The 54888-nt window shown below is 61.7% G+C and carries 61 protein-coding genes (2 of these 61 running past the window's edge); 27 read left to right on the top strand and 34 right to left on the bottom strand.

Annotation, left to right across the window (positions count from 1 at the left end; all coding sequences use genetic code 11):
• Positions 1 to 324 carry the 3' portion of a J domain-containing protein gene (locus LDZ21_RS18970; RefSeq protein ID WP_244795292.1) on the top strand. Its footprint begins 237 nt before the window's first position, so 324 of the gene's 561 nt are visible here — the last part of the coding sequence; its start codon lies beyond the left edge, outside the window; the stop codon is at positions 322 to 324.
• A gap of 9 nt (positions 325 to 333) precedes the next feature.
• On the opposite strand, the gene LDZ21_RS18965 is transcribed toward LDZ21_RS18970, so the two are convergent.
• The 4 genes from LDZ21_RS18965 to LDZ21_RS18950 form a co-directional block, all read right to left on the bottom strand.
• The gene (locus tag LDZ21_RS18965; protein WP_244795291.1) at positions 334 to 582 is read right to left on the bottom strand and encodes a hypothetical protein; all 249 of its coding nucleotides are present in this window, start codon (positions 580 to 582) and stop codon (positions 334 to 336) included.
• A 318-nt stretch (positions 583 to 900) separates the two neighbouring features.
• Positions 901 to 1275 carry a VOC family protein gene (locus tag LDZ21_RS18960; protein ID WP_244795290.1) on the bottom strand — a complete coding sequence of 125 codons (375 nt, stop codon included), beginning with the start codon at positions 1273 to 1275 and terminating at the stop codon, positions 901 to 903.
• Positions 1276 to 1286: 11 nt separating this feature from the next.
• Positions 1287 to 1610, bottom strand: a complete 324-nt coding sequence (locus tag LDZ21_RS18955) for a hypothetical protein (protein WP_244795289.1) — start codon at positions 1608 to 1610, stop codon at positions 1287 to 1289.
• 126 nt (positions 1611 to 1736) lie between these two features.
• Positions 1737 to 1943 (bottom strand): hypothetical protein, encoded by a 207-nt coding sequence (locus LDZ21_RS18950; protein ID WP_244795288.1) that lies wholly within the window; start codon positions 1941 to 1943, stop codon positions 1737 to 1739.
• Here LDZ21_RS18950 and LDZ21_RS31195 point away from each other — a divergent pair.
• The 4 genes from LDZ21_RS31195 to LDZ21_RS18935 all read left to right on the top strand — a co-directional run bounded on the left by LDZ21_RS31195 (position 1942) and on the right by LDZ21_RS18935 (position 4421).
• Positions 1942 to 2073 (top strand): hypothetical protein, encoded by a 132-nt coding sequence (locus tag LDZ21_RS31195; RefSeq protein WP_280519422.1) that lies wholly within the window; start codon positions 1942 to 1944, stop codon positions 2071 to 2073. The genes LDZ21_RS18950 and LDZ21_RS31195 overlap by 2 nt on opposite strands.
• Positions 2074 to 2154: 81 nt before the next feature.
• On the top strand, positions 2155 to 2688 hold the full coding sequence (locus LDZ21_RS18945; protein ID WP_244795287.1) for a DUF3280 domain-containing protein: 534 nt from the start codon (positions 2155 to 2157) through the stop codon (positions 2686 to 2688).
• A 144-nt stretch (positions 2689 to 2832) separates the two neighbouring features.
• Positions 2833 to 3897, top strand: a complete 1065-nt coding sequence (locus LDZ21_RS18940) for a beta-propeller fold lactonase family protein (protein WP_244795286.1) — start codon at positions 2833 to 2835, stop codon at positions 3895 to 3897.
• Positions 3898 to 4010: 113 nt separating this feature from the next.
• Positions 4011 to 4421 (top strand): hypothetical protein, encoded by a 411-nt coding sequence (locus LDZ21_RS18935; RefSeq protein WP_244795285.1) that lies wholly within the window; start codon positions 4011 to 4013, stop codon positions 4419 to 4421.
• 20 nt (positions 4422 to 4441) lie between these two features.
• Here LDZ21_RS18935 and LDZ21_RS18930 read toward each other — a convergent pair whose 3' ends face one another.
• Positions 4442 to 6742 carry a TonB-dependent receptor gene (locus LDZ21_RS18930; protein ID WP_244795283.1) on the bottom strand — a complete coding sequence of 767 codons (2301 nt, stop codon included), beginning with the start codon at positions 6740 to 6742 and terminating at the stop codon, positions 4442 to 4444.
• Between the two features lie 179 nt (positions 6743 to 6921).
• On the opposite strand from LDZ21_RS18930, the gene LDZ21_RS18925 reads away from it, so the two are divergent.
• A complete protein-coding gene (locus tag LDZ21_RS18925) occupies positions 6922 to 7962 on the top strand; it encodes an ATP-binding protein (RefSeq protein WP_244795282.1) in 1041 nt (346 codons plus the stop codon).
• Here the strand turns inward: LDZ21_RS18925 and LDZ21_RS18920 are convergent.
• From LDZ21_RS18920 to LDZ21_RS18870, 11 genes are all read right to left on the bottom strand, one after another.
• Entirely contained in the window at positions 7890 to 8591 is a 702-nt protein-coding gene (locus tag LDZ21_RS18920; RefSeq protein ID WP_244795280.1) for a response regulator, read from the bottom strand. The genes LDZ21_RS18925 and LDZ21_RS18920 overlap by 73 nt on opposite strands.
• Positions 8592 to 8593: 2 nt before the next feature.
• Complete coding sequence (pqqE, locus tag LDZ21_RS18915; protein ID WP_244795278.1) at positions 8594 to 9784, bottom strand: pyrroloquinoline quinone biosynthesis protein PqqE; 1191 nt, start codon at positions 9782 to 9784, stop codon at positions 8594 to 8596.
• Positions 9785 to 9796: 12 nt separating this feature from the next.
• Positions 9797 to 10096: a pyrroloquinoline quinone biosynthesis peptide chaperone PqqD gene (pqqD, locus tag LDZ21_RS18910; protein ID WP_152562563.1), complete on the bottom strand. Its 300-nt coding sequence runs from the start codon at positions 10094 to 10096 to the stop codon at positions 9797 to 9799.
• A 5-nt stretch (positions 10097 to 10101) separates the two neighbouring features.
• Complete coding sequence (gene pqqC, locus LDZ21_RS18905) at positions 10102 to 10836, bottom strand: pyrroloquinoline-quinone synthase PqqC (protein ID WP_052005726.1); 735 nt, start codon at positions 10834 to 10836, stop codon at positions 10102 to 10104.
• A gap of 43 nt (positions 10837 to 10879) precedes the next feature.
• Positions 10880 to 11800 (bottom strand): pyrroloquinoline quinone biosynthesis protein PqqB, encoded by a 921-nt coding sequence (gene pqqB, locus LDZ21_RS18900; protein WP_244795276.1) that lies wholly within the window; start codon positions 11798 to 11800, stop codon positions 10880 to 10882.
• Between the two features lie 22 nt (positions 11801 to 11822).
• Entirely contained in the window at positions 11823 to 12392 is a 570-nt protein-coding gene (locus LDZ21_RS18895; protein WP_244795274.1) for a cytochrome b, read from the bottom strand.
• A 63-nt stretch (positions 12393 to 12455) separates the two neighbouring features.
• Positions 12456 to 13277, bottom strand: a complete 822-nt coding sequence (locus LDZ21_RS18890; protein ID WP_244795273.1) for a formylmethanofuran dehydrogenase subunit C — start codon at positions 13275 to 13277, stop codon at positions 12456 to 12458.
• The gene (gene fhcD / locus LDZ21_RS18885) at positions 13274 to 14215 is read right to left on the bottom strand and encodes a formylmethanofuran--tetrahydromethanopterin N-formyltransferase (RefSeq protein WP_244795904.1); all 942 of its coding nucleotides are present in this window, start codon (positions 14213 to 14215) and stop codon (positions 13274 to 13276) included. The genes LDZ21_RS18890 and fhcD overlap by 4 nt, the downstream gene beginning before the upstream one ends.
• A 5-nt stretch (positions 14216 to 14220) precedes the next feature.
• On the bottom strand, positions 14221 to 15912 hold the full coding sequence (locus LDZ21_RS18880) for a formylmethanofuran dehydrogenase subunit A (RefSeq protein WP_244795271.1): 1692 nt from the start codon (positions 15910 to 15912) through the stop codon (positions 14221 to 14223).
• Positions 15909 to 17159, bottom strand: coding sequence for a molybdopterin-binding domain-containing protein (locus LDZ21_RS18875; RefSeq protein WP_244795269.1), 1251 nt, complete (start codon positions 17157 to 17159; stop codon positions 15909 to 15911). Before LDZ21_RS18875 ends, LDZ21_RS18880 begins: the two co-directional genes overlap by 4 nt.
• 954 nt (positions 17160 to 18113) lie before the next feature.
• Positions 18114 to 18812, bottom strand: a complete 699-nt coding sequence (locus LDZ21_RS18870; protein WP_244795267.1) for a HisA/HisF-related TIM barrel protein — start codon at positions 18810 to 18812, stop codon at positions 18114 to 18116.
• Positions 18813 to 18825: 13 nt separating this feature from the next.
• Between LDZ21_RS18870 and LDZ21_RS18865 the strand changes: the two genes are divergently transcribed.
• Genes LDZ21_RS18865 through LDZ21_RS18855 form a run of 3 tightly spaced genes read left to right on the top strand, consistent with a single transcriptional unit; the run spans position 18826 to position 21544 of the window.
• Entirely contained in the window at positions 18826 to 19857 is a 1032-nt protein-coding gene (locus LDZ21_RS18865; RefSeq protein WP_244795266.1) for an ATP-grasp domain-containing protein, read from the top strand.
• On the top strand, positions 19854 to 20951 hold the full coding sequence (locus LDZ21_RS18860) for a hydantoinase/oxoprolinase family protein (RefSeq protein ID WP_244795265.1): 1098 nt from the start codon (positions 19854 to 19856) through the stop codon (positions 20949 to 20951). The genes LDZ21_RS18865 and LDZ21_RS18860 overlap by 4 nt, the downstream gene beginning before the upstream one ends.
• A gap of 5 nt (positions 20952 to 20956) precedes the next feature.
• Positions 20957 to 21544 (top strand): amino acid kinase family protein, encoded by a 588-nt coding sequence (locus tag LDZ21_RS18855; RefSeq protein WP_035962961.1) that lies wholly within the window; start codon positions 20957 to 20959, stop codon positions 21542 to 21544.
• On the opposite strand, the gene LDZ21_RS18850 is transcribed toward LDZ21_RS18855, so the two are convergent.
• From LDZ21_RS18850 to pqqA, 3 genes are read right to left on the bottom strand one after another with little or no spacing between them, the layout of a single operon-like run.
• Complete coding sequence (locus LDZ21_RS18850) at positions 21535 to 22239, bottom strand: (5-formylfuran-3-yl)methyl phosphate synthase (RefSeq protein ID WP_244795264.1); 705 nt, start codon at positions 22237 to 22239, stop codon at positions 21535 to 21537. The genes LDZ21_RS18855 and LDZ21_RS18850 overlap by 10 nt on opposite strands.
• Positions 22240 to 22261: 22 nt before the next feature.
• Positions 22262 to 22831, bottom strand: coding sequence for a DUF447 domain-containing protein (locus tag LDZ21_RS18845; RefSeq protein ID WP_244795263.1), 570 nt, complete (start codon positions 22829 to 22831; stop codon positions 22262 to 22264).
• A gap of 60 nt (positions 22832 to 22891) precedes the next feature.
• Complete coding sequence (pqqA, locus tag LDZ21_RS18840) at positions 22892 to 22966, bottom strand: pyrroloquinoline quinone precursor peptide PqqA (RefSeq protein ID WP_008354335.1); 75 nt, start codon at positions 22964 to 22966, stop codon at positions 22892 to 22894.
• A 320-nt stretch (positions 22967 to 23286) separates the two neighbouring features.
• Here pqqA and LDZ21_RS18835 point away from each other — a divergent pair, with 320 nt between their 5' ends.
• Genes LDZ21_RS18835 through fba form a run of 7 tightly spaced genes read left to right on the top strand, consistent with a single transcriptional unit; the run spans position 23287 to position 31295 of the window.
• A complete protein-coding gene (locus tag LDZ21_RS18835) occupies positions 23287 to 24777 on the top strand; it encodes a form I ribulose bisphosphate carboxylase large subunit (RefSeq protein ID WP_035962966.1) in 1491 nt (496 codons plus the stop codon).
• A 27-nt stretch (positions 24778 to 24804) separates the two neighbouring features.
• Positions 24805 to 25224: a ribulose bisphosphate carboxylase small subunit gene (locus LDZ21_RS18830; RefSeq protein ID WP_035962967.1), complete on the top strand. Its 420-nt coding sequence runs from the start codon at positions 24805 to 24807 to the stop codon at positions 25222 to 25224.
• Between the two features lie 11 nt (positions 25225 to 25235).
• Positions 25236 to 26153 (top strand): CbbX protein, encoded by a 918-nt coding sequence (gene cbbX, locus LDZ21_RS18825; RefSeq protein ID WP_244795262.1) that lies wholly within the window; start codon positions 25236 to 25238, stop codon positions 26151 to 26153.
• Between the two features lie 12 nt (positions 26154 to 26165).
• A complete protein-coding gene (locus tag LDZ21_RS18820; RefSeq protein ID WP_244795260.1) occupies positions 26166 to 27260 on the top strand; it encodes a class 1 fructose-bisphosphatase in 1095 nt (364 codons plus the stop codon).
• A 34-nt stretch (positions 27261 to 27294) separates the two neighbouring features.
• A complete protein-coding gene (locus tag LDZ21_RS18815) occupies positions 27295 to 28167 on the top strand; it encodes a phosphoribulokinase (RefSeq protein WP_244795259.1) in 873 nt (290 codons plus the stop codon).
• A gap of 32 nt (positions 28168 to 28199) precedes the next feature.
• Positions 28200 to 30242, top strand: coding sequence for a transketolase (gene tkt / locus LDZ21_RS18810; protein WP_244795258.1), 2043 nt, complete (start codon positions 28200 to 28202; stop codon positions 30240 to 30242).
• A 15-nt stretch (positions 30243 to 30257) separates the two neighbouring features.
• Entirely contained in the window at positions 30258 to 31295 is a 1038-nt protein-coding gene (gene fba, locus LDZ21_RS18805; RefSeq protein WP_244795257.1) for a class II fructose-bisphosphate aldolase, read from the top strand.
• A gap of 200 nt (positions 31296 to 31495) precedes the next feature.
• On the opposite strand, the gene LDZ21_RS18800 is transcribed toward fba, so the two are convergent.
• A complete protein-coding gene (locus LDZ21_RS18800) occupies positions 31496 to 31675 on the bottom strand; it encodes a type II toxin-antitoxin system VapC family toxin (protein ID WP_244795255.1) in 180 nt (59 codons plus the stop codon).
• A complete protein-coding gene (locus LDZ21_RS18795; RefSeq protein ID WP_244795253.1) occupies positions 31672 to 31962 on the bottom strand; it encodes a hypothetical protein in 291 nt (96 codons plus the stop codon). Before LDZ21_RS18795 ends, LDZ21_RS18800 begins: the two co-directional genes overlap by 4 nt.
• A gap of 89 nt (positions 31963 to 32051) precedes the next feature.
• Between LDZ21_RS18795 and LDZ21_RS18790 the strand changes: the two genes are divergently transcribed.
• Positions 32052 to 32597 carry a thioredoxin family protein gene (locus LDZ21_RS18790; RefSeq protein WP_244795251.1) on the top strand — a complete coding sequence of 182 codons (546 nt, stop codon included), beginning with the start codon at positions 32052 to 32054 and terminating at the stop codon, positions 32595 to 32597.
• Here the strand turns inward: LDZ21_RS18790 and LDZ21_RS18785 are convergent.
• The 3 genes from LDZ21_RS18785 to LDZ21_RS18775 are packed head-to-tail and all read right to left on the bottom strand — an operon-like array spanning position 32594 to position 36590.
• Positions 32594 to 33994 carry a DUF6513 domain-containing protein gene (locus tag LDZ21_RS18785; RefSeq protein WP_244795250.1) on the bottom strand — a complete coding sequence of 467 codons (1401 nt, stop codon included), beginning with the start codon at positions 33992 to 33994 and terminating at the stop codon, positions 32594 to 32596. The two genes, LDZ21_RS18790 and LDZ21_RS18785, sit on opposite strands and share 4 nt — an antisense overlap.
• Positions 33973 to 34572, bottom strand: coding sequence for a flavoprotein (locus tag LDZ21_RS18780; RefSeq protein ID WP_244795249.1), 600 nt, complete (start codon positions 34570 to 34572; stop codon positions 33973 to 33975). Before LDZ21_RS18780 ends, LDZ21_RS18785 begins: the two co-directional genes overlap by 22 nt.
• Positions 34569 to 36590 (bottom strand): sigma-54-dependent Fis family transcriptional regulator, encoded by a 2022-nt coding sequence (locus LDZ21_RS18775; RefSeq protein ID WP_244795248.1) that lies wholly within the window; start codon positions 36588 to 36590, stop codon positions 34569 to 34571. The genes LDZ21_RS18780 and LDZ21_RS18775 overlap by 4 nt, the downstream gene beginning before the upstream one ends.
• A gap of 314 nt (positions 36591 to 36904) precedes the next feature.
• On the opposite strand from LDZ21_RS18775, the gene LDZ21_RS18770 reads away from it, so the two are divergent.
• Complete coding sequence (locus tag LDZ21_RS18770) at positions 36905 to 37363, top strand: dihydroneopterin aldolase (protein WP_244795247.1); 459 nt, start codon at positions 36905 to 36907, stop codon at positions 37361 to 37363.
• Positions 37364 to 37384: 21 nt separating this feature from the next.
• On the opposite strand, the gene LDZ21_RS18765 is transcribed toward LDZ21_RS18770, so the two are convergent.
• The 9 genes from LDZ21_RS18765 to LDZ21_RS18725 all read right to left on the bottom strand — a co-directional run bounded on the left by LDZ21_RS18765 (position 37385) and on the right by LDZ21_RS18725 (position 45807).
• On the bottom strand, positions 37385 to 37765 hold the full coding sequence (locus LDZ21_RS18765) for a hypothetical protein (protein WP_244795246.1): 381 nt from the start codon (positions 37763 to 37765) through the stop codon (positions 37385 to 37387).
• Between the two features lie 80 nt (positions 37766 to 37845).
• Entirely contained in the window at positions 37846 to 38355 is a 510-nt protein-coding gene (fae, locus tag LDZ21_RS18760; protein ID WP_244795244.1) for a formaldehyde-activating enzyme, read from the bottom strand.
• Between the two features lie 166 nt (positions 38356 to 38521).
• On the bottom strand, positions 38522 to 39367 hold the full coding sequence (locus LDZ21_RS18755; RefSeq protein ID WP_244795242.1) for a triphosphoribosyl-dephospho-CoA synthase: 846 nt from the start codon (positions 39365 to 39367) through the stop codon (positions 38522 to 38524).
• Positions 39354 to 40310, bottom strand: a complete 957-nt coding sequence (locus LDZ21_RS18750) for an ATP-grasp domain-containing protein (protein ID WP_309775259.1) — start codon at positions 40308 to 40310, stop codon at positions 39354 to 39356. The genes LDZ21_RS18755 and LDZ21_RS18750 overlap by 14 nt, the downstream gene beginning before the upstream one ends.
• Entirely contained in the window at positions 40295 to 41281 is a 987-nt protein-coding gene (gene mch / locus LDZ21_RS18745) for a methenyltetrahydromethanopterin cyclohydrolase (protein ID WP_244795240.1), read from the bottom strand. The genes LDZ21_RS18750 and mch overlap by 16 nt, the downstream gene beginning before the upstream one ends.
• Positions 41282 to 41284: 3 nt before the next feature.
• A complete protein-coding gene (locus LDZ21_RS18740) occupies positions 41285 to 42439 on the bottom strand; it encodes an ATP-grasp domain-containing protein (RefSeq protein WP_404981070.1) in 1155 nt (384 codons plus the stop codon).
• On the bottom strand, positions 42439 to 43368 hold the full coding sequence (locus tag LDZ21_RS18735; protein ID WP_244795238.1) for an NAD(P)-dependent methylenetetrahydromethanopterin dehydrogenase: 930 nt from the start codon (positions 43366 to 43368) through the stop codon (positions 42439 to 42441). The genes LDZ21_RS18740 and LDZ21_RS18735 overlap by 1 nt, the downstream gene beginning before the upstream one ends.
• 43 nt (positions 43369 to 43411) lie before the next feature.
• A complete protein-coding gene (locus LDZ21_RS18730; protein WP_244795237.1) occupies positions 43412 to 44434 on the bottom strand; it encodes a beta-ribofuranosylaminobenzene 5'-phosphate synthase family protein in 1023 nt (340 codons plus the stop codon).
• A 998-nt stretch (positions 44435 to 45432) separates the two neighbouring features.
• Complete coding sequence (locus LDZ21_RS18725) at positions 45433 to 45807, bottom strand: 4a-hydroxytetrahydrobiopterin dehydratase (RefSeq protein WP_244795903.1); 375 nt, start codon at positions 45805 to 45807, stop codon at positions 45433 to 45435.
• Positions 45808 to 46191: 384 nt separating this feature from the next.
• Here LDZ21_RS18725 and LDZ21_RS18720 point away from each other — a divergent pair, with 384 nt between their 5' ends.
• The 9 genes from LDZ21_RS18720 (at position 46192) to LDZ21_RS18680 (ending at position 54262) form a co-directional block, all read left to right on the top strand.
• Positions 46192 to 48003, top strand: a complete 1812-nt coding sequence (locus LDZ21_RS18720; protein WP_244795235.1) for a methanol/ethanol family PQQ-dependent dehydrogenase — start codon at positions 46192 to 46194, stop codon at positions 48001 to 48003.
• An 82-nt stretch (positions 48004 to 48085) separates the two neighbouring features.
• Positions 48086 to 48499: a c-type cytochrome gene (locus tag LDZ21_RS18715; RefSeq protein WP_244795234.1), complete on the top strand. Its 414-nt coding sequence runs from the start codon at positions 48086 to 48088 to the stop codon at positions 48497 to 48499.
• Between the two features lie 42 nt (positions 48500 to 48541).
• A complete protein-coding gene (locus LDZ21_RS18710) occupies positions 48542 to 49459 on the top strand; it encodes a quinoprotein dehydrogenase-associated putative ABC transporter substrate-binding protein (protein WP_244795233.1) in 918 nt (305 codons plus the stop codon).
• On the top strand, positions 49456 to 50226 hold the full coding sequence (locus LDZ21_RS18705; protein ID WP_244795232.1) for a hypothetical protein: 771 nt from the start codon (positions 49456 to 49458) through the stop codon (positions 50224 to 50226). Before LDZ21_RS18710 ends, LDZ21_RS18705 begins: the two co-directional genes overlap by 4 nt.
• Before the next feature lie 24 nt (positions 50227 to 50250).
• A complete protein-coding gene (locus LDZ21_RS18700) occupies positions 50251 to 51225 on the top strand; it encodes a LysR family transcriptional regulator (protein WP_244795231.1) in 975 nt (324 codons plus the stop codon).
• Positions 51222 to 52151 carry a quinoprotein relay system zinc metallohydrolase 2 gene (locus tag LDZ21_RS18695; protein ID WP_244795230.1) on the top strand — a complete coding sequence of 310 codons (930 nt, stop codon included), beginning with the start codon at positions 51222 to 51224 and terminating at the stop codon, positions 52149 to 52151. Before LDZ21_RS18700 ends, LDZ21_RS18695 begins: the two co-directional genes overlap by 4 nt.
• Positions 52152 to 52168: 17 nt before the next feature.
• Positions 52169 to 53017 (top strand): quinoprotein dehydrogenase-associated SoxYZ-like carrier, encoded by an 849-nt coding sequence (locus tag LDZ21_RS18690; RefSeq protein ID WP_244795229.1) that lies wholly within the window; start codon positions 52169 to 52171, stop codon positions 53015 to 53017.
• Positions 53014 to 53931, top strand: a complete 918-nt coding sequence (locus LDZ21_RS18685; RefSeq protein WP_244795228.1) for an MBL fold metallo-hydrolase — start codon at positions 53014 to 53016, stop codon at positions 53929 to 53931. Before LDZ21_RS18690 ends, LDZ21_RS18685 begins: the two co-directional genes overlap by 4 nt.
• Before the next feature lie 22 nt (positions 53932 to 53953).
• Positions 53954 to 54262 carry an EthD family reductase gene (locus tag LDZ21_RS18680; RefSeq protein WP_244795227.1) on the top strand — a complete coding sequence of 103 codons (309 nt, stop codon included), beginning with the start codon at positions 53954 to 53956 and terminating at the stop codon, positions 54260 to 54262.
• A 7-nt stretch (positions 54263 to 54269) separates the two neighbouring features.
• On the opposite strand, the gene LDZ21_RS18675 is transcribed toward LDZ21_RS18680, so the two are convergent.
• Positions 54270 to 54888: the 3' portion of a Pr6Pr family membrane protein gene (locus LDZ21_RS18675; RefSeq protein WP_244795225.1), read on the bottom strand. The gene runs 128 nt beyond the window's last position; 619 of the gene's 747 nt are visible here — the last part of the coding sequence; the start codon falls outside the window, past its right edge — the gene reads right to left on this strand; it ends in the stop codon at positions 54270 to 54272.

The raw sequence follows: 54888 nt of genomic DNA, 5'->3' as shown, positions 1-54888 counted from the left end.
CTACGCGAGGAAGAAGCGGCGCGCGAGGCGCTCTATGCGAAGCGTGTATCGCTTGCGATGCGCTTTGCGTCGGAAGGGCATAACGGTGACGTCGTGTTCGGCGTGCTGCTCGGCCAGGATTGCGATGAAGCGACGGCTCGGCAGATCGCGGAGAGCGTCGTCGCATTGCATGAGTCGCGCGAAGCGAAGGCAACGGGCGAACCCGCGCCCGAGCCCGCGACCGAGACGAGGGAAGCGCCGGCTCAAACTGCCGATCAACGCGCCAGCGCAATGAATCCGCTTGGCGCAATGTGGTTTCAGTTCTTCAACAACATGCGTCTTTGAGGCTTCCGGTCACGCAGCGAGCCGCTCTCGCCTGATGTTCGCTCGCTGCGGCGCAGGCGGATAAACGCACCACTGTCCGTCATCGTGTCGAAAGAAGAATAACGCTCTCGACGCTGCGCCCTGCAATGTTTCGACGCACACGTACCGCGTGTGATCGGCGCGAGTTCGGCTGAACTTCGTGACATGCACCGGCACGCTTGCCGGCGCGAGCCATTTCTCCACTTGAGAACGTAGGGATCGTTCGTTGATGCTTTTCATCTGAAGTCTCCTGCACGCGGCGTTCATGTCTGGATATCGGCTAGAAGCGCACGAGGCTTTAAGCCGCATGAATGACGCCTGCCGCAACGCACCACACTCGTGACAAAGCACTTGAACTCTACGCCGTGAATCCGCCAGCGTCGTGCCTTTTTGCGAAATAGCAACAGCACGTGACCAAGCTTTAATTAAGGCGTTGATGTGCCTGTATGTTCAAGGCGTGTCGTGCGCGGGTATGTGCGCGAACGGTCATATCGTCGGACCGGTGCGTACGGTTACCGTCAAAGAGGCATTAGCGAAACGCATGCCCGGCCCGATGCGTTATAGCGGACGCGCGAAGCTGAGTTCGTGACCGTCGGGATCGGTGAGATGAAAATAGCGCTCGTTCCAGGGCGCATCGCGCGGCGCAAACAGCGGCTCGATGCCGCTTGCGCACGCCTTGCGATAGAACGCATCCACGTCGGACACGTAGATGATGACGCGGCCCCACCATTGAATGGGACCGTGCGTTTCGCTGGTGATGTTGAGAAAGGAACTGCCCAGCGCGAAAGAGGTGAACGCTTCATCAGCGCCGCCGTGAACGATGCGAAAACCGAGCGCCTGATAGAAGCGCACGGCACGTCGCATGTCGTGCGTCGCGAGCGTGATTGCGCTCAGACTTTCGACGCGCGCATCATCGTGATCCGAAGGTTCCATGCGTGGCGCCGTCATTCGGGATGACGATGCGAAACGATCGACAGCACCGATAAATCCGGATGCGTCCCGTCGATGATGCTCTTGCCGATATGCCGCGCTTCTTCCACTGCGTCTTGCGCGGTCCGGTATTCATCGTCGCCATCGGCGTGGAAATAAACGGCTTCCGCAGGCGTATTGGCGTTCGTTCCATGGCGGCATACTCGACCGATGAACACATATCGCTCAGCCGCGCGTGGAGGCGCGTGCTCCGGCGTCGGTTTGATTTGCGGCAGCACGTGTATGTCGAAGCCCTCATATTCGAAGACCTGCCATTGTGAAGCGGGTTCGCCGGACATGATCGCCTCCCTGTCGTTGCCAGGCTCGCATTGCAACGTTACTCCACTTCGGCATGCGAATCCATCGGGAACGACGGGTTGCCACGAGCGGCTCGCACGCGATGGACACGAGCCGCCAACGCCGCATCACACGATATACGGTCCGCTGATGCGCCCTTCGAAGATGGCGATGTTGATGCCCCAGTCATCGACGGTTGCGGGCGAGCGGCCATCGACGATGGCGGACACGGCCCTTCCGCCTGTGATGCGCTGCATCTGTTGCTGAGAGAGCGTGGCTTCGTCGTGGGTCCTATTATCGGGCGGAAGGTCTGCAATGGCGAGAGTGCGTTTCATGGTGGTGCTCCTGGCGGATAGCTTGAAGTGGATCGAGCATCGCGATGCTCGCCACGAGTTTTGCAAGGCCTATGCCAATTTGCGCCGCCTGGGCGTGGGGCTTGGCGCAGCGCGCAACAGCCGCACTTGATCGAGTCGTCAGGCGGCGGTATGTTGGAATCGCGCGAACAGATGAACACCGTGGTGTTGGCGCATCCATCGGGACTGGACCATGACCGTCATTGTTCGAGCATTGAGTTTTGTCTTCGCGAGCGCAGTGCTTTTTAGCGGCTGCGTTCTCGCGCAAGACGCGCGGCAATCTATTGCACTGCTCGACTGCACGCTCATCGACGATAACGCCGCCTACAACGACGCCGACATCAACCGCATTCAAAGCCAGCGGCTTCAGATGATCAGCAGCACCTTGCGCGATGACGTACATCAACGCGCGCTGTTCGAAGTCGCGGATAACGCGCGAGCAAGCGATCTCATCGCCTCGCTGCAAAGCGGTCAGGACATGAGCGCGTGCAATGGCTGTGAACTGCGTGTGGCGCGTGAGTTGGGCACGTCGCGGGTCGGCGTGTGCTGGGTGCAGAAGATCAGCAATCTGATACTTAACATGAACCTGCGGGTGGAGGACGCACACAGCGGCGCAACGCTCTTTCAGCGTTCGGTCGATATTCGCGGCAACACGGACCAGTCATGGCGACGCGGCGCAAAGGCACTGGTCGATCTTCTCGCGAACGATGTGTCCGCGCTTCATTGATCCTTCGCGAAGGGAATTCGGGAATTTCTCCCGCCCGATGCGATTGCGTGCGCGGCGTCTCCTGCGCTAAGTTAGTCGTTGGGCCAGGCTCACCTGAAACGGCCCGCCATAGAACGAACAAAGAACGTTCAGCCGGAGACGCTCATGCAAGTCACCATCAAGGCGGCGCGCCTGGCGTGCGCGTCGTTTCTCGCACCCGCTTTGTTTCTCTCCGCATTCAGCGCGCACGCCACGGCACAGACCGCTTATGTGACCAGCGAAACCGCCGGGGTCGGCGTGATCGATCTCGCGAATTTCTCGCTTGCCAGAACCATCGACGTGGGAAAAGACGGCCCGCGCGGCTTGAGCCTCAATCAGGACGGCACGCGCCTGTATGTTGCCAACAAAGCGACGGGCGATCTTTCGGAAATCGATACCGTTTCGGGCAAAGTCACGCGGCGCGTGAAGATCGGTAAGAACCCGGAATTCGTGCGCGTGCACGGCGGTTATGCCTATGTGACGTATGAGCCGGGCGAATCCGGCGGGCCGCCCAAGCCCGGCGAGCCGGAGAAGGATGACGACGACCCGAACTCACCGCCCGCCGAAATCGCCATCGTCGATTTGAAGGCGTTGAAGGTCACGCGCTCAGTGAAGAGCGGCCATGAAACGGAAGGCGTCGAATTTTCGCGGGACGGCACGCTGATTCTCGTCACGAACGAAGGCGACGACACGGTGTCCGTCTACCGTGCGCGCACGGGCAAGCCGGTACGCACCGTCGAACTGCAAAAGGGCTCGCGTCCGCGCGGCATCAAGATATCGCCCGATGGAAAGCAATACGTCGTCACGCTGGAAAATGCGAACAAGTTCATCGTGCTGGACGGCAAGGACCTGAAGGTCGTCAAGACCGTCGATACGAAAACCGGCCCCTATGGCGTATCGTTCGATCCTTCGGGCAAGCGCCTGATCGTGGCTGCATCGCGGGACAAAACCCTGCAAGTGTTCAATGGCGTCACCTACGCGCACATGAGCGACATACCCGTCGGCCAGCGCTGCTGGCATTTCAGCTTCACGCCCGATGGATCGCGGCTGCTGCTGGCATGCGGCCGCTCCAATGCGGTGTATGTGCTCGATGCGTCGAACTTCCAGACCGTCAGCCAGATCGGCGATTTGCCGCTTGCATGGGGCATCGTCACGTATCCGCCGAGCGCGGGATCGATAGCGGGCCGCTGATCGCGCTGGCCGCACGGCCGTTTCGCTTTGCACCGCGCATCGTTGCTCAATCCACCTTCCGCCTCGCTGTGAGCGGCTGCTAGTATCAGATAGGCTCTCCGGCGAGGACGATCATGCTTACATTAGCCGAGGCGTTTGACGCAATATCCGATACTCCGGTAAGCAGGCGCATTCTGCTTGCGGCCCAGGGCAGCACGGGCAATTGCCGATGGCTGCCCGCACACGTCGGCAAGCACGGCGAGCTTCGTTACGAGCAGTGCATCCAGGAAGGCATCGAACTGGACGACGATGCCGCCGACGCGCTCCGCCTTTTCGATGCCGGCTCGCTTTCCTCGTGCGCGCTCGTCGCGCATCTTGGCGCGCTGGGCGTGGGCGCGCTCGTGATGGGACCGGAATCGCCCAGCGATGCCATGCGGATGCTCGAGCAACTCAAGGCCAACGCACTTGGCCGCTTCGTCGAGAAATTTCTGGCCGACTTGCGGCAACGGCGGCCTGCCAAGATCTATCCGTTCAAACCGCGCTGAGCTGGAGCTGGCAGCAGCACTCAATTCCATGCATAGCGCAAGCCGACCCAGACGCCACGTGGCGCACCAATGCCGAGGAATTGCTCATTGGTCGTATCCGCGCCGTTGAAGGTATGGTTCGGCCCGTTAAAGAAGTTCTCGCCGAGAATCGCGAAGTTCGCGTAGCGTTTGTTGAGCAGGTTCTTGACGGTCGCATAGACTTGCAACTGCTTCGTGACGTTATAGGTCGTGTCGAGATCGATCAGGAAATAGCCGGCGATGCTGCCGTTCACATCCTGATTGTTCTCGTCGCCGCGCGCAAAGATATTGCTGCGATACGTGAGGTTCGTGCCGATATTCCATCGCGAGAGCGGGTTGTAGTCCACGCGCAATTTCACAGTATTCGCGGGAATGCCGGGAATGCGGTCTCCGGAATGCACGGTAATGTTGCCGTCCGCGTCCGCGCTCGAATTGCTCGCGCTGTTCTCCGTCCATGTGGAACGATACGTCGCGTTCACATAGCTGTAGCTCGCGGCGAACCCGAGCGGTCCCCATCGCGTCCGGCCCGCAAGTTCGAAACCCTGACGGCGTGTCTTGCCGACGTTCTGAAAGTAGCCGAGCGTGCTCGTTGCGCCTTCGCTGCTGACGAACTGGATGTCGTCCGTGAGCGTCGTGCTGTATAACGCAGCGCTCCAGGTCGTCGATGTGCCGATATGTCCGCGTGCACCTATCTCGAACGTCTTCGAGATGACCGGCTTTAGTTCGGGGTCCGCAATGAAATCGTTCGGAAGCGAGCACGGGGCGTTCGGGTCCGCGCATGCAAGCTCGATTGCCGTTGGGGAGCGCATGCCTTCGTTGTAGGTCGCATACGCCGTGAACCACGGCGTCGGGTTCCAGTTGAAGCCAATTGCCGGATTGAAACGCGAGAACGTGTGCCGTCCATCGAGCAGCGGCTGTACGCCGCTTTCATCGCCGATGGTCGCCTTGGCCCAGTTATAGCGGCCCGCGAGCGTCATCGACCATTGCTCGGTGAACGACAGCGTGTTCTCGAAGTAAATGCCCCAGTTTTCATTGCGCGTCTTTGCGTTCGTCGTCGGCACGAAGGGGCCGAGGCCGATCGTCGCGCGGCTATCGGTGAACTCCGCGGGCTGCGACGACTGAGTGAAATGCGAATTGGCGAAGTCGCCTGCTCCGCCGAGAATCAACTGGTTGTCCATGCCGAACAGCTTGTTGAGCAGCGTCAGTTGCAGGCTTGCGCCATAGCTATCCGTCACGATCACCGATTGATCGTTGGTCGCCTGCGTGAGATCGATCGTGCCGTCATCATCGGCTTCGCCGTAATTGTCGTTGACGTTGCTGCTTACGTTGCGGTTGCGGTAGTGCCGGTAATACAAATTGCCGCTCAACTCCACATTCGGCGAAAAGTAGTGCTCGCCCGACAGCGTGATATAGCCCACCTGATTTTCATTCGTGTCGGGAAACGTATAAGCCTGCTTGTAGTTGTCGAGAAACGAGCGCGGAATGGTCTGCGATCCGTTCAGCGTGTTGTCCGCGCCGCCCATCGAGAGAGAAATGGTCGTGTCGGCGTCCGTGTAACGTAGCTTCCCGAACGCCTGACGCAAGCGGCTCGAATTCTGTGCCGCCCAGCCGTTGTCATTCGCGATGTTGGCCGTGAAGTAGTAGTCGAGGTTGCTGCCGATCACGCCGCCCTGTTCGATCTGCGCAGTCTTTCTGCCCCACGATCCGCCGCTGATATCGATGTTTCCGCCGGGATTCGTGCGGCCGTTCTTGGTCGTGATGGCGATTGCGCCGCCGAGCGTATTGAGGCCGAAGGTCGGATTGGAACCGGGAATGAGTTGCATCGTACTGATGGCGGCTTCCGGAATCAGATCCCAGTTCACGACATCGCCGAACGGCTCATTGATGCGAACGCCATCGAGAAACACTGAAAGGCCCTGCGGCGTGCCGAGCAAGGGCGACGCTGTGAAACCCCGATAATTGATATCAGTTTGAGAAGAATTGCCCTGCGCGTCGTTGACGTCGACACTCACTACGTTTTGCTGCAGATAGTCGGTGACGGTCGCGGAGTGCTGCGCTTCGATCTCGTTGCCTTTGATGGTCTGCACGTTCGCCGGGACCTTTTCGAGCGGCGTGCCCACGCCCAGTAAGGGTGTGGTTCCGACCACGACGATAGTCGGCAATTCCGTATTCGGCGGCGCGCTGGCCGCTTGCGCCCATGCGCCGGCAGTGATGCTCGCCAATGCGCTCCCGAACACGAGCTTCAGTCGCGCTCGGGGTTTGAACCGATGCGCGATGGCGGACTGGCGCGGCATGCTCCTCATTGTCGTCTCCGGTTATTCTTTGTTGTGGCTTCCTTGAAACGATCGGCCTCTGATAGAAAGAGTCGCACAACAATCCGTGCGCGCACCGGGAGCTTTTCCCGATCGTGCAGGGAAGGGTTCCCAAACGTCATTTGCATCCGCCATCGCGCGGGCCTGGCGTGCTTAAAATGGATTCCGCGATGCCATCCGAATCCTTGTCCTCTCGCGCTAAAGATGCTTCCAGACGCGCAACGCCCTCGACGGCGTCGCGCGATCTGGCATGCGTGCTCGCGATGACCATCGTCGCGGGCGCAGGCTTCGCGCTGATCGACTTCAGCGAATTCACTTATCGCTGGACGCGCAGCGCCGAGCGCTTTCAGCTCGATGAACTTCCTGCGACCCTGCTTGTGCTTGCGCTCGGTTTTGCGTGGTTCGCATGGCGGCGCTACAAGGACGCGCGTCGCGAAGTGCGCCGCAGCCATGCGCTCGAACAGGAGGCGGAACATCTGCTCGCTGAAAACCGGCGGCTGGCCGATCAGGCCACTACCGCGCAGGAAGCGGAACGCCGCCATCTAGCGCGCGAGCTGCACGACGAACTGGGTCAGTACCTGAACGCGATATCGCTCGATGCGGCACGCATCCGCGATTTGTCCGCTGAACGCGAGGACGAAATTCATCGGCTTGCTTTGGCGTTGATGCAAAGCGCGACGCACGTGTACCGCGAAATCGGCGGCATGACTCGCAAGCTTAGGCCCATCGGCCTCGATGAATTCGGCTTGCCGACCGCCATGGAACATTGCATCGAAGGCTGGCGCGAACGCCTGCCGCAAGCGGAATTCACATTGACGGTAGAGGGCGATTTCGACCATCTCGGCGATGCGCTCAACATCGCGCTTTATCGGCTCGTGCAGGAAGGGCTGACGAACGTGTCCAAGTTCGCGCGTGCATCACGCGTAGAAATCTATCTGGTACGCACGCCGGAAACGAAGCAAGGCTCAGGAGAGGTCGTCGTGACTATCGCGGACGATGGTCCGGGCGTCGATCTCTCAGTGCCGCGCAAGGGCCTGGGACTTGTCGGCATGCGCGAGCGCGTGGAGGCGCTGGGCGGCGAATTCCATCTTGCGAGCAGTCCCGGCCAGGGCTTTCTGGTCTGCGCACGCGTACCGGTTCAGGCGGGGCGGCCGTTGCCTAGCGAGCCGAACGAAGGCGCGTCGGGTGCGCCAGTGAGATCGGAAAAATGAAGTCCCAGACGATTTGCGATCTGCGCGAGCTGGACGCCATTATCGGCGCCGAATTTCTGCCGTATCACCGATTGATGATTGGCCACGGTCTTCTGACTCAGTCCGAGTTTCTCCGCAATGCTCGGCAGCGTATAACCTTGCACGAGCAAACGGAGCACTTCGAACTCACGCGCCGATAACTGCCGTCCCGGCGGTCCTTCCTGAATCGTCGCTCGCAATGCGATCGCTTGCGAAATATCCGGGCTCAGATAGCAAACGCGACGCGCAACCGAGCGCACCGCTTCGACGAGCACATCGGGCGCGCTGGCTTTCGTGACATAACCGCGCGCGCCGGCGTCGAGCGCACGGCGCACGAAGATCGCTTCCTCGTGAACGCTGAAGATCAGCACGCGTGCATGCGGCTCGCGTGCGAGCATGCGACGCATCGCTTCTATACCGCTTGCGCCGGGCAACGCAAGGTCCATGACGACGACATCGGGCTGCAACGCGCAGAACTTCTGATGAGCCTGCGCGGCATCCGCCGCTTCGCCCGCGACGCTGACATCGGGGCTGAGTTCGAGCAGACGCTTGTAGCCTTCACGCACCACGGCGTGATCGTCTACGAGCAGCACGGAGATATCGGCATGCATGGTTATTTTTCTCCGACTTCCGATCCATCCGTTCGATGCGTCGAAGCGAGCCGCCGCGAATTCGCATCGTTACGAAAGACGATGGGCTGTTCCTGCGGCTCTTGTCTCATCGAGGCCGCGCGCACCACTTCGATCACTCGCTCATGATGCGCGGACTTATCGCATACGGGGTCCGCATTTGCGGGGTCTTGCGTTAGCAGATAAGCCTGACAGCGGCATCCACCGAGATCGATTGTTTTCTCATCGCAGCTGCGGCATGGCTCTTTCATCCAGCCAAAGCCGCGAAAGCGGTTGAATGCATCGCTTTCGTACCAGATGTCTTTTAGTGGCGTGTCGATCACGTTGGGGAACGTGAGACCCGGGAGCGAGCGCGCCGTATGGCAGGGCAGCGCGGCGCCGTCCGGCGCGATGCCGAGAAACACCGAGCCCCAGCCGTTCATGCAGCGCTTCGGGCGACGCTCGTAGTAGTCGGGCACCACGAAGAATATCTTGCACTTGTCGCCGATTTCCTTGCGATACCGCTCGACCACGGCTTCCGCTTCCTGCAACTGCTCGGCGGTCGGCATGAGTTGCGCACGGTTCGCATGGGCCCAGCCGTAGTACTGCGTATTGGCGAGTTCCAGATACTCCGCGCCCATGTCGAGCGCCATGTCGATGATGCGCCCGATATGCGGCAGGTTATAGCGATGCAGCACGCAATTGAGCACCATCGGAAAGTCATGCGCCTTGATGAGACTGGCGACGCGCTTCTTCAGATCGAATGTCTTCGTGCTCGATAAGAAGTCGTTCAGCTCCTGCGTGGAGTCCTGAAACGAAAGCTGAATGTGATCGAGGCCCGCATCCTTGAGCGCGGTAAGGCGCTTGTCCGTCAGCCCGATGCCCGAGGTGATGAGGTTCGTATAGAAGCCGAGCTTGCGGGCTTCACCAACGAGCGTTTCGAGGTCATCGCGCAAGAGCGGTTCGCCACCGGAAAAGCCCAGTTGCGCTGCGCCTAATGCACGCGCCTGACGCAATACGTCGAGCCATTGCGCCGTATCCAGTTCGCGCGAATGGTCCGTGTAATTCACCGGGTTGTAGCAGAAGACGCAGTGCAGCGGACAGCGATACGTCAGTTCAGCAAGCAGCCACAACGGCGGCGCAATGGGCGTCCCTTCGTGTTCCGGCTTGGCGATGGGTTCGGAAAGATCGGTCATGCTTGCACCTTTTCACTCCAGCCAGCCACGCGCACGCGCGCCGGCGATGAACGCGCGCACATCGTCGCCGAGACCGGCTGCGTTGAACGCCTGTTCCAGATCGGCGACAAGCGCGGGAATATCGCGCGTGCCATCGCAACGAAGCAGGATTTGCGCGGCGCTCTGATTGAGCTTCACCATGCCTTCGGGGTAAAGCAGCACGTGCGCGTCTTGCGCAGGCTCCCATTGCAGGCGAAAGAGACGCTTGAGCTTCGGACGCAAGGCATCGTCTGGAGCGTCGACGGCTTCGTTTATGCGTTGAGTCGGATTCATGTCGCTCATGCCGGGAATGCCTTTTCGATTGAGTCGAGCATGGTCCAAAGAATATCCAGCTTGAATTGCAAGATATCGAGTGCGCGTTGCTGTTGCTCGCGCGTGGTGAAATGCGACAGCGTCACTTCGAGACCATGTTCGACGTCACGCTGCGCAAGCGACACGCGCGAGCGAAAATAAGCGAGCCCTTCCGGTTCGATCCATGTGTAATGCTCGGGCCACGTGGCAAGCCGGTCCTTGTGAATCTGTGGTGCGAACATCTCCGTCAGCGACGAGCACACCGATTCCTGCCACGGCGCGCGGCGTGCGAAGTTCACGTAGGCATCGACGGCGAAGCGCACGCCCGGCGTCACGAGCCGAAGCGACCAGAGATCGTCGCGTGAGAGCCCGACTGCGTCGCCCAGACGCGCCCATGCTTCGATGCCGCCGGGCTGTTCTTCATAACCGTCGTGATCGAGAATACGCAGCACCCAGCGGCGGCGCGTCTCGCGATCGGGGCAGTTGGACATGACCGCCGCGTCTTTGAGCGGAATGTTGATCTGATAGTAGAAGCGGTTCGCGACCCAGCCGCGTATCTGCTCACGCGAGCATCCTCCGCTGTTCATCTTCACGTTGAACGGATGATGAATGTGGTACGACGTGCCCTTCGCGCGCAGTTGCTCTTCGAACTGCTCGCGCGTCCACGCGGGGCCGGCTTCCTTCAGTGCGGTGAAGTGCGGGCCGGTCGTGGGGTTCAGCATCGGCGTGAAAGCGTTGCCAGTCATTCAATGATTCTCCGCGATGTCATAGCTCGAAGCTCATGCCGTCATGCGCCACTTCGATGCCATGCTCCGATAGCATGCGCCGTTCGGGTCCGTCCTCGATCAGGATAGGGTTCGTGTTGTTGATATGGATGAGCACCTTGCGCACGTCCGCGCGGCCGATCGAATCGAGCACTTCGATCATGCCGCCGGGACCGCTTTGCGCGAGATGTCCCATGTCCGCGCCGGTTTTCTTCGTCAGGCCGAGGCGGATCATTTCGTCGTCGGTCCACACGGTGCCGTCGACGAGCAACAGGTCAGCGGTGCGCATCGCATCGAGTACATGCGGTTCGAGTGAGCCGAGGCCGGGCGCATAGAACGCGCGCTTGCCCGTGACGTCGTTCGTGAACATGAGGCCGATGTTGTCGCCCACTTCCGGCGCTTCGCGATGCGGCGAATAAGGCGGCGCTTTGCTCGACAGCGGCAGCGCATCGATGCTGACGCGCGGCAGTTCGGGCACGCTGAACGCCTCGCCATCGAGCGCAATGCGGCGATGCTCGACGCCGCAGTAATGCGAAAGAATGGATGTGACCGGAAAGCCGGTCGACAGGTCTTGCCATACCGCGTCGGTCGTATAGAGCGGCAACGGCGTGCCGCGCTCGCGCAGCATCAACAGGCCGGTGACGTGGTCGATCTGCGCGTCCATCGTAATGACGGCGGCGATGCCCGTGTCGCGCACGCGGCGTGCGGGCTGCAATTCGGGGTTAGCCGCGATCTGCGCGAGTATGTCCGGCGATGCGTTGACGAGCAGCCAGTCTTCACCGTTGTCACTGACCGCAATCGACGACTGCGTTCTAGCACGCGCAGCAATGACGCCTCGGCGCACGCCGTCGCAATTGCGGCAGTTGCAATTCCATTGCGGAAAGCCGCCGCCTGCCGATGAGCCCAACACGCGAATCTTCATCGTCGGGTCCTGCGCGAATACGTCATGGCCACATTCTCCTTAACAGCCCGTCCTTATCGATGAGCTGATGCTTCATTGCGCCCAGGAAATGAAGAACGATCAACGCGGCCAGCATCCATGCAATGAAACCATGTATGCCGAAGAACAATTCGCGCATTGCTTTATCGTCCGATCCCCATTGTGGCAGAAGCACGCCCCAGAAGCGCGTGCCGTATTTGTTGAACGACGAGCCGAGATAGCCGGTCAGCGGCATCGCGACCATGCCCGCGTATAAAAGACCCTGCGTGGTGCTCGCGGCGGCGCGTTGCCACGCTCCCATCGGCGGCAGAGGCGGCCGGCCATAGGCCAGGCGTACCAGGATGCGGATCAGCACCAGCAGGAAAATCGTCAAACCGAGCGACTTATGGAAGTTGATGACGGTCGACTTGAACGCCAGTCCGCGTGGCAGGCCCACCATATAAAAGCCGATGCACAGCATTGCAATGATGGCGATGGCGATGATCCAGTGCAGCGCAATCAGCGGCCGGGCGAAGCGTTCGTTCGCCACCGTCGACCGGCCGGGCGTCGCGGGCCGGGTGCCGACTGCGGTCATGGCATGCCTCCTTCGCGAAAGGGCATTGGTGCGGCGGATAGAGGGTCCATTGTTATCGTCGTTTCATGAATTGGCGATCAGCAATTCCCCCCGTCCGTCTACGGCAAGATCACCGGTATAGCGCCTTGGCAATGCGTTTTGCACGAGCGTCGAGAAAGGCGCGATCTCTCTGGCGAGCATGCCCGCAAGCAGTCGCCAGAAGACATCGAAGCCGCGTCCGCCTTCCGTGAAGGTGGGTGGATCGCGTGAGGGATTCTTCAATAATACGACCGTGCCGCGCCGCATACCATAGCCCAGGTGTAAGCCCGTTTGTCCTGCGACACAGACCGTCCCTGCAACGAGGCGCGACGCAGCAAAATCCCCGGTATTTCCGCCGATGAGCACGGTGCCACGCCGCATGCGGTCCGCAAGGCGCGCGCCAGCATCGCCGTGGACGACGAGCGTTCCGCCGCTCATGCCTTCCATGTTGCCGGGCAGCGCGCCCGCCGCGAAGTCGCCGACGTTGCCTTGAATGGTCACGCGTCCACCTTGCATCTCGCATGCGGTGAACCGGCCTGCATTGCCTTCAATCGACAAGTCGCCGCCTGTCATGCCGATGCCCACGTAGTCGCCCGCATTGCCGTGAATCGCGAGCTTGCCTTCTGTAAGCGACGCGCCAATGCGATCGAGCCACGCCACATCGCCTTCTATACGAAGCGAGGCATGGGCTGCATCGGCTTCGGCGATGTCGAAGAGATCGCCGATCGCGCACGTTTCACCGTCTGCGTGCAGCGGCACTCTTGGACGTTCCGTAGACGACATTTGCGCAAGCGTTAGAGGAAGTAATTTGGAACCATCCACGCGAAAGCCAGGCGAACTTCTTACACGCAGCGTGACGGCGTTCATGCGCGTGCTCCAGCGACGCCAGCGGATAACTCATGCAACTTGAAGTGGTAAGGCCCGAGTTTGCCGCCATAGTTTCCGGCTGAAATGCGCAAGACTCCGCCTGTGCGTCCTATAGACGTAGCTGCTGTGATTCCGGCTGTCATTGCCGCGCCGACGTCGGCATCGGTGAGACCGTCGATCACGATTTCGAGCACGCACGCCACTTCCGGAGTGAGTTCGCTTTTCGTCGACAAGCCGACGAGCGTCGGACAAAACGCATCGTTCGTGGATGCCGTCGCGCCTTTGTACTTCGAGCCGATCTTCGACCCGGAGCGCACGACGCCGCCCGGAAAAGGCGTAATGACATTGGGCAGCTTGTGCATTGCGGCAACGGCGGATTCTGCCGCATGCAATGCGCTGTCGATGTCGCTCGCAAGAAACAACAGGTTGCCGCCGCCCACTGCCTTGACCGTTGCAGTGAGTTCTTCGCAGACGAATTCGCCGTCCATGACGGGCACGCGCCAATAGCGCGTCGTGCCAAGCACTTTCGATATCTGAAAGCCATCGCCGAAGAAGCGCAGGCCAGCGCCAAGCGGTGCATTGTCGGAGAGCGGCGCACGGCTGGTCGACGGATCGATTCCGCCATAGACGGCCGTCGTCGGGCACGTCAATACGCATTGCCCGACGCGACGCGCAACCTGCTTCGCCAGTTCCTTCGACGACACCGCGAATATCAGCACCGATATTCCTGGCCTTCCGTCGGGAGTTTCATCGCCAGCGAGGTCGCGTTCGATGCCCGCCTCGCATCCGCAATCGATGACGGACGTAGCGAAGCCCGTCAGCGAATTGGCGGCGTGACGCGCCCACGTCGAGGTATGCGCGGTAATGATCAGACGCGTCGCCTTCATCGGGAAGGCTTCGGCGAAGGTGTCATCAATCTCGGTGTCGTTGATGCGCATGGTGGTCATCGCCGTTCGCATGCGACGGGCAAGAGCTTGCCGCCGTTGCAGACCGCACACATTTCGTCGTCGCCGATCGCGATGTTTTCGAACCTTCCCGCCAGATTCGCGTGCGTGTAGTCGCGCACGCGTTGTTCGATTGCGCGGTCATAGTCGGGCGTCATGAAGTGAATCCCGCCCGTTGGTGTTTGCAGCAAGGTTCCGTCGCGCGCAATGAGTTCGCCGTCCTTGAACACGAATGCGGGCGACGTGAACATGCGCTCGCGATTCGCGTCTTCCCGATACACCGCGATATCAGCCGCCGCGCCCGCGCCCAGATGCCCGCGATCGGCGAGACCAAGCAGACGCGCAGGGCCGGCACGGGTGACGATGGCTATTTCGTAAAGAGAGAGTTCGCGTGTGATTTCACTGAGCACGCTTGCGATTTTTGCATCGGCGTGCAGCTTGTTGAGTTGCTCGTCGCGAAATGGCTTGTCCATCAACAGGCGGATCAGATGCGGATAGCTCGTGAACGGTCCGCCATTGGGATGATCGGTGGTCATCGATACGCGCCAAGGATCATCGACGAGCAGAAAGATCTCCAGCCCGATGATCCACTGCAGCGCATTGACGAAGCTCTGCTCGCGATACCGGAACGGCACGACGCCGCATCCGCCGTCGCATTCGATATCGCCCAGTATCCATTTGCGAGGACGCGCAAGCGGTGCATTGCGAAACTGCATCATCGTGTCGCCGGATGCGGAGACCGTCTGGCCGAAGATGATCTGGCCGACATCGATCGTGACGTTGGGCCGTGCGTTGACCGCTTCCGCGATTGCGCGTGCGCCCGATGAAAACTTGAGCGGCCCTTCGGTTCCATAGCTATGGAACTGGATATGCGTGAGATGGATGGGCAGGCCATCGGATGCGTCCATTGTCGCGAGCGTCGATTGCACATTGCCCGGCACACCGAGATTGCTCGCATGCACATGCAGCGGATGCGGCACGCGCAGCTCGCTCAGCGCGCGCGTCAACGTCCTTAGCACGTCGCGCGGCGTGATGCCGTAATGCACGTGTGCTTCGTCGAGATCGAGCGAACGCTGATTGAACTTGAAGGCGGAGATGCCGCCGGGATTCACGACCTTGACGCCGAGCGCCTTGTTCGCGTCGATGGTCCAGCCGACGTAATCGCGCATGCGCTCGAAGTCTTCGTTGGCCGCGAGCATTTGCAGGAAGAGTTCGTCGTTGCCCATCATCACGTAGGCACCGTGATCGATGATCGGCGTATCGCCCATTTCGAGGTGCGTGTGACGTGCGTTGGATGCGACCATTGCCGGTTCGAACGCGGCGGTGTAGCCCATTTCCGCATAACGATAGCCGGTGGCAAGCGTTCCGGGCGCGCATGTTCCGCACGAGGGCAGACGCATATAGCGGCCTTCGCCGGGCTTGTCGGGGACGGCGCGCGCATCGTTGCGATGATCTTCCGGCAGCAGCAGGCGCGACAGATTGGTCTTGCCGCCGCCGATGTGCGAATGCAGATCGATGCCGCCGGCCATTGCGATCATGCCGCTCGCGTCGAAATCGCGTTCGGGCGGGATGCTTTCGCTCTGCGCGTTATCGACGATGCGGCCATCGCGAATGATGATGTCGCGCCGGACGCCGTCGATGCCGTTCGCCGGATCGTAGACGGCGGCGCCTCTGATGCGCGCGTGGGTCATTGCGGCCTCCTTGCGCGGACTAGTTCGCTGGCGATTGCGGCCACGGTTGGCAAAGGCGTATTGCGTGCAGCGACGAGCGGCACGACGACCGAGGCATCGACGCGAAAAAGGTGGCCGTTGCTATCGATGCCGGGTGTCGCGACGGGGATGAAGACCGTGGTTGCCTTGCGCGCGTCGTGCGTCGTTGCGGGATGGCCGAGGATGATGGCGGGCACGTCGTCGGGTAGCGACGAAGGCAGTGGCTCGGGGCCGAAGCTCGATATCCATAGCAATGCGTCGATCTCCTTGCGGCGCAATAAGTCGTCGGTGCGATAGCGGTGCGAATCATGTTCGAGCGGCACGCCATACGCGACGCGCGTGCGCAACGGAAAGCCCGATAGCCACGTGACGGCTTGATTGACGGAGAGTGCGCCGTCGTCGCCGGTCAGCGCAAGTGCGCCTGCGCGTGTGGTGCGATTGATCGTCTTGACGATGCGGTTGATCGCTTCGATGGCGAGGGCTGCGTGTGGAGCGGGCAGCGTGGCGGGTTCGTAGACGAATGCGGTGTAGTGCGCGGCGTGGATGCGTTCGAGCAATGCTTCGAGTTGTTGCGCGGTTTGCGCGTCGGCGAGCGCATTGGCGTTGCGGCCCTCCGTCAGCGCGGACCAGAGTGCGAGGATGTCGAAGGGATCGGTGTTTGGAAGTATCGCTTTGGCGTTGGTGCTTGCAGCAGGATCTGTGTCGCATCCGACGAAGACGATATCTGTCTGGGGGTCGGGGTTGCGCACGCGTTCGAAGAAGCGCGGATAGCGCCGCGATGGTTCGCACGCGATGACGACAATCAGATCGGCGCGCGAGCGTATCTCCGAGAGCGTGGTGAAGAATGCGCCTCGATCCTGCAGGGCGAGTGTGCTGGCGGCGAGCGCGTCGCCGTGCAGATGATCGAGGATGGCGCCGCTGTGTGCCGCGAGTTCGTATAGCGCGCGTGCGCCGGCGATGTCGGTTGCTAGTCCGCTGAAGAGCGGACGGCGGGCTTGTTCCAGGATTTTTGTCGCTTCGGATAGTGCTGTGGTTAGGTCCGTATTTTCGCCATTTATCTGGGGGTTCTTTGTTGCGTCGTTGTTCGTGAACGTGGCGAGCGATCGCGTTAGACGCGGACAGGTCGTGTTCGATGCCTCCAGACTCGCAGTCAGCACGATGTCCTCGCATAGCAGCGGGCAGAAAGGACACGTTGTTCTTGCTGGCGCTTTGGGCGGGGAGCTGGACATAGTGGGCGAGCTTTTAGCAAGGTCTATGCCGAACGGGGGGTCGCTGGCGCGCGAGTGGGATGTTGGTGGTGAGCTTGTATTCGTGTCGGTTTATTAGCTCGCCCCTCCCCGGGGCGGGGGTCACTTTCTTTGCCGCTGCAAAGAAAGTAACCAAAGAAAGCAGCTTTTTTAGGCCCGAAGCAAAGTACGCGTAGCTACTCCGTAGAACATCGGTGGCACTCAGCTTGAAAGAGCCTTGAATTACCTTCCGCGCCCGCTGACTACTAACGTCCTCCGAGCCCCTTGGCTCGACAACACCATAGGGGCACCACGCGCTACGTGCTATCAACGCTGTCGAGCGTTCAAATCAAGAACATGTAATGGGCGCAGCCGAAAGGCCACGCAGCAACACCGACCGGAGCGGGAAACAGTCTTGCGCGATCGAGCGCCGCTCGACGTTGCAGTCGTTCTCATCACAAGCGTCGTGCGGCAAAGCTGTTGAATCACAACGGAGTGCGAAGCCCGAGCGAGAAAGGCTTCAGTAAGGGCATTCAATTAAATCTGGTCAGCCTTGAGCTGTAGCGTGGCGCTTGTTCATACAGCAGGTTTTGACGAGCCAAGGGGCTCGGAGGACGTTAGTAGTCAGCGGGCGCGGAAGGTAATTCAAGGCTCTTTCAAGTTGAGTGCCACTGATGTTCTACGAAGTGACCACACAAGATAGTGCATCGTGCGGTTCAGAAAAAAGCTGCTTTCTTTGGTTACTTTCTTTGCAGCGGCAAAGAAAGTGACCCCCGCCCCGGGGAGGGGCGAGCTAATAGACCGACACGAATACAAGTTCAACGCAAGCAGGCTCAAAGCAAAGCAAGTGCAGATCCAAATGCTCCCAAATCGCCACAAACTGTCACTTGCTGAACCAGCAGACCGACCAAGAAAGCCCGCGATGCGAATCAATCTCTCGATGGCATAGATATTGAGTCAGGCCAAAGCCGAAACCCCAAGTGCAAGCTCATGAACCGCCGACCCGACAAGCCACCCGTGCGCGCCAGCGCGAGAAGCACGTGCAAGATCACTGCGATCCCGCACGCCGCCCGCGCCGAACAAAAGACGCTCTCCGGCCATCCCGCGCACGGCAGCAAACGTATCCAGATCCGGCCCGGCGCGCGCGCCAACCTGATCGAGCGTCATGACGATGACCCGCATCGGCCAACAAGCGCTATCGCCATGAAGCGAACCCAACGCCCGCCCGCCGTGATAATCGAGCGAAAGAACCGGCTCGTACCCAGCCGCAGCGGCATCCGAAATTGCGCCCGCATCGCGCAAACTCTCAGTTCCGAACACCGGCACGAGCGATGCCCCCGCACCGCAAGCACCGAACAAAGCCCGCACCGATGCAAAGTCGCTGAACCCCGCATCGAGCCAGATAGAAACGCCCTGCCCAAGCGCATCGCAAAGCGCAGCAAGCGCATCGATATGCGCGCTACGCTCCAGAATCGCGCCGAGATCCGCCACATACAGCGTCCGCGCCCCCGTCGCGCGAAGCAATGCCCGAGCAACCGCGACCGGTTCGCTCGTCGCACACAGTGATGACCGAATCGGCCGGTAGCGCGAACGCTCGCCGCGCACTGCATGCACCACATGACCGTCGAGCAGATCGAGAACGGGTATCACCTGCATGGATCGCCTTCCTTTGATCAAACTATTCGTATTCGAGTACCTCACCGGAGGCGGCATCGACCCGGATATCGCCAGCCCAGCGAGCCTCGCAGACCTGAGCGCGCTGATCGTCGAAGGCCGCGTCATGCGCGATGCCATCGCAACCGACCTGCGCGCATTGCCCGGCATCGACGTGACCATCGCCAGTTCACGCTTCGAACACGTCGATGATCGCTATTCGCACCAACGCGCGCAAGAAGGAGAATCCATCACGCAGTTCGTGTCACGCATGGCGCGCGAGCACGATTACGCACTCGTCGTCGCGCCCGAATGCGACGGCCTGCTGTTGCGTCTCTACGATGCGGTCGGCGCAACCCGCTGGCTCGGCTGCGCGAAGGAGGCCATACGCGTTGCATCGAGCAAGAGCGCAACGGCCACGTGCCTCCAGGCTCATGGCATCGCCACGACGCCCGCGCTCGAGCCGGAGCAGGCCGCATCGCTCGATGCAGCAAACTGGGTGGTCAAGCCCGACGACGGCGCAGGCGGTCTCGATACGTATGTCTATCGTGATCTCGACGCCGCGCTGAAGGAATACGGAGCGCGCGCCGCCGCCGGGCGCAATCCCGTGCTGCAAGAATGGATCGATGGCGAGCCGCTCAGCCTCTCGCTCATCTGCGATGAGGCCGGCGCGCAACTCGTGTCGATCAATCGGCAGCGCATCGGCATGAGCAGCGACACGCCATCGAATCGTAATGAACGCATCGTCGAATTCGATGGTGTCGATGCCGATTACATCCCGCTCGATAGCGCGAAGGGCCAAGCCCTCGAACGTCTCGCGATGCGCGTCGCACACGCGTTGCCGGGGCTGCGCGGTTTCGCCGGCATCGACGTCGTATGGAACGAAGCGCGCGGGCCCGTGGTGATCGAAGTCAATCCGCGCCTCACCGTGGCCTATGCGGCAATCAGCAAGAAGCGCAATCTCGCGGCGCAACTGCTCGCGGCGCATCGTGTGTCAGGCTTCGCACACCATGACACGCGCGTGCGCGAAGTCGGAGCGTCGTCGTGACCGCGCGCAGCGGCGACGCGCCGGTATTCGGCTGGGACGTGGGCGGCGCGCACGTCAAAGTCTCGATGACGAGCAGGGGTGCGCTCGTCGATGTCGCGCAATGGGCGTGTCCGCTATGGCAAGGCATTGCGCATCTCGAGCGGGTCATCGAATATGCGTTCGAACGCTGGCCCAGTGCAGCCGACGCCTCCGCGCGCCACGCTGTCACCATGACCGGCGAAATGGTCGATCTTTTCGCGGATCGCGCCGAAGGCGTGCGCACGCTCGCACGCACGCTCGCGCAGCGGCTCGGTCAGCGCACGATGTTCTATGGCGGCGAATCGAACTGGCTCGCGCGATCCGCGTGCGCCGATGGCTGGCGCAAGATCGCATCGGCGAACTGGCTCGCGACGGCGCAATGGGTCGCGACGCGTGTGCCTCATGCAGTGCTCGTCGATATCGGCAGCACGACCACCGACATTATTCCGATCATCGATGGTCGCGTCGCCGCACGCGGCACGAACGATGCGCAGCGTCTAGCAAGCAGCGAGCTCGTGTATCAGGGCGTCGTGCGAACGCCACTCTGCGGCGTCGCACAGCGCATCGCGTTTCGCGGGGAAAGCACCGGCGTGATGAACGAATGGTTCGCGACGACGGCGGATGTGTATCGTCTGACCGGCGAGTTGTGGGACGCGCACGATCAGCATCCGAGCGCCGACAACGGACCCAAGACCGAAGCCGCGAGCCGCGCGCGCATCGCGAGAATGATCGGACGTGATGCAAGCGATGCGAAACCCGACGAATGGCGCCGCTTCGCATTCGCGTGGCGCCACGAGCAATTGCGCACGCTCGAAGCGAGCCTTGCGCGCGTGAGTGCGCAGCATGCTTCACTGAGTTCCGCACCGATCGTCGGTGCCGGGTGCGGACGCTTTCTCGCGGAGGCGCTCGCGCGGCAGGAGGCGCGCGGATACATCGAATTCGCGCGCCTTGCGGGGGTACCGGATACGGACGATGAGCGCGCGGAATGGGCTTCGACGTGTGCGCCGAGCGTGGCGGTCGCGTTGCTTGCATCGTCGCCCTTGATCGCGACGACAACGAATCTCGAACGAGGATAAAGACCATGTGGGTGGTCAAGATCGGGGGAAGCCTGAGTCACGATCCGGCGCTGCGCGAGTGGCTGATGCGGCTCTGGGAAGTAGGCGGAGGGCGCGTGGTGATCGTGCCGGGCGGCGGCGATTTCGCGGATGCGGTGCGGCGATATCAGCGCGAATGGCGCTTCGACGACCTCGCGGCCCACAACATGTGTCTGCTCGCCATGGCGCAGTACGCGATCCTCATGCAAGGCATCGTGCCCGACCTCGTGCTGGCATCGAACGAAGATCGCATTCGCCGTGCATTGCGCGATGGCCGCGTGGCCGTGTGGGTGCCGACCGACCTCATGCGAACGACGCCGGATTCCATGACCAACTGGGACACGACGTCCGACAGCCTCGCCGCATGGCTCTCAACGACGCTCAACGCCGAGCGCCTCCTGCTCGTGAAATCATGCGATGTCGAAGCGCACGCGCCACTCGACATGCTTGCGGCAAGCGGCGTCGTCGACAGGCGCTTTCCTGCTTATGTGCGCGATGCGAATTATCTCGTCGAAGTGTTCAGCAAGGGCGATGCATCGCGCATGAGGGACAGGCTGCTCGCGTTTCAGGCGTGAGCGGCAATGGGCTGGCCGTGCAGCGCGCGCGCCCAGTTCCGTACGCGCGATGGATCGAGGCGGCCGGTGCGCCCCTCGCGTTCATCGCATAGTGCGCCTCTGAAGCCTGCAATGTCCGGCGCAAGCGCGCGAATCTTCTCAAGATCGGACCAGCCGAGCGAACCGGCGAGCGCCGTCATCGTGCCGCTCGAACGCGCCTCTGCGATGCAACGTCCAAGCGTCGCGACATCGACGCAATCGAATAGCGTGCGGCCATTCTTGCTCGCGGTATCGAACACCATGCCGACGAAGCCGAGTTGCGCAGCAAGCGCCGCAAGCTCGCAGTCCACGCCTTCATCGGATAGCAACACCGGCACGACAGCCGCAGGCAGACCCGCAAGATGACGCAGGCAATCGCCCGCGCGCGGGCCGGGCGCGATGCCGACCTTCACATAGTCGACGCCTGTCGCCGCCACGTCGAGCACGCGACGCGTCATTTCATCGAGCGCATCGTTCGGCAGATCGCCGATCGTCGCGCTGATCGGCCGTACCGCGTATTGCGCGCGCAATGCACGCACGATGTTCGCGATGTCCTGCAACGCGACGCCGCCGAGCGCGCCCGCATGCGGTTCCTTCAGATCGATTAGTTCGGCGCCGGCGCTGGCCGCGTCGAATGCTTCATCGGCCGAGCGGACGCTTGCGAGCAATGCGGTCATCGTCAAACTCCGGAGGGATGCGTCAGGAATGAAGCGCGTTCGCGCGATGTGCTTCGATGGCCTGCAAGAGCCAGTTCCATGCGGTGCGTTCAGCGTCGCCCGCAGTCTTGTCGATGGCGATGCGCAGATACGCAATCTCGCTATCCACTTTCTCGGGCGGCAACATGAAGAGACGGCTCACGAGAATCGCGCCTTCGACGATGGCAGCCTGTGCCCGGTTGAAGCCGGGAAACGGCGCATGCGTTTCACGATGCACGCATTCCATGCGCAATACGGGGCGCGTGTCATCGTCGTGTAAATCGGCGAGACGCAGTTCGATATGTGCGAGTGGATCCGCCAGCCGCACGCTCGGTACGGTGGTGGCTGCGAGCGTCGGCCAGTTGCGCTGAAAACTTGTCACGCACCCGGCGAAGATGCGTACGTCGGTGGTCAGATTGATGACGGCGCTCTTCGTCGCGATGATGTTGTCCAGCGTAATCGACGGGCGAAACGGCGCGAGAATCGCGCGCTCTTCCTCGAAGCGCACGCCCATCGGCGCGATATGCGGAAGGCCGTCGCGGTCCGCGGTCGTGACGATGGTCTCATAGATCATGATCGATTCGCACCCGCACGAAGAGTTGAAGCGATGCTTCCTCGTGCGGGCTTATCCGCTTCAGCGTGTGGCGATATACATCGTGATTTCGAAGCCGAAACGCATATCGGTAAAGCTCGGTGTGGTCCATTGCATGGCTTGTTTCTCCTTGACGAGGTAAGTGGAGCAACGCCGCCCGTCTCACGGAAGGCATTCTCCACGCATGCGACGCAAGGCCCATGCCAAAGAACCCGATACGTCCGGCGCGCTCGCACTGTGACGGAAACGCAGCAAAGTGTCCCGTCCGTGCGCGTGACGTTAGATAAGGGATCGCTTAGATCCGCGCAAGAAATTCGTGAATTCACAAAGGATGACCGTGCGCCTACTCTGCATTCACAGCAAGGCGCAACACGAACGCGACGGTCGCGGATGTTCCGGACACGTCGTTCTCATCTTCCCCTCGTGAAGGAAACGGAATGAACGACTTCAGCAAGGCCGCCATCGAGGCGGCGCGCAATCCGGCCGATCCCCGATCACGCTATGCGGCCGGCGTGATGAAGTATCGCGAGATGGGCTACTGGCAGCCCGATTACACGCCGAAGGATACGGACGTCATCGCGCTCTTCCGCATCACGCCGCAGGCAGGCGTCGAGCCGGAGGAAGCGGCGGCGGCGGTCGCGGGCGAATCGTCGACTGCGACGTGGACCGTCGTATGGACTGACCGCCTCACCGCATGCGACATGTATCGCGCAAAGGCGTATCGCGTTGAACCGGTGCCGAATGCACGCGCCGACGAGCCGCAATACTTCGCCTATATCGCCTATGAACTCGATCTTTTCGAGGAGGGATCGGTGGCGAATCTCACGGCGTCGATCATCGGCAATGTGTTCGGCTTCAAGCCGCTCAAGGCGCTGAGGCTCGAAGACATGCGCATCCCCGTTGCCTATCTCAAGACGTTTCAGGGGCCGCCGACGGGGATCATCGTGGAGCGTGAAAGGCTCGACAAGTACGGCAGGCCGCTGCTCGGCGCGACGGTCAAGCCGAAGCTCGGCCTCTCGGGAAAGAACTATGGCCGCGTGGTTTATGAAGGGCTCAAGGGCGGCCTCGATTTTTTGAAGGACGACGAGAACATCAATTCGCAAGCATTCATGCACTGGCGCGACCGCTATCTGTTCGCGATGGAAGGCGTGCATCGCGCGCAAGCGGAAACCGGCGAAGTGAAGGGCCACTATCTGAACGTGACCGCCGGCACGATGGAAGACATGTATGAGCGCGCGGAGTTCGCCAGGGAACTGGGCTCGTGCATCGTGATGATCGACCTCGTTATCGGCTGGACCGCGATTCAGTCGATGTCGCGCTGGGCGCGCAAGAACGACATGATCCTGCATCTGCATCGCGCGGGACACGGCACCTACACGCGGCAACGCAATCACGGCATCTCGTTTCGCGTCATTGCGAAGTGGCTGCGCATGGCGGGCGTCGATCACGCGCACGCCGGTACGGCGGTCGGCAAGCTCGAAGGCGATCCGCTCGCCGTGCAGGGCTATTACAACGTATGCCGCGAGCCGCGCAACGACGTGGACCTGCAACGCGGCATCTTCTTCGATCAGCCGTGGGCGGGCTTGCGCAAGGTGATGCCGGTGGCCTCGGGCGGCATCCACGCAGGGCAGATGCATCAGTTGCTCGATCTCTTCGGCGACGATGCGATCTTGCAATTCGGCGGCGGCACGATCGGGCATCCGCAAGGGATACAGGCGGGCGCAACGGCCAATCGCGTCGCGCTCGAAGCGATGGTGAAAGCGCGCAACGAAGGGCGCGACATCGTTCACGAAGGCATGGACATTCTCGAAGCCGCTGCGCGCTGGTGCACGCCGCTCAAGCTCGCACTCGATACCTGGCGCGACGTGACCTTCAACTATGCCTCCACGGACACGCCGGATTTCGCGGTGACGCCCTCGGTGGCCTGACGATCAACGACGAGCAACGGAGCCGACATGCACATCACACAAGGAACGTTTTCATTCTTGCCTGCGTTGAGCGATGAAGAGATCGCCGCGCAGATCGACTATGCATTGAGTCAGGGGTGGGCGTGTTCGGTCGAATACACGGACGACCCGCATCCGCGCAATACATACTGGGACATGTGGGGCTTGCCGATGTTCGATCTGCACGATGCCGCCGGCGTCATGATGGAAGTGAACGCATGCCGCAAGACGTTTCCGCAACACTACGTCAAGGTCAATGCCTTCGATTCGGTGCGCGGCTTCGAAACCATGCGGCTTTCGTTCATCGTCAACCGGCCTGCCGAAGAACATGGCTTCCGTCTCGAACGACAGGACGGCCGTAACCGCGTGCAGCACTATTCGATTCGCACCTACGCGACGGATCGCCCTTCGGGCGAGCGGTATCGATAAGGAGAATGCTCATGCAGGCCGACGACATCATCGAGGAAGAGCCGCAAACGCGCGCCGATCTGATGGCGCTGTATCGCGAGTCGCGCATCGGCGAAGTGCTCGCGGAACTGGACCGCGATCTCGTGGGCCTGGCTCCCGTGAAAACGCGCATTCGCGAGATCGCGGCGCATCTGCTCGTGGAGCGGGCGCGGGAAACGCTCGGCATCGCGAGCGGCGCGCCGACACTGCATATGTGCTTCTCCGGCAATCCCGGCACCGGCAAGACCACGGTGGCGATGCGCATGGCGCAAGTGCTGCACAGACTCGGCTATATCCGCCGCAATCAGCTCGTCTCGGTGACGCGCGACGATCTCGTCGGCCAGTACATCGGACACACCGCGCCCAAAACGCGCGAAGTGCTCAAGCGCGCGATGGGCGGCGTGCTGTTCATCGACGAGGCGTATTACCTGTACCGGCCGGAGAACGAGCGTGATTATGGTCAGGAAGCCATTGAAATCCTGCTGCAGACGATGGAGAACCAGCGCGACGATCTCGTCGTGATCCTGGCGGGATACGAGTCGCGCATGGAGACGTTCTTCCAAAGCAATCCGGGATTTCGCTCGCGCATCGCGCATCACATCGTGTTCCCGGATTACGATCCGCATGAATTGCTCAGGATAGCGGAACAAATGCTGATCGCGATGCATTATCGATTCGACGACGATGCCCGCCGCGTCTTCGAGGAGTATCTCGCGCGCCGCATTCGTCAGCCGAACTTCGCCAATGCGCGCTCGGTGCGCAATGCGCTGGACCGCGCGCGGCTGCGTCAGGCGAATCGTCTCTTTGCGGCGGCCGAACGCGGCAGCGGTCCCGCCGACGCCGACGCGCTGATGCAGCTCGAACCATGCGATATACGCGCAAGCCGCGTGTTCGACGAACCGTCATCCTGAAAGGAGCGCACCATGCAGGACGGACGCACGACGCTGTCGAAATTCCTGATCGATACACTCGATCGCAAGTCTGGCCCGCATGCGGCCACCGGACTCTCGGCCTTGCTGGTGGACGTGGCCGCATCGATCAAGACCATCGCCGCCGCGCTCATGCGCGGCGCGCTCGGCGGCCAGCATGGCTCGGCGCAAAGCGTCAACACGCATGGCGAAGAACAGAAGAAGCTCGACCTCGTGACGAACGATATCTTCCTGCAGCATTGCGAATGGGACGGCTTGCTGGCTGGCATGGTGTCGGAGGAAATGGAGGGCGTGTATGCGGTGCCGGAGCCTTATCCGCGTGGCGAGTATCTGCTTGCATTCGATCCGCTCGACGGCTCTTCGAACATCGATATCAACGGCGTCGTCGGCTCCATTTTTTCGGTGTCGAGAAGAAACGCATCGCGGCATGACGCACCGAGCGAAGCGGACTTCCTTCGCCCGGGAAGCGAACAGGTCGCAGCCGGCTATGCGATCTACGGGCCAGCGACGATGCTCGTCATTTCGGTCGGAAACGGCACGCATGGCTTCACGCTGGAGCGCGATGTCGGCAACTTCGTGCTGACGCATTCGGATATCCGCATACCCGACGATTCCTGCGAATTCGCGATCAACGTGTCGAACGAACGCTTCTGGGAGCCGCCCGTGCGCCGCTACGTGAAGGAGTGCAAGGAGGGCCGCACCGGATGCCGTGCGCAGGACTCCAACATGCGATGGATCGCGTCGATGGTCGCGGAGGTGCATCGCATTCTCATGCGTGGCGGTGTCTTCATGTATCCGCGAGACTTCAAGACGCCGGAGATGGAAGGGCGCTTGCGGCTGCTGTATGAGGCGAACCCGATGAGCTTCCTCGTCGAGCAGGCAGGCGGGCTTTCGATCACGGGCCGCGAACGCATTCTCGATACAACGCCGCGCGCTTTGCATCAGCGCGTGCCAGTCATTCTCGGCTCGCGCAACGAAGTGGCGCGCATTCAGCGTTATCACGGTGAATACGACCGTGGGGAGGACAAGCCATTCACATCGCCGCTGTTCAACGAGCGATCGCTGTTCCTTCCCGAGACGCCCGTGTGAAGTGCACAGAATAAATCCATAGGGAGACAGGCGCATGTCAATCAAGCATCCGATCATCGCGGTGACGGGCTCGAGCGGCGCGGGCACCACCACGGTCATGAAGAGTTTTACGCATATATTCAGGCGTGAGCGCATCAATGCGCAGATCGTCGAAGGCGATGCCTTTCATCGTTACGATCGCCTCGGCATGCGCGAAGCGATGAAGCAAAGCGAGCGCGATGGCATCCTCCACTTCAGCCACTTCGGGCCCGAAGCGAATCTGCTCGAAGAGCTGGAGCGCCTCTTTCACACCTATGGCGAAAGCGGTCGCGGTGAGTATCGGCGTTACATACACGACGACTCCGAAGCCGCGCATTTCAAGCAGGACGCGGGCACGTTCACGCCGTGGGAAGACATCGCGTCCGATACCGACATGATGTTCTATGAGGGCTTGCACGGCGCAGCCGTCACCGACAAGGTCGATATTGCGCGCCATGCGGACCTGCTGGTCGGCGTCGTGCCGATCATCAACCTCGAATGGATACAGAAGCTGCATCGCGATCAGACCATGCGCGGGTATTCGCATGAAGCGGTCGTCGATACGATCCTGCGCCGCATGCCCGACTACGTGAACTACATCTGCCCGCAGTTCTCGCGCACGCACGTGAACTTTCAGCGCGTGCCGACGGTGGATACATCGAACCCGTTCACCGCACGCGAAATTCCGCAGCCCGACGAGAGCTTCGTCGTGATCCGCTTCACGAAGCCGAAGGGTATCGACTTCCCCTATCTGCTCACGATGCTGCACGACTCGTTCATGTCGCGCCCGAACGTGATCGTCGTGCCGGGCGGCAAGATGGGGCTCGCGACGCAACTCATCTTCACGCCGATGATTCTCCAGTTGCGCGACCGCCGCGCGCGCGCCTGAGCCGCTTTTCCCCTGCAAATATGGAGGCATTCATGAATGCCGTCGCCGAGGCTTTGCCCAGAACTTTTCGATCTCCCGATACGCGCCACATGGCGAACGCACTGCGCATGCTCGCCGTCGACGCGGTACAGCAGGCGAATTCGGGCCATCCCGGCATGCCGATGGGCATGGCCGAGATTGCCGTCGCGTTGTGGAGCCGCCATCTGAAACATAATCCCGCTGATCCGGACTGGCCCGATCGCGACCGCTTCGTGCTCTCGAATGGTCACGGCTCGATGCTGCTTTACGCGTTGCTGCATCTCACCGGCTATGACTTGCCGATCGAAGAACTCCGGCGTTTCCGGCAGATGGGAAGCAAGACGCCTGGGCATCCCGAAGCCGGCGTAACGCCCGGCGTCGAGACAACGACCGGTCCGCTGGGGCAAGGCTTCGCGAATGCGGTCGGCATGGCGCTCGCGGAGACGCTGCTTGCGCGCGAGTTCAATCGGCCGGGGCATGAGATCGTCGATCATCGGACGTATGTGTTCGTGGGCGATGGATGTTTGATGGAAGGCGTGTCGCACGAGGCCGCGTCGCTTGCGGGAACGTTGCGGCTCGATAAGCTCACCGTACTCTACGATGACAACGGCATCTCCATCGATGGGCACGTGCAAGGCTGGTTCAGCGACGACACGCCGCAACGCTTCGCGGCCTATGGCTGGCACGTGATCGCCCCAGTCGACGGCCACGATGTCGAAGCGGTCTCGGCGGCGCTCGACGAAGCACGGTCATCCGATCGTCCCACGTTGATTTGCTGCAAGACGACGATCGGTCAAGGTGCGCCGTCGATGGCCGGCACACATGACGTGCACGGCGCTCCGCTCGGCATCAACGAAGTCGAAGCGACGCGTCTCGCGCTCGACTGGCCGCATCCGCCCTTCGAGATACCTGCATCGATTCGAGAACGATGGAATGCACGTGGCGAAGGCGCGGCTGTGCAGCAGCACTGGATGCGTCGCATGGATGCGTATCGTCGCGTGTATCCGGAGCAGGCCGCCGAATTCGGGCGGCGCACGCGTGGTGCATTGCCGGCGAACTGGCGCGATGCCGCGCATGCGCTCGTTCGCGACGCCGACCGCGCGCGTCAGACCATCGCGACGCGCAAGGCATCGCAGAACGCCATCGAAGGACTTGCGCGTGCATTGCCTGAATTGCTCGGCGGATCGGCGGATTTGACAGGCTCGAATCTCACGCGATGGAAGGATGCGATCGACGTTACTGCATCGCCGGAACGGGGCAACTATGTCCGCTTCGGCGTGCGTGAGTTCGGCATGAGCGCGATGATGAACGGCGTTGCGCTGCATCGCGGCTATCTGCCGTTCGGCGGCACCTTCCTCACGTTCTCCGATTACGCGCGCAACGCGCTGCGCATGGCCGCTTTGATGAAGACGCGCACGGTGTTCGTTTTCACGCACGATTCGATCGGCCTTGGCGAAGACGGCCCGACGCATCAGCCGATCGAGCATGCCGCCACGTTGCGGCTGATTCCGGGGCTGGACGTGTGGCGTCCATGCGATGCCGTCGAGACCGCGCAGGCGTGGGTCAGCGCGGTGGAGCGCGACCGGCCATCGTGCTTGTTGCTGTCACGTCAGAACCTGCCTTACGTGCCGCGCGATGAAGCGCAGATCGATGGGATCGAACGCGGCGGCTATGTGCTCGCGGATTGGCCCGGCGCGTGCGAGCGCGATGCGCGGCGCGTGGTGCTGATCGCGACCGGATCGGAAGTGGCGCTGGCGCTTGCGGCCATCGAACCGCTTAAGCGCGAGGGCATTCTCGCGCGTGTCGTGTCGATGCCGTCCACGACAGTGTTCGACCGGCAATGTCACGCATGGTGCGAGCGCGTGTTGCCGAAAGGAGTGCCGCGCGTCGCGGTCGAAGCGGGCGTGACGGCGTTCTGGCGGCAATACGTCGGATTGCATGGCGGCGTGGTGGGCATCGACCGTTTCGGCGAATCCGCGCCGGCGGGGGAACTGTATGCACATTTCGGCGTGACGACGGCGGCTGTCGTCGAGCAAGCGCGCCGTGTCGCGGCGTGAACCGGGAGAACGACGATGGCTTTCATCGCAATGAGGCAACTGCTTGATCACGCGGCGGAGCATGGCTATGGCGTGCCCGCGTTCAACGTCAACAACATGGAGCAGATCCACGCGATCATGCAGGCCGCGGAAGCAACGAAGAGTCCGGTGATCCTGCAGGCATCGGCGGGCGCGCGCAAGTATGCGGGGGAGCCTTCTCTGCGGCATCTCGTGCTTGCTGCGGTAGAGGCGCATCCGGATATACCTGTCGTGCTGCATCAGGATCACGGCGCGAGTCCGGCCGTGTGTCAGCAGGCGATTCGCTCGGGCTTCACGTCGGTGATGATGGACGGCTCGCTCATGCCCGATCAGAAGACGCCTGCCGGCTATGATTACAACGTGGACGTCAGCCGCCGCGTGGTGGATGCGGCGCATTCGGTGGGTGTATCGGTGGAGGGCGAACTGGGCTGTCTGGGATCGCTCGAGACGGGTCGCGCGGGCGAGGAAGACGGAGTGGGTGCGGAAGGCGCGCTCGGCCGTGAGCGCTTGTTGACCGACCCCGATGAAGCGCGCGATTTCGTCGATGCAACCGGCATCGATGCGCTTGCCATTGCGATCGGCACGTCGCATGGCGCATACAAGTTCAGCCGCGAGCCGACGGGCGATATCCTCGCGATCGATCGCATCGCCGAGATACATGCGCGGATTCCGGATACGCATCTGGTGATGCACGGGTCGTCATCGGTGCCGCAAGAGTGGCTCGACGTGATACGCGAGTACGGTGGCGAGATTCCATCGACGTATGGCGTGCCGGTGGAGGAGATTCGGCGCGGCATCGCGAATGGCGTGCGGAAGGTGAACATCGATACGGACATTCGCCTCGCGATGACCGGTGCGATGCGGCGCGCGATGGCATCGAGCAAATCGGAGTTCGATCCGCGGCATGCGTTGAAAGCGGCGACGGCGGCGGCGCGCGATCTTTGCATCGAGCGGTTTCGGGCGTTCGGGTGTGAAGGGCAGGCGGAGCGAATCAGGCCGTTGGGGATGGAGGCGATGGCGAAGCGGTATCAGTGATCAGGCTGGGGCGGGTTCACTGGCGTACTCGGCAAGTTCGCCGTCGACTGTAGGAGTTTGAGCTGTTCGGTACGCGCCTGAGCGAGCAGGAGCCTGTCGAACGGATCACGGTGCAGATGGCGCAACTCACGCACGGCTCTTGCGTGCGCGAGTTGAACCGTCAGTTCGATGAAGCGATGCGCTTCGAACTCGTCGATAGTTTAAGCGGCTCGCGGCTCCAGTTTGCCGCGAGCCGCCTTGATCGACAGTTCCGAGACGCTCGCCGTGCTGACATAGATGCACTTTGCATCTGCAATCTCATCGCGCATATCGGCTGGCAGCTTGCGATTCCTCGTCACGCTCCAGATGTAGATGTGGGTATCGAGCAGCAGACGCATCATCGGCCTTTGAGTGCGGCAAGGATGTCATCGGGCAACGGCTTGTAGAACTCGTCAATGATGTAGTCAGGCAGAGGTTTGACGGCTTCGTCGTCCAGAACGCTGTCGTCGACGTAGCCGACGACGATCGAACCGCATGTCTCGGGATCGTCGCCTAGGTTGCCGAGCGCCCTGACACGATGAAGCACGACAGGATGGTCACCGCCAATGGCGACGTCTTTTCCTTGCGCCACCATCTCGAGGATTTTTGGCAAGTCCTTCTGCGCCTCTTCGACATTGAAAACGTACATGGATACTCCGTATAACTAACAAGAGCTTCCATGCTAACCGACTCAGCCGCGCACGCCAATCTGCCGAACGGCCAATTGGGAGCTATCTCATGCCGACCGAATCCCCGACTGCGGAACTCGGCGCAATCGCGCCCGAGTTCACGCTTCCCGCCACCGATGGCCGCACCTGCACGCTCGACACGCTGCGCGGTCCGAAGGGCCTCGTGCTCGTCTTCATGTGCAACCATTGCCCTTACGTGAAGGCGGCGCTTCCCCATCTGATCCGCGACGCAATCGACTTGAAAGAACTAGGCGTCGGCCTGGCGAGCATCAATTCGAACGATGCGAGCATCTATACCGACGACGCGTTCGACCGCATGATCGCCGTGTCAGAAGAGTGGCGCATGCCGTTCCCCTATCTCCACGATGAAACTCAGGATGTGGCGCGCGCTTACGGCGCAGTCTGCACGCCGGAATGCTTCGGCTTCGACGCGGAACTGCGCTTGCGTTATCGAGGGCGCATCGATGCTTCGCGCAAGGAACCATTACCGAACGCGCGAAGGGACCTTTACGAAGCGATGCGCGCCATTGTCGAGGGCCGCGAACCGGACGAGCAATACCCGGCTCTCGGCTGCTCGATCAAGTGGAGGGCTTAGCGCTTCTTCATCGTCGGCCCGGGCGCGTGCCATGCGCTCAGATCCTCTTCTGGCCGATCCACCTGACATCCCCAGTCCAGCGGCTGGTCCTGATCGAAGCGCTTGCCCAGTTGCCACGCGATTTCCGCACGCGCAAGCTGAACGCCCATATAGAACGCATGCCCGCCATCCGTTTCGATCTGCAATTGCGGATAGAGCGCGAACGGATCGACGTTCAGGCGATGCCCGTCCCGGTTGTAGACGTGAATGCCTTCCTCTGAAACCTGCACGCGAAAGTTAGGATCGCGAACGGATGCAGCGAGCGCGTCAATTTCTTGGGCGCTATACGGAAACGGCCGTTTAGCATGCAGCGCCGATAAATCGCCGGTCATGCCCTTCGGCAGCGTCTGCGTTTTGCGTGCGGCATGCATCACGCGCCGCGCGACATCGGCTTCGCGAACCGCGCGGCGTGCATGCAGGCTGACTGATGTCGTCAGCACCGCCGCCACCCGCAATTCGGCGGCCATCCCCATGAGCACGGCGTTGATGCCGCTCGTATCCGCTTCGGTCAGTTCCGTGACGTTGCCAATGCCCATCATGATCGCGACATCGGCATGACGCTCGCGCAGACTCACATAGCGCGCGATGGACGTGGCGAGCCCGAACGGGATCGGGTCGAGAATGGGATCGGCGAGAAAGGAGCGATTGCGCTTCTGCATGGCGTCGATCGCCGCATCGAGCGAGGCCATATCGTGCGGCTCGCGCGGCACGAGTATCGGCGTCGACGCGGTTTCATCGGCGATCCATAAGGTATCGATGTTCAGGCTCATCAGATAATCCGCGCCCGCGCGCGCGCCGCGCAACAGCTCGTCGGTGAGCATGGAATCGACGCTGACGCGATAACCCTGTTCCTTGAGCATCGCCACCGCATCTTCGAGATGCGGAAACGGCGTCTCGGGAAGACAGCCGATATCGATGACATTCGCGCCCTGGCTCACATACTCGCGCGCACGCGCGGCGATGCCATCGAGGTCGAGACGCGGGGCGTCCACGATCTCCGCGAAAATCTCCGTCTCGTAGCGCGATAAATCCACATGCCGCGCCTCGCGTCCGAAAAACTGCGGCAGGTCCTTTACTTCTTCGGGGCCGCGCTCGACCTTCACGCCATAGTGCGCGCTGAGCGCATCAAGGTCGCCGCGGCATCGGCCGGGGACGATCATACGATTCGTGCCTTCGGTGAGCGGCAGCGCGACGCGTCGGCGAATCATGTCGGCGGTCATCAGCCCCGCCACCTGCAAGCCTATTTCGCGCACTTCCCATGTGAACGGCGATGCTGCATCGACCGGCGCAATGCCTTCGAGCACGCCATACAAGCTCTGCTCGGCAAGACGGCCGGTCAGGAAGACGATGTGTTCCATGCGAGCGTGAGTTGCGTGAGCCGCCGGTCGAGCGCGGCGCGCAGGTCGTCGAGCGTATAGGCGACGGTCGTGTGTTCGATGCGCGCAAGCCGCTCGACGTTGTCGAACTCGATCGCACGCGGCCTCACTTCGACCCATTCGTGCGGCGTCTGCGTGATGACGCTCGGCGCGGTATCGCATGCGAACACGATACCCGGCACGCATTGCTTACCCGCTTGCGCGAAGAGATTCGTGGGCAGCGTATCGGAGATGCCGAGCGCGCACTTCGCGACCGTGTTGCTCGTCGCGGGTGCGATCACGACCGTGTGATAGTCGCCGTTATAAAGCATGCCGACCGGCACGCTGCTCGCGCTGTTATCGCGAAACACCTTGAAGTGCTCGCGCAGCCTTTTCATGGGCCAGCCGTAGAGCGGCAGCACTTCTTCGCCCGCCGATGAAAGGAACAGGTCGCAACGTGGCAGGCGCAAGGCCAGATCGATCGACTCTTCGATCATGTGACCGGACCCTGTCACGCACCATGCGAAGTGTGCGTCGGGCTTGAACTCGTCGAGCCGGCGCGCGGGCGTCGGCTGCGTCATGCGTCGTGCGGCGAGGACGAATCATGCGACAGCCGGATATGCAGCCGATGCATCTTGCGATAAAGCGTGTTGCGGCTGATGCCGAGCACCTTCGCGACGTTGCTCACGTTCCAGCGATGCTCGTCGAGCAGCAGCAACACCGTCTCGCGCTCTTTCACCTGAATCGCGTTGAGTGCGCTCATCTGCGCATCGTCGGTGAGATGCGCAGGCGCCGCCGATGGCGCCTGGCTCGTCGCACGCGCCGATGCCCCGCTTAGTATTTCCGGCGGCAGATGCGCGCAACGGATTTCGTTGCCATCGCAGAGTGCGATCGCCATCTGCAGCACATGCCGCAATTGCCGGATATTGCCGGGCCACGGATAGTTGAGCAAAGCCTGGCGCGCTTCGGCGCTCAAGGCCGGCGGATCATCGGATTCGGTTTCGAGAATATGGCCGATGAGCGCGAGCGCATCGGCGCGTTCACGCAATGGCGGCAGATTGATCTCGATACCGTTGAGCCGATAGTACAAGTCCTCGCGGAACATGCCGTTCTGCACGAGTTCGATGAGATTGCGGTGGCTCGCGCTGATCAGTTGAAAATCGACCTTGACAGTGGTTTCGGCACCAAGCGGCGTGACCTCGTGTTCCTCGAGCACGCGCAAGAGACGCGCTTGCAACGCGAGCGGCATATCGCCGATTTCATCGAGAAAAAGCGTGCCGCCGTTGGCCTGCACGATCTTGCCGCGCCGGCCTTCACGCTGCGCGCCGGTGAATGCGCCCGCGCGATAGCCGAACAGTTCGCTCTCGATGAGATTCTCCGGCAACGATGCACAATTCACGGCGACGAATGCGCCGCTTCCATTCGGGCTGATGCTGTGCAGCGCATTCGCGAACACTTCCTTGCCCGTGCCCGTCTGCCCGCGCAGGATGATCGGGATCTTGCGTTGAATGACGCGTGCGGCAAGCTGGATCTGCGAGGCCATGCGCGGGTCGCCGAATTCAAGGTGCGAGAGCTTGTCGAGACGGCCCGTGCCGGTCGCGTCGCGCGTTTCCTTGCGCGCGGGTTTGGCGCGCGTGTCGTTCATCAGAATGCGCGTTCCGTTGCTTGCGGCCTCGCGCGGCGTTTGCGCGGTGAGAAAGAAACGGCTGTTCGCTTTTGCGCTATAGACGGTGACCGGATGGAACGAGCCGCGAATGCTGCGCGCGATCATGTCTTCGAGCGTCGCGTTGAACGCTTCTTCGATGCGCTTGCCGCATAGCTCGCCCGGCGAACGCAAATCAAGCTGAAAAAGCGCGCTGCGGCTCGCGGCCAGCACGATGCCCTCGTCGCTGACGGCGAGCTTGCCCGCGTGCAGCGTGCCGACGAACTCGGGCCGGCTATGGAAGTGAATCATGTTCGCGTGGCGGTAGCGGGCATCGATCAGACGATTTTCGATCATCTGCCGCGACATGCCGACGAGCACGAGCGAATGCTGCTGCAGGAGCTTCGAGCGGCTCGTGACATCGAGCACGCCGACCACCGCGCCGCGTTCATCGAAGATCGGCGCGGCGGAACAGGTGAGCGACGTATAGCGCGGATAGAAATGCTCGTGCTGGCAAACCGCAATGCAATCGCGCTCGATCAGACATGTGCCCATGCCGTTGGTGCCGGCCTCGCGTTCGCTCCATAGCGCGCCGACGCGCAGGCCATCGGCGGCCACGGCTTCGCCGAACGGCACCGACGACACCTGATGCACGATCACGCCGTCGGCATCGACGAGCACGACGGCCAGCTCGGGGTCCGCCAGTTGTTGATAGAGCGTGGTCATCTCCAGCTTCGAACACGCGATGAGATCGCTCGCGGCTTCGCGGCGCTCGGTGAGTTCGCGCTGCGTAAGCACGGGCGGCATGACGAAGCGGCCCGGATCGAGATGGAATTCGGTGAGGCAACGCATCCACGATTGCGCGACGGAATCGCTCGCGCGCCGTGAAGCCAGCGGGTTATTGACGATATTCAGCACTTCCCGGACATGCGTATCTACGTCAGCAAGCGACGACATCAGGGCGTGTCTCCGTGGCGCCGCGTTCCGCCGCGCGTTCGCCGCGCAGCCTTCGGACGCCGTATCCGTTGTGATTTCCGCTGGCGCTGCGGCTCGATTTCGATTGCCGTCGTGCTGTTTGCCGCACGCGTGCGCGCCTCGTAGCCGGGCGGATGCCGTTGTTCGGACTCCCGGTTCTCAAAAACTGTACATCCTATGACGCCTGTGTTCAATTGGTAGTCGCATAAAGAAGCCTGTTTGCGCCCGCTTTTTGCTTGCAACTTACGGATTCTTGCGGCGTTGAAGCGCCGCACACTCACGCGAGGCACTGACACATGGGCCGATTCGATCCGATCCGCGAAGCCTTCACCGAACAGCACGACGCCGCGATGGATATCGTTTATATCGACGGACTGACGGGCCGGACGGTCATCGGCATCGACAAGAACGAACTGCACGAGGCGCAGCCCGTTCGCATGAGCCTGATGATCGGCGTGCCGTCGATCCGCGCGTGCACCACGGATCACATCGACGACACGATCAATTACGCGGTCGTGCGCGACGCCATTCATGCGCTGCTCGCTTCGCATCGCCTGCAATTGCTGGAGGCGCTGGCCGAGCGCATCGCGCAGATGGTGATTGCGGATTTCGGCGCGCACTGGGTGAAGATTTCGCTCGCGAAGCCCGCCAAGTTCGATGACGTCGATGCGGTCGGCGTCGTGATCGAGCGTCGCCGTTCATGGTCCGAGACAACGGGCCTCGGCTGGATCGGACGCGGATATGTTCCGAAGTAAGTTCAAGCGGCCTTGAGCGGCCTATTTTCCGGTGGATGTGCGCTGCACGATACCGCAGGCCTTGAACGCATCGCGCTGCAACTCGCGGAACTTCTTGGTCTGCGCCTTCGCGCGGTCCACCCGGAATTCCGCTCCGCCTTCGCCGCCTAACGTGGCGTACTTGGAAAACGTGGACTGCTCGACGAAGTCGTCGTAGTTGAGCACCTTCGCAATTCTGTCGATCGCGCACGAGCACTTGTACACGTTCACGAAGTCGTGCCCGTTGTCGTCCATGCAGCTCAGCACGTATTCGACGCGGCCCTCGGTCGGATAATCATGTCCTTGCGCGTCCGCGCCGAAGGAAAGCGACGAGGCGAGCGAGAGCGCGGCGAACATCGCGAGCGTGCGGCAACGTTGGATCATTCGATGAATCTCGCTTTATCGTCGATGATGAGCGGCCGGCGTTGCATCATGCGCACCGGCCGCGGGACAAGTCGCTTCGATCAGGACGCCGCGAACGGATGCGCGACGGAACCCTTCTTCGCTACGACATCAGCCGCTTTCGGCTCGCCTGCAACGGCTCGCTGAATGGATTCCTTCGTCGCGCGATAGTTGAACTCCTGAATCTTCTTGTCGTCGGACGCTTCCCAGTGGATGAACACGCCGACACAAATGAAGAGGTCGTCGGCTTCGTCTGCCGGAATGGTGCCGTCCTCGACGCTATCGGCCACGGCCAGCGCCACCGCATGCTGCGCAGGGCCGAACATCTGCACGGCCTGCTTCGCGCCCTTGATGGTCACCTTGTTGAAGAGAATCGTGTTGGGCTTCGTGATGAGATTCGGCGCGACCACGGCGAGCAGCGATGTAAAGCCATCCTTGTTGTTCGTGAGCGCGTGACAGAACGCTGTCTCGGCAGCGGAGCCTCGCGGTCCGATGATCAAGTCGATATGTGCGACCTCGTTGCCTTCGCCGACCAGCGACTCTCCTATCAGGACGCGGTTGATCTTGGCCATGCTCTTCCTCCAGTGATGGGTGGTTCTTGGGACGACCGACTTGCTCTTTCGCTAGCGACGGCATGAGAACCGCGCAAGGCTCGTTGAAAAACGGGGCGGCATAACCGCGCACTTCCTAAACATGATCCGTGCCACTTTTTGGGGGGACGTAGCGCGTTTTCTTCGTTCACGCCGTCATCAACGCGACGAAGAGCGCCGCCACGGCAAGGTCCGCGCTCGTGCCGGGATTGATGCCGCGCGCCTTGAGTTCGGCGTCCCATGCGGCGAGTTGAGGATCGTCGGCAGGCGAGCCGGCGGCGAGCCAGCGCGCGTGATGCACGGCGGCATCGCGCGTGACACTTTGCGCCATCGCCGCGCCTTGCTTGCGCACTATGTGCGAGTCGGGCAAGGCGGCGAGGAAGCTAAGGAATATCCCTAGTATTGCAGTGTTTTTCGTGACGTTCGCGCGCTGCGCCGCATCGAACACATCCGCGAAACCGATCGCGTACTGTCGCGCAATGCTGTCGCGATCGGCGGCGAGCGACATGGCCGTGCGCAGATCGACGGTCGGCGCTTCGTGCACCGATTGCTCCGGCGCGTCGCCGAGGCCGCCGGGATTCGCAATCGCGATCGCGCGATAGGCGAGGCGCGCGTCGTCGATATCGAGCGACGCGAGCACGCGCTCCGTTTCCGCATGCCAATGAACGATGTCGATGTCCGCATCGCGCGGCACGCGTTCGAGCGCAGCGCACAACGGCGCAGCAAGCAGCACGATGCCGAGATTCGTATTGCACGCGACCGCATCGAAGGTGCGGCGCACGGCATCGAGAATGCGCGCGCCGACGCTCGCACCCGGAACGAAAAGCCCGGCTGCCGCCGTGCCTGCGCTGATGATGAATTGCGCCGACGTCATGCCGTGTCCCGCGCTCGCGATGCTCACGTTGCCGGGTTTGGCCGTCTCCACATCGAGGCGGCATGCGCGCAAGAACGCTGCACGTGCGCGTTGTTCTCGCGATGAGTCAGGCGCGTTCATGGCCGCGCGCGAACGTCATCGCCCGTTGCGATACAGCGAGCTTGCCGTCGAGAAGATCGTCGACGAGCAGTGTCGCGATATCGAACGATGTCACCGATTGCAGCCCGCGCCACGCCGCGACGCCGTTCACTTCGAGCACGAGCGGCCGCTCACCGGATGCGGCGGAAGCGATCAGATCGACACCCGCGTAATCCAGCCCGAGCGCCGCGCTTGCGCGCACGGCGACGTCTGCGAGCGAAGGCGTCAACTCAGCGGCCTGGCACGCTGCGCCGCGTGCGAAGTTATGAATCCAGCCTTCGCCGCCGACGCGCTTCATCGCCGCGACCGCCCGCGTGCCGATCACGAGCACGCGCCAGTCGAAGCCGGGCTCGCCGCCATCGACATAACGCTGAAGATAAGCCACCTTGCTGAACGATTCGAGGGATGGCAGCGGTTCACAGGCGTCATCGCCGAGCAGTTGCAAGCCCTTGCCTTGCGATCCGAACAGCGGCTTCATCACCAGCTTGCGGCCTGCGGCGCGTTCGCGCATCAGCACGCGCTGTGCAAACGCGGACGATTCGCCGGCCCACGTCGCGGGTGTGGGCACGCCATAGCGGTTCAGCAGAAAGCTCGTCATCGACTTGTCGACGCTGCGTTCGATCGCGCGTGCATCGTTATAGACGGGCACGCCGCTTTCGCGCAGCGCGTGCAGGATGCCGAGCCGCATCGTGACTTGTTCGAAGGTGCCGCCCGCGATGCCGCGCACGAACACCGCATCGGGCAGCGTGTGGCCGAAGCCGGGAATCGCGAGACCATGCGGCTTCCATGTCGTATCGATGCGGCAATCCGCGAGATCGACGCAACGCGCTTCGACGCCGCGCGCGCGGAATGCTTTCCTGAGGCGGCTCGTGTGCCAGCCCGTCTCGTCGGTCATGATCGCAATGCGTGTCATCGCGCCTGCCATTGCGCGTCCAGCAGCGCCTTGTTCAACGTGCCGCCGTGATACGTGATGCCGCTTTCGAGGCTGCAGACCCATGCTTCGGCGGGCGCGAAGAGCGCCGCGTCGATCTGATAGAAGTCATAGTTGAAGGACTTGAAGATGTCCGCGAACGGTTCGCCATAACCACGCGCATTCGACGATGGCAACTCGGCCGCGAGCTTCTTCGCAACCGCATCACTTTTCACGGTGAGATGCACGCGGCCACCGTACAGGATTGCATCGTTGGTGCGGCCCATTGCCTGCACGCCGTCGGGCGCGGGCGGCGGCAAGGGCGCGTTGCCGCTCGCATCGACGATCTCGTTCAGATCGACGCCGAGCACATGCGTCTTGTGCAACGCAACTTCGACGACACGTGCAACGACCTGCACCGTCCCCGCAACAGACTGCGTCGGTGTCACCGCGATGACGAGGTTCGCCGGCGCGAGGCCGCAATCGTTGAGCACCTTGTCGATGACGACTTGCGGCGGCAAGCGGTCCACTTCCATAACGAGCGCGCCGCGATCGTGACGGTCGCGATATCCGAGTTCATCGAAAAGCGGCTCCTTGCACGCGAGCGCGCGGGCGGGGCCGGAGCCCAACGAGAAGAACTTCTTGCCGCCCGTTTGCTCCTTGGTTGCCGAAAGGCTCCAGCCCGCGTATTGACTCGCGAGGCAGGCGAGCACCGGATTCGACGCATGCACTTGGATGAAGGCAGGCCAGAGCGGAGCGGCATCGAAAGCGATGCACTGCGTCACGTGCCCCAAGCCGCCCATGCAGATGCGCGCGATCAACAGGCCCGCTTCGACGCTGCCTGCCGCGTTCACGCCTGCATCGACGATAACGGTGCCTGCCGGCGTGCGAATAATGTCGACGCGAAGGCGTTGCGCATCGTCGATGAGTTGTTTGACGAGCGGCTCGCTGAGTGCATTGACGCTGAGTGCGGAAGTCGAAGTCATGGGCTAGTTCACATTGATGCGTTGCAGAAGACTCGTGCGTTGGCGATCCAGTTCGATGCGTAATGCATCCAGCGTGGATGCAGTCGCGGTGATCGTGCATACAGGCATGCCCGCTTCGATGCGCGCGCCGGGCGACGGCACGTCATGGCACTCGGCATCTGCAAAGCACGCATCGCTGAACAGGCTGGATACGGTGAAGCCCTGCGGCGCAAAGACGACACGTTGCCCCGCGATCAGCGGCGGGGCATGTTTCCACGTGCAGGCCGTGTGCGGCAACTCGCCGTCGAGACAGGCCTCCACATGCGCGCCGATCAAACCACGCGGCCACGCATCGGGCCATGCGGTTTCATAGAGCGCCATCGTCGATGAAGGACGCGTGTTGATTTCGAGGACCTGGAAGGTATCGTCATCGAGCAGGAAGTCGATGCTGTTCAGTCCCGTGAGGTCCGTTTTCCATACGATCGTTTCGATTGCCTGAACGACGCGATCGGCGATATCGCGGGGCAGCATGATCGGCCCGAGCGAACCCGCATGCACGAAAGGCAGGTTGCCCGCCGCCGTCGTGAGTTGCTCTGCGAAGCCGACCACCGTCGCCTCGCGGTGTGCGGCGACGAAGAGCGCCGACATCGAACGGCCTCGCGAAAACCGCTGGAAATAGGCATCGGCGTGAATGCGATCGACGTTTTGCGCCCATTCGATATGCGTCCCGCCGCAGCCATCCGAACGCTTGACGAGCCATCCGCGCGCGTCCTCTGGCGGCGTGAAGCGCACTTCCGGATGCGGCACACGAACTTCATTGAGCAACGCGAAGAAGCGCCGTGGATCGCGCACGGCCAGCGCCTGCGCGCCGTTGCCGATGAAGCGCGGCACGCGCGGCGCGCGGCTCAGTTCCATCGCGAGCGGTTCGAGGCCGCTCGTCACGATGAGGCCCAGCATGCGCGGCAGGCGTGCGGCGCATTCGAGCGCATCGTAGAGACGCCCGCGATCGATCGACAATCCGTCGCCGCCGATATCGAGCCACATGTCGGCGTGCGCGCGTGTATCGCGATCGCCGAAGATATCGAGCGCGACCACGTTGAGGCCCGCGCGCTCGGCCGATTGTGCGAGCAGACGCGCGGACAGACCCGCCACCGCGACGCGAGGCGCACGCGAGGCCATCATGAGTCTTGTCCCGCGACGATGACGCGCGCTTCGTCGAATGCTTCGGGAAAGCCGAGATAGACGGGTTTTCCCCCGGTTCGCATGCGCAGGAAGAGCCGATGCTCCGCCTGATACTTCACGTTGCCGATCGCGAGCGCGCCGATGCCGATCGCATCGGAACGCGCGGCGCCTGCGAGCGGCTTGCCGTCGTCCATCACGTGAACGCCGGCGATGCCTTCGGGCGGCACGGCGTTGACATCGGCCGCGATCAGCAGATGCTTCGCGTGGGCGAGGTCGGCGGCGGTCATCACCTGCACGCCGGCTGCGGCTGTCGCGAAGACGATCTCCGCGCGCGCGAGTTCGCGATGCAGGTGCTCGGGCGTGCCTGTCGCGACGCCCGATGTGGCGATATCGAAGCGCCGGTTGATCTCGTCGCTGACTTGGGTGGCGCGAGACTGACTCGAATGGCTCGCGACGGCGACGTCCGCGCCGAGCGATGCGGCCATCGCCGCCGCCACGCGTCCGACCGCGCCGGTGCCGCCGAGTATCAGCAGACGTTTGCCGTCGAAGCCGACGTTATGCACGGCTTTCAGATGCTTTTCCGCGAGCGCGACGAGCGCGGCGGCTGTCGTGTATGCGCCGCTCGGATCGGCGAAAACGGAGACTTCGAACGGCGGGACCATCGCGTTGCGCGCGCGTTCGAGCATGTCGGCGGCGAGCATGACGTCGCGTCCGCCGATGAAGATGCCGGTGCGCGATACGCCTTTCGGCCCGCGCGAGAAAATTGCGTCTTGTGTGAGCTGCACGACGCTGTCGATATCGACGTTACAGTACGGCACGAGGATTTGATAACCGGCATCGGCCGCCATGTTGACATCGAACGGACTCATCTGCGGCGTGCTCGTGAACATGTGCAGGACGTACGGTCTTTCGGTGGCTTCGTGCATGGTGATGGACTCGTATCGATGGGAATGCGTGCGTGTGCTGCCGTCAGGCGGCATCGGCGCCGGGCTGTCGATGATCTGCGGCGCGCCATGTTGCGCCGCGATTGCGCGCGGTCGCGATGGAGAATGTGAGGGACGGGTTGCGCGCGGCTTTCCTGGCGGTTTCGAGCGCGCGCTCGGCGTGTTTGGCGCTCGCGACGAACGCGAAGCCGACTGGCCCCCATGATGTTTGTCCGACGCCGGCCTTCTGCTCCGCCGCGACGGCTTCGAGTGCGCGTGCGACGGCGGGGCTTGCGAAGAGGCCGCCTTGCGCCGGCGCGAAGTATTCGCCGATGGTTTGCTGCATGTCGGTGATGGCGCTGGCGAAGGTGTCGAAATCGCTGTCGGCGACGGCGGGCAGGAGCTGCATCAACACGCGATGCGCGAGGTGCGCGGCGAGCGATGCGGGAAAGGGTGCGAGTGCTGCAAGCTCGCGTTTCTCGGCATCGCCGTGCAGGCCTTCGCGCGAGGTGTCGTCGATGAGCAGGATGCGCCATGCATCCGGAAACGGCTGTCGCGCGATGAGGGGCGGTAGCGTGGAGGCGATGCTGCGTCCGCCGTCGACGATCAGTCCGCCGTGATCGAAGCCGTGAATGCCGATGCCCGAACGCGCGCCGCGATGCGTTATATGCGCGAGTTCCGCTGTGTCGATGTGACGCCCTGTGATGCGGGCGAACGCTGTTCCTACTGCGAGCGCGAGTTGCGTGCCGGAACCGAGGCCGGTGTGGGCGCGCGGGGCTTCGTGCACTTCTATATCGATGCGGCGGGGTTCTTTCAGCGCTGCCTGTAATTGTTCGACGTGCGTCGCGATGCGGTCGCGTTGGGCTTGCGTCGTTGCGCCGTGAATGTGTGTGGCGTGCTGCGTTAGCCTGGCGGTGAGCCGTGTGTCGTGGTTCTCGATCGTCAGGCCGACGCTGCCGAAGGATCGGCCCAACGAGCCGTTGGGGTCGATGAAGCCCAGATGCAGTCGGGCCGAGGCTGAAAGGGTGATCGCACGGGGCGGCGATAGGCGGGGTTTTTCGTATTCCACAGAAGTTGGACTTTTTCTTTGCTGGCGCCGGGTGGGGGGTTTTTGGTTAAGGCAAAAGGTGTACCAAGGACTCTTCGTTGTTGTTCGTTCTTGTCTCGGTGAGCTTGTATTCGTGTGGGTCTATTAGTGCGCCCCTCCCCGGGGCGGGGGTCACTTTCTTTGCTGTCGACCAGAGTTGGCCTTTAGCGCCTTACTCTGGTCCCGTGCAAAGAAAGTAACCAAAGAAAGCAGCCTTCTGGGCCCGAAGCACTGACTTGGGTTGTCACTCCGTAGAACACCGGTGGCACTCAGCTTGAAAGAGCCTTGAATCACCTTCCGCGCCCGCTGACTACTAACGTCTTCCGAGCCCCTTGGCTCGTTAACACCGAACGCACATCAAGCACCACGCGCCGCCCCCAACCGGCGCGATATGGCAAAGCAAAGCGAAAGCAAGACAAGACGAGGCAAGACGAGGCAAGACGAGGCAAGGCAAGGCAAGGCAAGGCAAGGCAAGGCAAGGCAAGGCGAAGCGAAGACGAGTCGAGGGAAGGATGGTGAATGCGCTTTCAACCGCACTTGAACGTAATCATGCGGAGTAATTCGACTAATTTTAGAGTGCGCAGTACCGTGGGCGTTCGTGAGCAGTTGGTTTTGTCGAGCCAAGGGGCTCGGAGGACGTTGGTTGTCAGCGGGCGTGGAAGGCGATTCAGGGCTGTTTCAAGCTGAGTGCCACGGATGTTCTACGGAGTGACCACACAAGTGAGTGCATCGTGCGGTTCAGAAAAAAGCTGCTTTCTTTGGTTACTTTCTTTGCAGCGGCAAAGAAAGTGACCCCCGCCCCGGGGAGGGGCGAGCTAATAGACCGACACGAATACAAGCTCAACGAACAACAACAACGATATCGCGTCACAGTTTCCCGCCCCGGAGAGAGGCAGCCTAAAAGACCGACACGAAGAACCAAAAAAACACCGCCGCCCACGCAAAGGGAAAAAGGGAAAAAGGCAAAAAGCAAAAAGAAATCAATCGTACTTGATATACCGAAACCGCTGATCCCCGGAAGGGGTGCCCTCGAGCGGCCCGCCTTCCCGTGAAGGCTGCCATTGCACGACCTCTTCGATCTTCGAAGCAAGCGCAAAGTCCTTATCGGTAATTCCCTTAGCAGAATGAGTCTTGAGCTTGACGACAACAAAGGCGTAGGAAACCGTCAAATCCGGATGATGCCACGCCGCTTCGGCCAGATGCCCGACGGTATTCACGACCATGAGCGTCCCTTTCCATCCTTCGGTTCTGAACTTGCGCCTTAGCCATCCATCCTCGAGATACCAGTGCGAAAGCGGTCCCGTAAGTCGCTGCTGCACTTCGTCGTCGGTATAAACCTTCTCCGTAGAAGTCATGGCGATGCCTCGCTTGGCAATAGAACACACGCGCCCAGTATGCACGCCCGCCGCCCAACGCAGCAACGAAAACCCTGCTGCAACGCGTCAGAAACGAAAAGCCCCACAGCACAGAACAAAAGCAAAGAAATTCGCGGATTTGACACAGTATGTCTCACACCACCGGCGCGCAAGGCCATCAAACAAAGAACCGTTACGCACGATCGCACTGCACATAAAGAGCGCAACAAACCGGCATGGAATATGCAATTGGCCCCGATACGCAAGCGTCCGGCAAAGAACCGGGCAAAGCGCAACGCGTTACCTGCATCCAGAAGGCGCGCACGATGCAAGCCGGTAGCGTGGTCATCCGTGGGTCGGAAGCATCATCATTCTGGAGGAGACATGAACTTACGCACCCTGGTTCTTGGACTGGCGGTGGTCGCGACGGCAGGCTTGAATTCCTATGTGGCGCAGGCCGATCCGCAACTCGACAGCCTCATCAAGAACCCCTCGAACTGGGCGGCGCAAGCGGGCGATTACTCAAATCACCGCTATAGCACGCTCAAGCAGATCAACGAAAGCAACGTCGGCAAACTACAGGTCGCCTGGACCATGTCGACCGGCGTGCTGCGTGGTCACGAAGGATCGCCGCTCGTCATCGGCGAAACGATGTACATCCACTCGCCGTTCCCGAACAAGGTCATCGCCATCAATCTGAGAGACCAGACCTTCATCTGGCAGTACCAGCCGAAGCAGGATCAGCAAGTCATCTCGGTGATGTGTTGCGACACCGTCAATCGCGGTCTCGCCTATGGCGACGGCAAGATCTTCCTCCAGCAGGCCGACACCAAACTCGTCGCACTCGATGCCAAGACCGGCGACGTCGTATGGTCCGCTCAGAACGGCGACGCCAAGAAGGGCGAAACCAATACGAACGCGCCACACGTATTCGGCGACAAGGTCCTGACAGGCATCTCCGGCGGCGAGTTCGGCGTGCGCGGGCGGCTCATCGCCTACAACATCAAGGACGGCAAGGAAGTCTGGAAGGCCTATAGCACCGGTCCCGACGATGAAATGCTGCTCGATCCGCAGCAAACCATGACCTGGACCGACGGAAAGATGACGCCGATCGGAGCGGACTCATCGCTCAAGAGCTGGCAAGGCGATCAGTGGAAATACGGCGGCGGCACCACATGGGGCTGGTACGCATGGGATCCGAAACTCAACCTTGTCTACTACGGCACCGGCAATCCAGGCACCTGGAATCCGACTCAGCGCCCCGGCGACAACAAGTGGTCCATGTCGATCTTCGCGCGTGATCTGAATACGGGCAAGGCGAAGTGGGTCTATCAGATGACGCCGCACGACGAATGGGACTATGACGGCGTCAACGAGATGATCCTGTCGGACCTGAACATCGGCGGCAAGAAAGTGCCCGCTATCGTTCACTTCGACCGCAATGGATTCGGCTACACGTTGAATCGTGAAACGGGTGAACTGCTCGTCGCGCAGAAGTACGACCCCGCTGTGAACTGGGCCGATAGCGTCGACCTGAAGAGCGGCCTGCCGATTCGCAATGCAACCTATTCGACGCAGAAGGCCGGCCCCGATGTCAACGTGAAAGGCATCTGTCCCGCAGCCCTTGGATCGAAGGATCAGCAGCCCGCAGCATTCGATCCGAACACGAGCCTCTTCCTCGTGCCGACCAATCACGTCTGCATGGATTACGAGCCGTTCCAGGTGGACTACGTGTCGGGTCAGCCGTTCGTCGGCGCAACGCTGTCGATGTATCCGGGCCCGAACGAGAAGGGTTCGATGGGCAACTTCATCGCGTGGGATGCGGCCAAGGGCAAGATCACGTGGTCGAAGCCGGAGCGGTTCTCGGTGTGGTCCGGTGCGCTCGCAACGGCAGGCGGCATCGTGTTCTACGGCACGCTCGAAGGGTACATCAAGGCGGTTCGCATCAAGGACGGCAAGGAGCTTTGGAAGTTCAAGACGCCGTCGGGCATCATCGGCAACGTGTTCACGTATCAGTATCAGGGCAAGCAATACGTCGGCGTCTATTCGGGCATTGGCGGCTGGGCCGGCATCGGCATGGCAGCCGGTCTCGAGAAGTCGACGGAAGGGCTGGGCGCGGTCGGTGGCTACAAGGAACTGGCCAAGTACACGGCGCTCGGCGGCACGCTGTTCGTGTTCGCCATTCCCGGTGGTTGATGCAGCGTCCTTAACGTAGTGGTATCGCGCGGCGGCAAGACGCGCCGCCGCGCAAAAAAATCATATTGATGGAGACAAACGCATGAAAGGCCGATCACTCTTGCTGCTTTCGATGGCGCTCGCTGCGTCGTCCGTTTCGTTTGCCCAGACCGATTCGGGGCAGATGAAACAGGTGGCGTACAAGGTCGTCGACGGCAACAAGGTCGACAACGATACGCTGCAGGGCTGGCGTACATGGCGCGCGCTCGCGTGCGAACGCTGTCACGGCGCAAAGCAGGAAGGCATGGTCGGCCCGTCGCTGGTCGATGCATTGAAGACGCTCGACAAGAATGAGTTTCATCGCACCGTATTCGGCGGGCGCGTGGATAAGGGTATGCCCGACTTCAGCGCAAGCCAGATGATGCAAAAGAATTGGGAGAATCTCTACGCGTATCTGAAGGGACGTTCAGACGGCAAGATCAATCCGGGCGACTTGCAGGCAATAGATGCGAAGTAAGCACGTCGACGTTCGATGACCGCGTTCACTCCCGGAGGCTTCATGCATCACCGTCCTGCCAGCGGCGCATTGTTCCGATCGTTGCGGTTCCTGACCGCATGCTTCACGGCGCTTGCCGCGCATGCGTCATATGCACAGGGCGCAGGCGGCCCGCCGCCGGATCTGCCGAACAACGACGGCGCAGACGGCGTATTGCGCGTATGCGCCGATCCGAACAACATGCCGCTCTCCAACGACAAGGGCGAAGGCTACGAGAACAAGATCGCGAGCCAGATGGCGAGTGACTTCGGCTATAAGCTCGAATACACGTACTACCCGCAGCGCATGGGCTTCGTGCGCAATACGCTGCGCCAGAAAGTGCCCGATACCGAACGCTTCAAGTGCGATCTGATCATCGGCGTGCCCAAAGGCTATGAGCTGACCTCGACAACGCGGCCCTATCTGCATTCCACCTATGCAATGGTGCTTCCGAACCGGCCCGAGTACGCGAGCATCAAGACGCCGGCGGACCTCGTCAACTTGCCGCCCGATCAGCTCAAGAAGATGAAGCTCGGGATCTTTGTCAAGAGTCCCGCAGTGGATTGGCTGCTGCGAAATAATCTTATCGATCAGGCTGTGTCGTATCAAGGGCAAAGCGGCGACCCCGAAGCGTTCCCCGGCGAGCTGATCGAACGCGATCTCACACGCGGCAATGTCGATGCCGCTTTCGTGTGGGGCCCTATCGCGGGCTATTTCGTGAATCGCTCGGATAACAAGGTGCGGCTCGTGGCCTTTCCGCCGCAGCCGGGCATCCGCTTCGATTTTGAAATCTCGATGGGCGTGCGCTATGGCGAGAAGGCGTGGCGCGACAAGGTCGATGGCTGGATTGCATCCAATCAGCCGAAGATCGATCAGATACTGACGAGCTATCAGGTCCCCTTGCTGCCGCTACAGCCGATGCAACCGGCGCAAGTGCAATGAACGCCGCACATGCAAGGCTTCGCGCGCTGGTCGCGGCGTGCGCACTCGCTGTCGTCGCGGCGACGAACGCATTCGCCGCGGATGCGCCGCCCGCATCCGCGCCAAGTCCGGAGATCGCGCCGGCCGAGCGCATGCTCTTCATGCAGCCGCACATGACCGGCATCGAAGCGATGACGGAGCTGGATTACGCGGTCGACTATTCGGGCCCGCCGGCGAAAGTCAGCGATACGGTGCGCGTGATCGTTATGAGCCCCGGCAATGCAAAGAACGATGCGCGGCTGACGGATCGCACGGGCAACGTCGAGGTGCCGGGCGGCTTGCCATGCAATCCTGTCATCATCTATTTTCTGGAACACGACATCGCCGAGATGCAGCAGTTGACGGGCGGACAGAAACGCTACTTTCAGCAGCGCGTACGCCTGGCGCTCGCCGCAAGCCCCGCGATCACGCCGGTTTCAGCGGAGGCGCTCGGTCTAAAGAACAGCAAGAACGTCAATGCGCGGCAGATCGTAATTCAGCCTTACCTCAACGATCCAAACGCGGACCGCTTCGCGCAATATGTCGGCAAACGCTATACGTTCGTCATTTCCGATGACGTGCCGGGCCGCGTTCTCCTCATTCGAACCGAAGTTCCGGGCGCGGGCAACGATTTCGCGCATCCGATGCAGAAGGAGACCATTGCATTCCAGGGTGCGCTCAAGAATATCTCACCGCCGCCCCAAGGTGCGCCCGTCAAGACGGGAAACGCGCCGCGTGCGAGCCGGTAAGCGGTTCGATGCCGCATCGCGCGCATGAACTTCATCCGTTCCCTCACGCTGCGTCAGCTTCAGATCTTCGTGATTACCGCGCGCTGCCCGAGCTTTGCGCGTGCCGCTGAAGAACTGCATCTCACGCAGCCGGCGGTATCGATGCAGATCAAGCAACTCGAAGACGCAGTGGGTTTGCCGCTATTCGAACGCGTCGCGCGCCGGCTTGCACTGACAGAAGCGGGCGAGCGATTGCAGCATCATGCGAGCCGCATCCTCGGTGAAATCAAGGACGCGGAAGACGCGATGATGTCGCTCAGACAAGCCGATAGCGGATCGATTGCGGTCAGCATCGTGAGTTCGGCCACGTACTTCGCGCCGAAGCTGCTTGCGCTTTATTCGCGGCAATACCCAAATGTCGATGTGCGTTTCTCGGTCGGCAATCGCGAGACCTTGCTCAGGCTGCTGCAAGACAATGCGACGGATCTCGCCATCATGGGCCGGCCGCCGCCCGAGCTTGGGACGACGGCCGAGCCGCTTGCATGGCATCCGCATGTCATCGTTGCGCCGCTGTCGCATCCTTTGCGGCATGCGCGGCGCTTCGATTTGCAGGAGCTTGCCGGCGATACGTTCTTGCTGCGCGAGCCGGGGTCCGGCACGCGCGCTGTATCGGAACATGTGTTCAAGCAGAATCTCTTCGTGCCTTCACGCAGCGTGACGCTCGGAAGCAACGAAACCATCAAACAGGCCGTGATGGCAGGCATGGGCGTGAGCCTCATTTCGCTGCATACGCTCGCGCTCGAATTGCGTACCGGGGAAATCGCCGTGCTGGATGTGAACGGCACGCCGGTCGAAAGAACGTGGCAGATCGTGCATTCGCGCACCAAGCAATTGTCGCCGACGTGCCTCGCGTTTCGACGCTTCCTGCTCGAACACGCCGAGCCGTTTCTCGAGCGGGAGTACGCGGAGTTCGGCCTCTTGCGTCCGAAGCGTCTTGCCGATGCGGAAAGCATTCGATGACCGTGTCGTCGATACTGCGCGCGCTGGTTTTTCTCGCGCTATGTGGTTTGATGAAAGCGCATGCCGCATCGGCGTTCGCGGTGCAGCAGATCGCGCCGGGCAACTATGTGCATCGCGGACACGACGATGTCGCGACGCCCGCTAACGGCGGCGATATCGCTAACGTGGGATTCATCGTCGGCGCGCGCTGTGTCGCGGTAATCGACACGGGCGGCACGCTCGCCGAAGGCCGGCAGCTTCGCGCGGCGATTCGCGCGGTCACGCCCTTGCCTGTGTGCTTTGTCATCAATACGCACATGCACCCGGACCATATCTTCGGCAATGCGGCGTTCAAGGACGAGCACGCGCAGTTCGTCGGCAGCGTGAAGCTCGCGCAAGCCGAGGCCGCGCGCGCCGACAATTATCTTCGCGCGCTGAATCGCGAACTGGGAGCGGCGGCAGATGGAAGCGAGATCGTTCCGCCGACGCTGACGGTGGATGGAAGCGCCTTCCTCGATCTCGGCGGCCGCACGTTGACGCTGCAAACATGGAAAACAGCGCATACGAACAACGACATCACGGTATACGATGAGAAGAGCGGAACGCTATGGCTAGGCGATCTTCTTTTCGTCGGATGCATACCGGTGGTAGATGGCAGTGTCGTTGGCTGGCTCGACGATATAGCGCGCATTAAGCAGATGAATCCGCGTCATGTGGTGCCGGGGCACGGCCCGCTCAATGCCCCGTGGCCCCAGTCCATCGAAGCGGAAGAGCAGTACCTTGCGGAATTGGCGCGCGATGTGCGAGCGGCCATCAAGCGGGGCGATACCATTCAGCAAGCCGTGGACACGGTAGGCGTCGATCAGCGGGACAAGTGGCTCCTGTACGACGTCTATCATCGCCGCAACGTGACAGCGGCTTATGCGGAGCTGGAATGGGAGAAGTAGCGGCACAGGAGGACATCATGTTGAGGAAGCGTGTTGCAGCGTTCACGGCTCTGCTTGCATCGCTTGCGCCGTGCGTAACGCAAGCCGCATCACCCGACGACGATCCCGACAAGGTCGCGCGCTGGCTCGATTTCAAGGAGGGCGCCTTCAAGGGCCGCACGATCGATTCGCATGGCGATGCCGTCATCAAGCTCGATGCGCCCGCGCGTGCAGCGGATGCCGCCGTGGTGCCCATCGCAATCAACGCCCAGTTCCCGCAAACGCCGGCGCGTTACATCAGCAAGGTCTATCTTTTCATCGACGAAAACCCGGAGCCGTATGCGGGCTCTTTCGAATTCACGCCGGAGTCGGGCCTCGCGAGCATCGAGACGCGCGTTCGCGTCGAAGACTACACGTTCATGCGCGTGATAGCCGAGACCAACGACGGCCATCTCTATAGCGCCGTGCGTTTCGTGAAAGCATCGGGCGGCTGTTCCGCTCCCGCCGACAAGGACGAGGACGCCGCCGAACGCGCAGCGGGCACGGTGCGTCTGCAAGCCGAAGGCAAGCCCGCAGGCGGCAAGCCCGAGCTTGCCCAAGTAATGGTTCGGCACCCTAACCGAACGGGCATGGCGATGAATCAGGGCACGCGAAATTACGCGACCGCCTATTTCATCCGCAAGGTGGCCATTACGTATGCGGACAAGCCGGTGATGACCGCGAACGTCAACTTCTCGATCAGCGAGAACCCGAATTTCCGCTTCTATTTCTTGCCCACCGGAAACGGCGAACTGAAGGCGCATATCGAGGATACGAAGAACAAGACGTTCGAAAGCGCTGTCGCAATCGATGCGCAATCGAGTCCGCAAACGTCGGCCATGAAATGAGGGCCGCGATTGCTGCGCTTCTTTTCGCGTTCGCGCATGCTGCGATCGCCGCGCTCGCGGGCATGCCCGCACCGGTCGCCATCGCGCCGGGCGTGTATGCGTTCATCGGCACGGGCGACGCTGTTGCGCCCGCGAATCATGGCATCGTCGCGAATAACGGGTTCATCGTGGGGACGAGCGGCGTAACGGTGATCGACACGGGGCCGTCGTATCGCTATGGCCGCGCGATGATCGAAGCCATCCGCAAAGTCACGCCGTTGCCGGTCAGACTCGTCATCATCACGCATCAGGCGCCGGAGTTCGTGTTCGGCGCGGGTGCGTTTCACGATCGCGACGTACCCATCCTGGCGCACGTTCGCACCGCGCAACTGATTCGCGAGCGATGCTCGATCTGTCTTGCGAACTTGCGCAAGACGCTGGGCGAAGACGAGATGGCGGGGTCGCGGGTGACGGTCCCGGATCGCACGATAGATGGCACGACGGAGATCGACAGCGGCGGACGCAAGCTGCAATTGCTGCATTTCGGCCCCGCCAGCACGCCGGGCGATCTGGCGGTCCTCGATACGCAAACGGGCGTGTTGTTCGCAGGCAGTCTCGTCTCCAATGGCCGCATTCCCGAGTTGCGCAACGAGCAGATTCCGGGCTGGCTTGGCGCACTGGAAAATCTTCGCGCACTCGATCTCAACACCGTGATTCCCGCATTCGGCTCGCCGCTCGACGGCGACGACATCATGCAAACAGGCGTCTATCTGCGTCAACTGGATGCGTCGGTGAAGCGTGCCTATAAGGACGGCGTCGGCCTGACCGATGCCATGCATTCGATCCAGACGCCCGAATTCAGCGGCTACAAGCTCTATGCGATTGCACAGCCGCAGAACGTGCAACGCCTTTATCTGCAGTTGGAAAAGCAATGACCACCGCCCCGAGGAGACAACGATGGCCCAACTTGTAGCGCTGTACAAAACCCCGACTGACAACGAGGCGTTCGACGCCCACTACACCTCGACGCACGCGCCGCTTGCGAAGAAAATGCCCGGGCTGAGAAGCTATCGGGTGAGCAGCGGGCCGGTGGCCGTGCCGCAAGGCGAGTCGCCGTATCATCTCGTCGCGCTGCTGGAGTTCGATTCGCTCGACGCCATCAAGTCCGCGCTTGCATCGCCCGAAGGTCAGGCGACTGCCGCCGATCTCGCGAACTTCGCGCAGGCCGGCGTCGATCTGTTGATGTTCGATACGAAAGACGCCTGAGCGCGGTTCAACGCGGTGCGCCCGAATCCGCCATGTCGTCGGATTCGACTTCCGGATCGGGCACGCTCAAGTCCTCGCGCCGGTGATTGATGACGAGGAACACGCCCATCAACACGAGGAACGCGACGATGAGCAGCGTCGCGTTGAAGAAGACCCGTTCATAGCCCAGCTCGGCGACGTTGATGAACCAGTACGGATAGAACGCCGACGCACTGCCGCGCCATAGCGTGATGAACAGGTAGCACAGCGGATAGACGAGCCAGAGCGCACAGCGTCGCCATGAAAGATGAAAGCGCGGCACGAATAACAGCCAGTAAAGCGCAGCAAGCAAGGGCACGACGGTATGCAGCGCCTCGTTGACGAACGCGCGATACCCGGACGGGGTCCACCAGAAACGCAGCAGTGTGTTATACGCGATGCCGACGAACACGATATACACCACGACCGCAGTGACGACAGTCGGCTGACGAAAGAAGCGCGCGATGGGCGCTTGCGCGCGTGTGGCGACGCACGTAAAGCAGAGTGCCGTCAGCAGCACGGTCAGATTCGTCAGATAGCTGCTCATGCGCGCGAGGCCTTCGATCACGGTCAGGCCGCGGCCGAGCGAACGCGCGATGCTGAGGTCC

The organism is Caballeronia grimmiae, from assembly GCF_022879615.1.
Lineage (GTDB): Bacteria > Pseudomonadota > Gammaproteobacteria > Burkholderiales > Burkholderiaceae > Caballeronia > Caballeronia grimmiae.
This window is presented reverse-complemented; position numbering and strand designations above follow the sequence as displayed.

Coding starts and splice junctions, on each gene's coding strand:
- LDZ21_RS18965 (WP_244795291.1), bottom strand. CDS start 582: ATGAAAAGCATCAACGAACGATCCCTACGTTCTCAAGTGGAGAAATGG.
- LDZ21_RS18960 (WP_244795290.1), bottom strand. CDS start 1,275: ATGGAACCTTCGGATCACGATGATGCGCGCGTCGAAAGTCTGAGCGCA.
- LDZ21_RS18955 (WP_244795289.1), bottom strand. CDS start 1,610: ATGTCCGGCGAACCCGCTTCACAATGGCAGGTCTTCGAATATGAGGGC.
- LDZ21_RS31195 (WP_280519422.1), top strand. CDS start 1,942: ATGGTGGTGCTCCTGGCGGATAGCTTGAAGTGGATCGAGCATCGCGAT.
- LDZ21_RS18950 (WP_244795288.1), bottom strand. CDS start 1,943: ATGAAACGCACTCTCGCCATTGCAGACCTTCCGCCCGATAATAGGACC.
- LDZ21_RS18945 (WP_244795287.1), top strand. CDS start 2,155: ATGACCGTCATTGTTCGAGCATTGAGTTTTGTCTTCGCGAGCGCAGTG.
- LDZ21_RS18940 (WP_244795286.1), top strand. CDS start 2,833: ATGCAAGTCACCATCAAGGCGGCGCGCCTGGCGTGCGCGTCGTTTCTC.
- LDZ21_RS18935 (WP_244795285.1), top strand. CDS start 4,011: ATGCTTACATTAGCCGAGGCGTTTGACGCAATATCCGATACTCCGGTA.
- LDZ21_RS18930 (WP_244795283.1), bottom strand. CDS start 6,742: ATGAGGAGCATGCCGCGCCAGTCCGCCATCGCGCATCGGTTCAAACCC.
- LDZ21_RS18925 (WP_244795282.1), top strand. CDS start 6,922: ATGCCATCCGAATCCTTGTCCTCTCGCGCTAAAGATGCTTCCAGACGC.
- LDZ21_RS18920 (WP_244795280.1), bottom strand. CDS start 8,591: ATGCATGCCGATATCTCCGTGCTGCTCGTAGACGATCACGCCGTGGTG.
- pqqE (WP_244795278.1), bottom strand. CDS start 9,784: ATGACCGATCTTTCCGAACCCATCGCCAAGCCGGAACACGAAGGGACG.
- pqqD (WP_152562563.1), bottom strand. CDS start 10,096: ATGAATCCGACTCAACGCATAAACGAAGCCGTCGACGCTCCAGACGAT.
- pqqC (WP_052005726.1), bottom strand. CDS start 10,836: ATGCTGAACCCCACGACCGGCCCGCACTTCACCGCACTGAAGGAAGCC.
- pqqB (WP_244795276.1), bottom strand. CDS start 11,800: ATGAAGATTCGCGTGTTGGGCTCATCGGCAGGCGGCGGCTTTCCGCAA.
- LDZ21_RS18895 (WP_244795274.1), bottom strand. CDS start 12,392: ATGACCGCAGTCGGCACCCGGCCCGCGACGCCCGGCCGGTCGACGGTG.
- LDZ21_RS18890 (WP_244795273.1), bottom strand. CDS start 13,277: ATGAACGCCGTCACGCTGCGTGTAAGAAGTTCGCCTGGCTTTCGCGTG.
- fhcD (WP_244795904.1), bottom strand. CDS start 14,215: ATGCGCATCAACGACACCGAGATTGATGACACCTTCGCCGAAGCCTTC.
- LDZ21_RS18880 (WP_244795271.1), bottom strand. CDS start 15,912: ATGACCCACGCGCGCATCAGAGGCGCCGCCGTCTACGATCCGGCGAAC.
- LDZ21_RS18875 (WP_244795269.1), bottom strand. CDS start 17,159: ATGTCCAGCTCCCCGCCCAAAGCGCCAGCAAGAACAACGTGTCCTTTC.
- LDZ21_RS18870 (WP_244795267.1), bottom strand. CDS start 18,812: ATGCAGGTGATACCCGTTCTCGATCTGCTCGACGGTCATGTGGTGCAT.
- LDZ21_RS18855 (WP_035962961.1), top strand. CDS start 20,957: ATGTGGGTGGTCAAGATCGGGGGAAGCCTGAGTCACGATCCGGCGCTG.
- LDZ21_RS18850 (WP_244795264.1), bottom strand. CDS start 22,239: ATGACCGCATTGCTCGCAAGCGTCCGCTCGGCCGATGAAGCATTCGAC.
- LDZ21_RS18845 (WP_244795263.1), bottom strand. CDS start 22,831: ATGATCTATGAGACCATCGTCACGACCGCGGACCGCGACGGCCTTCCG.
- LDZ21_RS18835 (WP_035962966.1), top strand. CDS start 23,287: ATGAACGACTTCAGCAAGGCCGCCATCGAGGCGGCGCGCAATCCGGCC.
- LDZ21_RS18830 (WP_035962967.1), top strand. CDS start 24,805: ATGCACATCACACAAGGAACGTTTTCATTCTTGCCTGCGTTGAGCGAT.
- cbbX (WP_244795262.1), top strand. CDS start 25,236: ATGCAGGCCGACGACATCATCGAGGAAGAGCCGCAAACGCGCGCCGAT.
- LDZ21_RS18820 (WP_244795260.1), top strand. CDS start 26,166: ATGCAGGACGGACGCACGACGCTGTCGAAATTCCTGATCGATACACTC.
- LDZ21_RS18815 (WP_244795259.1), top strand. CDS start 27,295: ATGTCAATCAAGCATCCGATCATCGCGGTGACGGGCTCGAGCGGCGCG.
- tkt (WP_244795258.1), top strand. CDS start 28,200: ATGAATGCCGTCGCCGAGGCTTTGCCCAGAACTTTTCGATCTCCCGAT.
- fba (WP_244795257.1), top strand. CDS start 30,258: ATGGCTTTCATCGCAATGAGGCAACTGCTTGATCACGCGGCGGAGCAT.
- LDZ21_RS18800 (WP_244795255.1), bottom strand. CDS start 31,675: ATGATGCGTCTGCTGCTCGATACCCACATCTACATCTGGAGCGTGACG.
- LDZ21_RS18795 (WP_244795253.1), bottom strand. CDS start 31,962: ATGTACGTTTTCAATGTCGAAGAGGCGCAGAAGGACTTGCCAAAAATC.
- LDZ21_RS18790 (WP_244795251.1), top strand. CDS start 32,052: ATGCCGACCGAATCCCCGACTGCGGAACTCGGCGCAATCGCGCCCGAG.
- LDZ21_RS18785 (WP_244795250.1), bottom strand. CDS start 33,994: ATGGAACACATCGTCTTCCTGACCGGCCGTCTTGCCGAGCAGAGCTTG.
- LDZ21_RS18780 (WP_244795249.1), bottom strand. CDS start 34,572: ATGACGCAGCCGACGCCCGCGCGCCGGCTCGACGAGTTCAAGCCCGAC.
- LDZ21_RS18775 (WP_244795248.1), bottom strand. CDS start 36,590: ATGTCGTCGCTTGCTGACGTAGATACGCATGTCCGGGAAGTGCTGAAT.
- LDZ21_RS18770 (WP_244795247.1), top strand. CDS start 36,905: ATGGGCCGATTCGATCCGATCCGCGAAGCCTTCACCGAACAGCACGAC.
- LDZ21_RS18765 (WP_244795246.1), bottom strand. CDS start 37,765: ATGATCCAACGTTGCCGCACGCTCGCGATGTTCGCCGCGCTCTCGCTC.
- fae (WP_244795244.1), bottom strand. CDS start 38,355: ATGGCCAAGATCAACCGCGTCCTGATAGGAGAGTCGCTGGTCGGCGAA.
- LDZ21_RS18755 (WP_244795242.1), bottom strand. CDS start 39,367: ATGAACGCGCCTGACTCATCGCGAGAACAACGCGCACGTGCAGCGTTC.
- LDZ21_RS18750 (WP_309775259.1), bottom strand. CDS start 40,310: ATGGCAGGCGCGATGACACGCATTGCGATCATGACCGACGAGACGGGC.
- mch (WP_244795240.1), bottom strand. CDS start 41,281: ATGACTTCGACTTCCGCACTCAGCGTCAATGCACTCAGCGAGCCGCTC.
- LDZ21_RS18740 (WP_404981070.1), bottom strand. CDS start 42,439: ATGGCCTCGCGTGCGCCTCGCGTCGCGGTGGCGGGTCTGTCCGCGCGT.
- LDZ21_RS18735 (WP_244795238.1), bottom strand. CDS start 43,368: ATGCACGAAGCCACCGAAAGACCGTACGTCCTGCACATGTTCACGAGC.
- LDZ21_RS18725 (WP_244795903.1), bottom strand. CDS start 45,807: ATGACTTCTACGGAGAAGGTTTATACCGACGACGAAGTGCAGCAGCGA.
- LDZ21_RS18720 (WP_244795235.1), top strand. CDS start 46,192: ATGAACTTACGCACCCTGGTTCTTGGACTGGCGGTGGTCGCGACGGCA.
- LDZ21_RS18715 (WP_244795234.1), top strand. CDS start 48,086: ATGAAAGGCCGATCACTCTTGCTGCTTTCGATGGCGCTCGCTGCGTCG.
- LDZ21_RS18710 (WP_244795233.1), top strand. CDS start 48,542: ATGCATCACCGTCCTGCCAGCGGCGCATTGTTCCGATCGTTGCGGTTC.
- LDZ21_RS18705 (WP_244795232.1), top strand. CDS start 49,456: ATGAACGCCGCACATGCAAGGCTTCGCGCGCTGGTCGCGGCGTGCGCA.
- LDZ21_RS18700 (WP_244795231.1), top strand. CDS start 50,251: ATGAACTTCATCCGTTCCCTCACGCTGCGTCAGCTTCAGATCTTCGTG.
- LDZ21_RS18695 (WP_244795230.1), top strand. CDS start 51,222: ATGACCGTGTCGTCGATACTGCGCGCGCTGGTTTTTCTCGCGCTATGT.
- LDZ21_RS18690 (WP_244795229.1), top strand. CDS start 52,169: ATGTTGAGGAAGCGTGTTGCAGCGTTCACGGCTCTGCTTGCATCGCTT.
- LDZ21_RS18685 (WP_244795228.1), top strand. CDS start 53,014: ATGAGGGCCGCGATTGCTGCGCTTCTTTTCGCGTTCGCGCATGCTGCG.
- LDZ21_RS18680 (WP_244795227.1), top strand. CDS start 53,954: ATGGCCCAACTTGTAGCGCTGTACAAAACCCCGACTGACAACGAGGCG.